Here is a 40,398-nt window from a genome sequence, read left to right as displayed (position 1 = left end):
CCGCCCGGCGGCGGCCCGGGCGCCGGACCACCGCCGGGCGGACATCTGCCCGGCTCCCGGCCCCGGTTGGCGCGCGCCCTGCTGCTGTTCTCCGTCTTCGCCTGCGCCGCCTGCGGCCTCGCCTACGAACTGGCGCTGGTGACGCTCGGCAGCTACCTCGTCGGCAACACCGTCATGCAGACCTCGCTGGTGCTGTCGGTGATGGTCTTCGCCATGGGCGTCGGCTCCCTCGCCGCCAAACCGCTCCAGCGGCGCGCCGTCGGGGCGTTCGCCCTCGTCGAGGGCCTGCTGGCGCTCATCGGCGGGCTCTCGGTCCTCGTGCTCTACGCGATGTTCGCCTGGCTCCAGGTCTACACCCCGGCGATGATCGTGATCGCGTTCATCGTCGGCGTCCTCATCGGCGCCGAGATCCCGCTGCTGATGACGCTGCTCCAGCGCATCCGCCGCCAGGAGGCAGGCAGCGCCGTCGCCGACATGTTCGCCGTCGACTACATCGGCGCCCTCGTCGGCGGCCTGTGCTTCCCGCTGCTGCTGCTCCCCGTCTTCGGCCAGTTGAAGGGCGCGCTGGTCGTCGGCGCCGTCAACGCGGTGTTCGGCATCGCCGTGGTGGTGTGGATCTTCCGGCGCCAGGTGCGTCCGGTCGTCCGCACCGGGCTGCTCGCGGCCATGGCGCTGGTGCTCGGCATCCTCGGCACCGCCTACGTGCTCGCCGACCGGATCGAGGTGACCGCCCGCCAGCAGCTGTACCGCGACCCGATCGTCCACGCGGTGCGCACCGACTACCAGGAGATCGTCGTCACCGAGGCGCTCGCGTTCACCGGTGACCGCGACATGCGACTGTTCCTCAACGGCGACCTCCAGTTCTCCTCGATCGACGAGTACCGGTACCACGAGGCGCTGGTGCACCCGGCGATGACCGGACCGCGGGCCCGCGTGCTGATCCTCGGCGGCGGCGACGCGCTGGCCGTGCGGGAGGTGCTCAAGTACGACGACGTCGAGTCGGTCACCCTGGTCGACCTCGACCCCGAGGTCACGGAACTGGCCCGCTCCTGGGAGCCGTTGCGGAGCCTCAACGAGGACGCGCTGGCGGACCCGCGCGTCGAGGTGGTCAACGCCGACGCCTTCAACTGGGCCCGCACCGCCCCGGGACCGTACGACGTGGTGATCGCGGACTTCCCCGACCCGGAGGACGCCCCGACCGCCAAGCTCTACAGCGTCGAGTTCTACACCGTCGTCGACCAGATCCTCGCCGAGGACGGCTCACTGGCCGTGCAGGGCGGGTCACCGTTCTTCGCGCCGCGGTCGTACTGGTCGATCGACGCGACCCTCTCCGAGGCCGGGTTCACCACCACCCCGTACCAGGTCGACGTGCCGAGCTTCGGCAACTGGGGCTTCCTGCTGGCCCGCTCCCCCGACGCGGCCGACGGCGCCGCCTCCGCGGCCGTCCACACCGCCGCGGCGACCGGCGCGGCAACGGGCGCGGCCACCGGTGCGCCGGCCCGGGGTGACGGCAGCGCGCCGGCACCGCTGCGGCTGGCGCCGGACGCGCCGCAGCTGCGGTTCATCGACGACGCCGTGCTGGAGGCGGCGACCGTCTTCCCGGTGGACCGGCGGCGCTCCGACGTCCGGCCCAGCACGCTCATGGACCCGGTGGTGGTGCAGTACGCCCGCACCGAGTGGCAGCACGGCGGCTGACCCCCTCGGCCGGCCCGCCCCACCGGGCGGCTGCTCCGCTTCGCCCGCCTGCGGTGTGCGCGGGCCCGCCTCACACCCGAGGCGGGCCGGCGCCCCGGGACCCCCGGACCACCGGCGCCCGGCTCGCAGCCTCACCGCCCCCACGGCGACGGCCCCGCTCCACCGGCGGCCGACGCACCGCCGCCGCGCAGCCTCCCGCCGCTCAACCGGACCCCGCCAGTGCGGCGATCTCGCCCGTTTCCCAGTGGCCGGCAGCGCCGGGGCAGGCCGCCAGGTACGCGGCTGCCCGCGCGGTGCTCCAGCCGTGCGCGGCGACCAGGCCCGCCAGCAGGTGCCGCAGATACGCGGCGGACGGCGGATTCCCCGGCACATCGTTCACGCCCCACGGTGCCGTGAACGTCAGCACCGGGAGGCCGTCCACCTCCCCGCCGCGCACCACCGTCTCGTACCGGCCCTCCCCGGCCCGCGTGCGACCGGTGGCGACCGCCTCGGCCAGATCGGGCTCCGGGCCCTCACCGGGGAGGCGGTACATCTCCTGGGCGAGCAGATCGAGGAACTGCTCCCGGGTGAGCAGGTACCCCCGCGCCGCGACACCCTCCTCCCCGCACGCCGCCGCCGGCGGGGCTTCGGGATCGTAGAACGCACGGCCGCCGTGCCAGATCGGTGACTCGGTGGCGAAGTACACCGCCCCGGTCAGCGTCAACGGCAGACTCCCCGCCGGGGGTGACGCGTCCCGGAACCCGGGGTACGCCCGCGCCCCGCCCGGATGCTCCCCGCCCAGCCGGTAGCTGTCGAACCGCTCCACGTGCAGGTTCGACCCGTACGCCGCGTACCAGAGCCGGCCGCCGTCCCACCCCGCCGCTGCACCTGTCACCACGGACTCCGCCCCTCGCTCCCACCGGCCACGGGACGCCACCCGCCCCGCCCCCGGAGGCCCGCACGGACCACTCCGGGACGTGTGTAGACTTGCCCCGGAACACGCCGCCTTAGCTCAGTCGGCCAGAGCGACGCACTCGTAATGCGTAGGTCAAGGGTTCGATTCCCTTAGGCGGCTCCGGTAGAAGCCCAGGTCACACCACATGTGACCTGGGTTTTTCCGTGTCAGTGCACGCGACGGCGACGTCGCGCACGTTCAGCGCGGGTCTCGCTGGTCTCAGTTCTGGTCTCAGTGGCACTCCGGGGAGCCGGCATGAAGGCGTCCCCCATGCGCCGCATCGCTCCCTTTGAGAGCCCCGACCGCCCCTTCATAGCGCGCCACGCCTGGCCGACCCGGGCGTGCGGACGGGCCCGGAGGGCCGCCAACAGCCAGAGAACCTGACGGCAAGTCGAGCAGCGAATAATCCCGTCATCCGTCTCCACTCGGAGCCCCGCCACGTAAGTACGCCCACCAGCGATCCAGGTTGCGAAGCGCAAACATCCGCGCCCGCAACCCATGATCCGGATTGAGCCGTCGCACCCCATGGGACCTGCCGACACACCCGGAAGCCATCAAGCAGCGATTATTTCGAACAAACAGTCGAGGACGGAGTGCGTGGGCTCGCCCTGCAGCACCACGCGCCCCCTTGCGCCCTCTTGAACGACAGTCTTCGCAAAGATGAGACTCTCCTCATCTACTGACAGCAGAGACTGGGCCGACCATTCGGCCACCTGAAGGGGGAGCGATGACGGTCGAAATCCTGTGGGTTTCCGCAAACCAGGACGAGCTGATCAGCGGGGCGGTTGCACTGGGAGACCGACACACAAAAACACTCGGGTTGATGACGCCCCCCGCCTACCGCCGGATGGCGGAAGACGGAGGCCTCCTCGTCGCCGTCGAAGCGAAGGAAGTGGTCGGGTACGCGCTGTTCGGGCTCCCGAAGAGGAGTGCACATATCCGTCTCGCACATCTGTGCGTGTCGGTGAATCACCGCGGAAAGGGCACCGCACGACGGCTCGTGGAAGCAATCAGCGAGCGATACTCGCAGCGGCTCGGCATCAAGGCGAAGTGTAGAAGGGACTACGGACTTAGCGACATGTGGAGAAGTCTGGGCTTCCTTCCCCGCGGCGAGGTCAGAGGGCGGAGCCAAGCCGGGCATATCCTCGACGGCTGGTGGTTGGACCTGGGGCACCCGGACCTCTTCGCGGAGGTGGAAAGCGACGCGCTGCTGACGGTGACTGTCGACCATGGTGTCTTCTCTGATCTGCGCGGGCTCGCCGAGGGGGAGAACGCCGAGGAGTCTCGTGCGCTGGAGGCTGGCTGGATGACCGATCTCGTCGAGCTCGCCTGCACGCCCCAGCTGGTTCACCAAGTCAGAGACATCGCCGAAACCGCAGAGCGGCAGCATCAGCGGTCGGCGCTACACGGACTGCGCCAGTTGACCCCCGAGCCTGTAGCTGTCACGGAGAGGTGCGGTGAGCTGCTGCAGGCAGTCAATCGTTCGCCCGGGGATCTGACCGTGGATACGGATCTGCTGCGTTGTATCCGATACATCGCCGAGACCTCGTGCGCTGGTCTGCAGGTTCTAGTTACCCGCGACCCGCTGCTGACACGCCTGGCCCATCTCGCCTGGGACGCCGCCAGGGTTCGAGTTGTGTCACCCGCCACCGTGACTCTTCATGTGGATGAGCTCCGACAGGCACAGGTGTACCGTCCGGCGGATCTGATGGGTACAGAGTTCAGGTCCGGTGAGGTGGCGCCGGGCGGAGAAGGCGAAATGGTGGCATTCTTCGAGCAGTCGGGCCACGAAGACAGTTTGGCCTTCGGCGAGCGATTGCGCTCCCTGAACAGGGGCACACTCGCGTGGCACCGTGAGCTCCTCCGCGACGGCGACGGCCATCCCGTCGCACTTTACGCATGGGGGCTGGACGGGCGCAGCCTGGTCGTTCCAGTGCTTCGAACCGCTGGCCACCGCTTGGAGGAAACCCTGGCACGACAGCTCCTCTTCCTGCTCAAGCGTCTGGGGCGCGAGTGCGGCGCCGAGATCATCCGCATCAACGACCCGTATCCCTCCGAGGCGGCCCGGGCGGCGGCGGCAGACGACGGATTCCTCGAGCGTGGAGACGACCTCGTCGCCCTCCTCGTGAATGTGTGCGGGACGGCCGCCGAGGTAGAGGCCGCGGCCGGTGAACTGGTACGGGAACCGGTGACGGAAAGAGCGGTGCTTGGGACGGGAATGCCAGCCGAGGTCGCCTCCGTGGTGGAGCGAGCGTGGTGGCCGGCGAAAATCATCGACTCCGAGCTGCCGACCTTCCTCGTGCCCATTAAGCCGCGATGGTCCACCGAGCTGTTCAACATGCCCGCCATGCTCATCCCTCGGAGCGACATCCTGGGTATCAGCAGGGAGCACGTCTACTACCGATCTTCTGGGCGCCGAGGGGAGAGCGTTCCCGCACGCGTGCTCTGGTACGTCAGTGAGGGCAAGTCCCCCGGCGAGGGTCGGATGGTGGTCGGCGCATCACGACTCGACGAAGTGCTCATCGATGCACCAGACGCTCTGTTCTCCAAGTTCGAGCACTTGGGCGTATACGGTCGGGCCGAGGTGCAGGAAGCGGCTGATGCCTCCGGACGGGCCATGGCGCTGAGGTTCTCCGACACCGAGATCTTTCCCAAGCCCGTGACGCTGCGGAGGCTGACCTCCCTGACTGAGGAGCTGGGGCTACGGTGGTCCTCGAGCTCGCTGATCTCGCTGTCAAGGATCGGGAGCGAGCTGTTCCAGGCGATCTACCAAGAGGGGCACCGAACGACGTGAACGATCCGGAACGCGCGATGCTGCTGTCCGTTCACCCCCGCTTCGCCTCGGCGATCCTAGACGGCAGCAAGACGGTGGAGGTCCGTCGTCAGCGCGTCGCAGCACCACCCGGAACCCCTGTTCTGCTGTATGCGACGGCACCCATCATGGCCCTGGTGGGCATGGCGTACATCGCCTCGGTCGATGTCGCCCCACCGAAGGACGTGTGGTCTGTCCACCGAGACCGAACAGGCATCACCCGACGCGAGTACGACGCTTACATGAGCGGCGCTGCCCTCGCCAGCGGCCTGACGCTAGAGAACCCCTCCAGCTTTGAAGAGCCGGTGACACTTGGCGCCCTGCGTGCCACCGGGACCTTCCACCCTCCCCAGAGCTACCGCTACATGAAGTACAACGACTTGCGCCAGGTGGCTTCCACAGGCTCAGCGCTGTGTGAGGTCCTCCGCAAGGCGCTGGGAGACCTGGTTCCGGCATAGACGAGGCTCGGCGGACGGACGCTCACCCTGGAGGGCGCAGCGCTCACGGCGGTTCCTCGACGGGCCGAGCGGTAGATCGGGGCTGAAACGGGGCGGTCCCGCCATCCGGCAACTGACGCGCTCCGCCAGCCACATACACGACTGCAGGAGGATAGAGATTGCTCGTGGGCCTCGCCCCATCGCGACGCCCGTGGCGGCGGCGAGGTGGAGGAGAGGAGCGACCAGAGTGGCCGCACGTCCCGAACAGTGCGGCAGCGGCGTAGCGGACTTGGGCGATCCGCGACCGGCATCGCCCAGCGTGGACGGATCGTAGTGCGTAGGCCAGGGGGTCGATTCCCTCAGGCGAAGCCGACGGAAGCCCAGGTCGCATCTCATGCGACCTGGGCTTTTTCCGAGTCAGTGCACGCGAAGGAGCCGGCCCCGTCTGCCCCTGCCTGTGCAGTCACGTGCGCCGGGGGACGGAGTGGAAGGCAGGGCACTTCTCCACTTCGGAGAGGAGCAGGGTGGGCTCGGCGTGGATGTCGCGGCCGGGCTCGGTCGTGTAGATCTCATCGAAGCTGCCGAACTGTGCGTCGGAGTAGTCGAGGTGCAGCAGAGCGGCAGCCTGGCGCTCTGAGGCCTCGTCGGGGGCCCTCGATCTACGGGAGGGTCGGGAGGCCCGGCCAGGTGTCGGAGTCGAAGACGACCCCGCCCAGGCGCCATTCCTCGCGGTAGTTCTCCTGGTAACCGGAGCTCGGTGAGGCGGGCACAGCGCAGGATGTCGGCATGGCGTGCGGGTCGGCTGTCTCGTCGCGATCCTCGGTGCCGTAGATCGTCGTGGCATCGGTGACCTGCGAGAGCGTGAGGGTTGAGCGGCTGCCGTCGTCCCGCAGCCGGACCCAGGCCCCGCGTGTGGGGAGTCCCTCTCGAAAGTCCTGCGAGTAAAGAGGGTGCGGGGGGGGCGGCCTGAACGGCGCCGAGGGCGGTCAGCTCGGCCTGGCGGGCGGCCGTGTCGACGGCCAGGAAGATCGCCTGTGCTCGTGGTTCATGGGGCCTTCTCGCCCCGGGACTCCGGAGCCCACGGGCCGCTGCGCACGGGCGGGTTGAGGGCGGCGGCGGGTGGCTTGGCCGCTGACCGACCGGTTCGGCTGCGGATACGACGATCCCGCCGCGGGAAGCTGGGCCGGCTGCGGCGAGTGGGGGACGTGAGGAGGTGCGTCCCGGGCCTCTCGTCGGGTGCGCAATGACCTCTCCCTCCCCACGGCCATCAGCCCGCCCACTGTAGAGCCGTAACCGAAACTGCTATCCCTTCCGTCTCATTCATGTGCCGGCGGAGGACGGGGAGAACATTAGTGAGCACTAACTGATTAATTTTCGCCGCGCAAACATTGCATAAACAGGATCCGCATTTTTTCGAATCTCTGCCCAGAGTGCTGTCGGTTGGCCTATCGTGGGCCGAAATCGGCGGCGGAAAATGACCGCTGCCTGCCCCTCTTCCGGCTCGGAAAGGAACAGACGATGGCTTCCGTCGCAGCTCAGGACGCACAGGACTGGCTGATCGATAAGATCGCGCACCGCCTGGGGGTGGACCGCAGCGAGGTGCCGCCCGAGCAGTACTTCGACGAACTCGACCTGGACTCGACCGAAGCCCTCATCCTGGCCGGCGAGCTGGAGAACTGGCTCGGCTTCGAGCTCGGAACCACCGCACTCTGGTACCACCCCAGCATCAAGGATCTCGCGCAGTACATAGCCGAGGAGAGCAGCCAGCGTGCCGGCGCCGCGTAGACCGGCGGCCCCGGCGCTCATTCACCACCACCGTGCCGCCGCCCCGGGATCGCGGACCGTGGTTCTCATCCACCCGGGGGCGCTGCCGGCGACCGTGCACCGCGCCACCGCCTCCGCGTTACCGGAGACGACCGGTCTGACCGTGCTGGACCTCCAGGGACTGCCCGCCTACCGGCGGACCGGCCTCCCGGGGACGGCCGGGACCGCGACACTGGACCAGCTCGTTCCCCCGCTGGCCGCCGAGGTGACCCGGCTACGGGAGGCGGGCCCCTTCACGCTGGGGGGCTGGTCCTTCGGCGGCGTCGTCGCCCACGCCGTCTGCGGGGGACTGCCCGCGGAGCTGCGTCCCGACCGGGTCGTGCTGCTGGACAGCATCGCGGCGACCGAGGAGTACACCCGGACGGACGACGCCCTCGAACCCGCCCTGCTGCTCGGCTGGTTCGCCATGTACCTCGGTGCCAAACGCGGACGGCCGGTCTCCGGCCCGCTCCCGGGCGACGCGATCCGGGACACCGACGAAGGGCTGGCCACCGTCCTGCGGTCGGCCGTCGCCTCGGGCGCGCTCCCCGGCGACGTCACCCTGCCGGGGCTGCGCAAGCTCTACGAGACGTACGTGGAAGGCCTGTTGCACAACAACCGGCTGACCGCCCGCCACCGACCGCCGTCCGCCGTCGTGCCGCTGACGCTGATCAAGGCCGAGCGCAGCCTCATCTCCGGCGACCCCGACCTGGGTTGGGGCCCGCTCGCAGCGCACGGGCTGACGGTGCGCAGCTGTCCCGGTGATCACTACACGATGCTCGGCCGTCCCGACGCCGCAACGGTCATCGCGCACGTCATCCAGTCCGCCTGACGCGTCCGGCAGGGCGCGCGCCCGCGCCCCGACGCCCCGGTGTCCACCCGCCCGGAGAGCGGTACCGCCTGCCCGGAAACCGTCCCATGCCCAGACCGCAGGAGTGCTCTTCCGTGAAGCAGATACCCGAAGCCGATCTCGACCGCCGACTCGCCCGTGACCCCGTCGCCGTCGTCGGCCTCTCCGCCCTGTACCCCAAGTCTCGTGACCTGCGCCAGTTCTGGGGCAACGTCGTCGCGGCCGCCGACTGCATCGAGGACGTGCCCGAGACGCACTGGAGCGTGGCGGACCACTACGACCCCGACCCGACCGCGCCCGACAAGACCTACGCCAAGCGCGGCGGCTTCATCCCCCCGGTGCCGTTCAACCCGCTGGAGTTCGGCCTCCCGCCGAACACCCTGGAGGTCACCGACGTCCTGCAGCTGCTCAGCCTGGTGGTCGCCCGCGACCTGCTGAAGGACTCCGGAGCCGACCAGCCCTGGTACGACGCCTCCCGCACCGGGGTGGTGCTCGGCATCACCGGGGCCAACCAGCTGACCCAGCCCCTGTCCGCCCGGCTCCAGACCCCGGTGCTGAAGGAGGTGGTCCGCAGCTGCGGGCTCAGCGCGCGCGACGCGGACGAGATAGCCGAGAAGTTCAAGCTGGCGTTCGCCCCGTGGGAGGAGAACTCCTTCCCCGGCATGCTCGGCAACGTGGTCGCGGGCCGGGTGGCGAACCGCCTCGACCTCGGCGGCACCAACATGACCGTCGACGCCGCCTGCGCCAGTTCGCTGGGCGCGGTCAAGGCCGCCGTCAGCGAGCTGCTGGAGGGCCGGGCGGACACGATGCTGACGGGCGGCTGCGACGCCGAGAACACCATCTTCATGTACCTGTGCTTCAGCAAGACCCCCGCCTTCTCCAAGTCCGGACGCATCCGCCCCTTCGACAAGGACGCCGACGGGACCCTCATCGGCGAGGGCATCGGCATGCTCGCCCTGCGGCGGCTGGCCGACGCCGAACGGGACGGGAACCGCGTCTACGCCGTGCTGCGGGGCCTCGGCTCCTCCAGCGACGGCCGGTTCAAGTCCATCTACGCGCCGCGCAAGGAAGGCCAGATGGTCGCCCTGCGCCGCGCCTACGAGGACGCGGACTGCGCACCCGACTCCGTGGAGCTCTTCGAAGCCCACGGCACCGGGACCGCCGTCGGTGACGCCACCGAGCTGTCGGCGCTCGCGGCGGTGGTGGGAGAGGCGACGACGCAGCGGCAGTACGCGGCGGTCGGCAGCGTCAAGTCCCAGATCGGGCACACCAAGGCGGCGGCCGGCGCCGCCGGGCTCATCAAACTGTCGATGGCGCTGCACCACCGGGTCCTGCCGCCGTCCATCAACGTGGCGGAGCCCAACCCGGCGATCGACTTCGCCCACAGCCCGTTCTACGTCAACACCGCCGCCCGGCCCTGGATCAAGGACCCCGCCCGCCCCCGGCGGCGCGCCGCGATCTCCTCGTTCGGCTTCGGCGGCACCAACTTCCACTTCGTGCTGGAGGAACACGGCACCGGCGGCGACCTGCGGGTCATGTCCCCGGTGGCCCACGTCCGGCTGTGGCACGCCCCGGACACCGCCGCGCTCACCGAACTCCTGGACGCCCGGGAGCCGTCGATGGCCGGGCCGGTCCCCGCGGACCACGCGCGTGTCGCCTTCGCCGCCCGCGACGGCGAGGAGAGCGAGCAGCTGCGCGAGCTGGCCGTGCGCACCCTGCGGGAGCGGCCCGACGCCACCGAGTGGACCCACCCCAAGGGCGTCACCTTCCGTACCCGCGCGGCGGACACCGGACGGGTCGGAGCGCTCTTCGCCGGCCAGGGCAGCCAGTACGTGAACGCGGGGCTCACCGCCCTGCTCGCGCTGCCGCCGCTGCGAGCCGCCTTCGACGCGGCCAACCAGCTGTTCACCGGCGCCGAGACGCTCTCCCGGGTCGTCTTCCCCCCGCCGGCCTTCGACGACGCGGGCCGCACCGCGCAGGAGGAGTCGCTGCGCCGCACCGCCTACGCGCAGCCGGCCATCGGCGCGCTGTCCGCGGGGCACTACCGCTACCTCGACGAACTCGGCTTCCGCGCGGACGGGTTCCTGGGCCACAGCTTCGGCGAGCTGACGGCGCTGTGGGCCTCCGGCGCCCTGGACGAGGAGACGTATCTCCGGCTCGCCCGGGCGCGGGGCGCCGCGATGGCGCCGCCGGAGACCCCCGGGTTCGACCCCGGCGCGATGGCCGCGCTCTCCGCACCGGAGGACCAGGTCACCGCCCTGCTGTCGGTCGCCCCCGAGCTGGTGGTGTGCAACCGGAACGCCCCCGACCAGATCGTGGTCGGCGGACCGACCGCGTCCGTCGGGCGTCTCGTCGAGGCCGCCACCGAGGCGGGGCTGCGTGCCAAGCGGCTGCCGGTCTCCGCCGCCTTCCACACCCCGCTGGTCGGCCACGCCCTGGAGTCGTTCGGCGCCGAGGTCGCGCAGGCCGCGATCGGGGCCCCGGCGCGTCCGGTCTTCGCCAACACCCCCGGGGCGCGCTACGGCGCCGACGAGGAGGCGAACCGGCGCGTCCTCGCCGAGCAGTTGATCCACCCCGTGGCGTTCGCCGACCGGGTCGAGGAGATGTACGCGGAGGGGTTCCGCACCTTCGTGGAGTTCGGCCCCAAGGGCGTGCTGGCCCAGTTGGTCGGCAGGATCCTGGGCGAGCGGCCGCACACGGTGGTCGCCCTCGACCCCGGGCCGGGCAAGGACGCCGACCAGGGCCTGAAGTGGGCCGTCGCCCGGCTCGCCGTCCTCGGTCTGCCGCTGGCCACGGAGGACCGGTACGTGGCGCCCGTCCCGGCCACCGAGCCGGTCAAGGGCATGACGATCGACCTCACCGGCATCAACCACGTGTCGGACTCCCGCCGCGCCGCCTACCGGAAGGCGCTGGAGGACGGCTACCGCGTCCCGGAGCCGGCGGCCGTCACCTCCTCGGCCCCTGCCCCGGTCTCGGCCACGGCCCCGGCGGGTACGGCGGCGCCCCCCGGAACGCCGCGCCCGGTCGCGCCGGCGATGGCGGTCGCCCACGCGGCCCCGGTCGCCCCGGCTGCCCCGCTCGTGCCGGCCGCAGCCGCCGCGGCGCCTCCGCGCCCCACCGTGCCGGTCGCCTCAGCCCCTGCCCCTGCCCCTGCCCCTGCCCTCCGAGAGAACGGGCTCACCGTGACCCAGGAGCACGCCCTTCCCCACCAGGCGCCGGCCCCCGGCCGGTCCGGTGTGGTGGCCGACCACCTGACCCTGCACGACCAGTACTTGACCGGGCAGCTGGAGAGCGCCCAGGCGCTCGCCGACATCCTGGCGCGGGCCGCCGAGGAAGGCCGGACGGGCGACGTCATCGCGGGTGTCACCGCCGTCAAGGAACACGGTCTCGCCATCGGACGTACCCATCTGCGCGCCAACGAGGTGCTGCGCGACCTGGCTCGGCTGGAGTACGGCGTCGGGGCCCCCACCCCTCCGGTCACCGCTCCGCCGACAGAACGCGCGACCGCGCCTGCCGCCGCTCCCACTGTGGCGCTGCCGGCAGCACCGGCCCCGGCAGCCCCCGCCGCTCCGGTCACTGCGGTCGTTTCGCTTCCGACGCCGGCGGCGGCTGCCCCGGTGCCGGTCGCGCCCCTGGTGCCGGTCGCGCCCCTGCCCGTGGCGGAGTCCGCTTCGGAGCCGGAGCGCCCGGCTCCGTCGGCCGGGGTCGATGCGGCCGCCGTGCGCGAGGTGCTGCTGGCGGTGGTGGCGGAGAAGACCGGCTACCCGGCAGAGATGCTGGAGCTGGAGATGGACCTGGAAGCCGACCTCGGGATCGACTCGATCAAACGCGTCGAGATCCTCGGCACCCTCCAGTCACGCTTCCCCACCAGCACCGCCGCGGGACCCGAGCAGCTGGGCGAACTGCGAACCCTCGCCGGCATCGCCGACTTCATCACCGACTCGGCCGGGAGCGCGGCTCCCACCCCGGTGAGCGAGGCAACCGCGACCGCGGCCACAGCAACGGCCCCCGCCTCCCCCGCAGTCGATGCGGCCGCGGTGCGCGAGGTGCTGCTGGCGGTGGTGGCGGAGAAGACCGGCTACCCGGCGGAAATGCTGGAGCTGGAGATGGACCTGGAAGCCGACCTCGGGATCGACTCGATCAAACGCGTCGAAATCCTCGGCACCCTCCAGTCACGCTTCCCCACCAGCACCGCCGCAGGGCCCGAGCAGCTGGGCGAACTGCGAACCCTCGCCGGCATCGCCGACTTCATCACCGACTCGGCCGGCACCTCGGCATCCGCCCCGGTCAGCGCGGCAACCGCGACCACGGCCACAGCAACGGCCCCCGCCTCCCCCGCAGTCGATGCGGCCACGGTGCGCGAGGTACTGCTGGCAGTGGTGGCCGAGAAAACCGGCTACCCGGCGGAAATGCTCGACCTGGAGATGAACGTGGAGGCCGACCTGGGAATCGACTCGATCAAACGCGTCGAGATCCTCGGCACCCTCCAGTCACGCTTCCCGGGCACCACCGCAGCGCGGCCCGAGCAGCTGGGCGAACTGCGGACCCTCGCCGACATCGTCTCCGTCATCACCGGCGGCGCAGGCGAAGCCCCCGGGACCCCCGAGACCCCGGCACCGGCACCGGCACCGGCACCGGCACCAGCAGACGCCCCGCCCCCCGCCCCCGCCGAGGCGGCGCAGCCGCCGGGCATCGGCCGCGCGCAGGCCGCGCTGACCGAACTGCCCGCGCCCGACCGGCTCGTCGACGCCTATCCGCGCGGCGCCACCGCACTGCTGGTGGACGACGGCGGGACTCTGGTGGAGCCGGTGGCCCGGCAGCTGTCCGCCGACGGGTGGCAGCTCCAGATCCTCCGGCTGCCCGGTGTCGCCCAGCACGTCACCGAGGGCAAGGACCGGGAGCTGACCGGCTGGAACGTCTCCGAACTGGCCGACCGGCTCAAGGAGGTGACCGCAGGGGGTCTCCACGCGGTGATCACGTTCGCCACCGGCGGCCGCACCCCGTGGAAGGAGAACGTCCGCCGTCTCGCCCACGGCCTGCTGATCGCCAAGCATACGGTGGAGCCGCTCACCCGGGCCGCCGCTGAGGGCCGCGCCGCGTTCCTCACCGTGACCTCCCTGGACGGGGCCTTCGGGCTGGACGGCGTCGCGGAGGACGCCGTCCCGACCGCCGGCTTCACCGGCCTGGTGAAGACGCTGGCCATCGAGGCCCCCGCGCTCTTCGCCCGGGCCCTCGACGTGGCGCCGCACCTCGCGCCCGAGGACGCCGCGGCGGTCGTCCTCGGCGAACTGCACGACGCCGCCCGGCAGCCCGCGCAGACCGCGTGGGACGGCGCCCGCCGCACCACCCTCACCCTCGCGGAGACCCCGCGTACCCCGCAGCCTGCGCAGGGACAAGGACAAGGACAGGGACAGGGGCAGGGCGCCTCCCCTGCCGAGCCCGGGCCGCAGGACCTGTTCGTGGTCACCGGCGGCGGCCGGGGCATCACCGCCCGCTGCGCCGTCGCGCTGGCCGAACGGTACGGCGCGGCCATGCTGTTGCTGGGCCGCACTCCGCTCACGGAGGAGCCCGACTGGGCGGCCGGTGCCGACGGTGTCACCGAGCTGAAGAGCGCCGCCGCCCGCCGGCTGGCGTCCGCCGGGGAGAAGCCCACCCCCAAGCGGGTGGAGCAGCTCTACGGCTCGGTCGCCGGGGCCCGCGAGATCCGCGCCACCCTGAGCGCCGTGGCGGCGGCCGGCGGCAGCGCCGAGTACCTGGCGGTGGACATCACCGACACCGCCGCCGTCACCGCCGCGCTCGCCCCGTACGCGGAGCGGATCACCGGCCTGGTGCACGGCGCCGGGGTCCTCGCCGACCAGCTGATCGCCCAGAAGAAGATCACCGAGATCGACCGGGTCCTCGCCCCCAAGCTCGACGGTCTGCGGGCGGTCACCGCCGCGCTCGCCGGGCATCCGCCGCGCCACGTGGTGCTCTTCTCCTCCGTTGCGGGCTTCTTCGGCAACCGGGGCCAGTCCGACTACGCCATGTCCAACGAGGTGCTCAACGCCTGGGCCCTGTCGTACAAGCGCGAGCACCCCGACAGCCGGGTGACCTCCCTCAACTGGGGTGCCTGGGACAGCGGCATGGTCTCCCCGCAGCTGAAGGCGATCTTCGCCGAACGGGGCATCGCCCTGGTCGGGACGGACACCGGACCCCGGCTGTTCGCCGAGCAGTTCGCGCCCGAGCGGGCGGCCGACACCGTGACCGTGCTGGGGCCCGTCACTCCGCTCTCCGTCCCCGGTGAGGCCGCGCCGGCCGGGCCCGTCACCGTGGAACGGCCGCTGGCCGACCTGGTCGCCGACCCCATGGTCGCCGACCACGTCATCGGCGGGGTGCCCGTGCTGCCGGCCGCCCTGGCGCTCGGCTGGGCCGTCGGCGCGGCCGAGCGCGCCACCGCCGGCACGGTGCGCCGGGTGCGGGGGTTCGCGGTCCACAAGGGAGTGGTCCTCGACGGCAGCGAGCAGGGCCGTTTCCGCCTGGAGCTGACCCCCGCCGACGCGGACCGGCTTCAGACCGCGATCCGTTCCCACACGGAGGACGGCAGGGTCCGCCCCCGCTACGCCGCCGGCATCGACCTGGGACCGGCGCTCGCGGAAGCCCCTCCGGTGCCCGGGCTCCCGGCGCTCGGCGGGGGCGAGGCGGCGGACTTCTACGGTGACGGAACCCTCTTCCACGGGCCGGCGCTGCGCGGGCTGCACCGGGTGCTGCAGGAGCGGGAGGACCGGCTGGTGCTCCAGGCCGCGCTGCCGCGACTGCGTCCCGCCGCCGGGGCGTTCGAGGGCGCGCTGTACAGCCCGGCCACCGCGGATCTGCTGCTCCAGGCCGCTCTGGTGTGGGCCCGCCGCACGCGGGGCACCGCCGCCCTTCCGCTCGGCGTCGAGGCCGCGGAACTGTACGCGGTCCTCCCGTTCGACGAGGCGTTCCTCATGGTGGTCGAGCCCACCGGGGTCGCGGACGACACCGCGACCCTCACCGTCACCGCCTGCGCTCCGGACGGCCGCGTGCTGAGCCGCTTCACGGGCGTCTCCGTCGTCTCGGCGCCGCGACTGGCTGCCAAGTTCACCGGCAACTGACGCAGACACCACGGCCGGCGGCGGCGCGCAGCCGCTCCGCCGCCGGCCCATCCCCCAGTCCGGAAGGACCACAGCCGTCATGAGCACGTACGCGATCGTCGGGCTCTCCTGCCTGTTTCCCGGGGCCCGCACCCCGAACGAATTCTGGGACAACCTCCGGTCCGGCACGGACAGCCGCCGCGAGGGCGGGGCGGAGGTCTTCGGGTCCGCGCTCACGGAGCCGGCCGCCGACCCCGCGCACCGCATCCGCTGCGCCAGGGGCGGGTTCGTCAGCGGATTCCGCTTCGACCCGTCCGGCTACCGGCTGGACCCGGCGCACCTGAGCCGACTCGACCGGCTCTTCCACTGGACGCTGCACACCGGCCGGGAGGCGCTGCGCGACAGCGGGCACGCCGACCGCCCCGACATCCTCGCCCGCACCGCTCTCGTCCTGGGCAACTACTCCTTCCCCACCCCGTCCTCGGCGGCGCTGAGTCTTCCCCTCGTGCACGAGAACGTGCTGCACGGCCTGACGGACGCCGGGGTGACGGGTCTCCGCCGCGGCGGCGCCGCTCCCCCGCCGCCCGCCGAGCCGGCCACCGCCGACAACGCCCGCGTCAGCGGCGCCCCCGCCGCCGTCACCGCGGCCGCCCTCGGGCTGGGCGGTCCCCGGTACGCGTTGGACGCCGCCTGCTCCTCGACGCTGTACGCGCTGAAACTCGCCTGCGACCACCTGGAGTCCGGGGAGGCCGACCTGGCGCTCGCCGGCGGCGTGTCGGCGCCCGACCCGACCCTCATCCACCTCTCCTTCTCGGACCTGCACGCCTACCCCGAGGACGGGTTCAGCCAGCCCTTCGACACCGCCTCCGGCGGCATCCTCACCGGGCAGGGCGCGGGGATGCTGGCGGTCCGCCGACTGCCGGACGCGCTGGCCGCGGGGGAGCGCATCTACGCCGTCATCGACGGCATCGGCCTCTCCAACGACGGCACCGGCCGCCACCTGCTGGTGCCCCATGCCGCCGGCCAGCACCGCGCCTACGAACTTGCTTACGAGGACGCCGGGTTGAGCCCGTCGCGGGTCGACTACCTCGAATGCCACGCCACCGGCACCCCCGTCGGGGACCGCACCGAGAGCGAGACGGTCACCGCCTTCTTCGGCGACCGGGGCAGGGTGCCGCTGCTCGGCTCGGTGAAGGGCAACATCGGCCACCTGCTGACGGTCGCCGGACTCAGCAGCCTCATCAAGGTGGTCCTCGCCGCGCACCACGGCCACATCCCGCCCACCATCGGCGTCACCCGGCCGCAGACCGCGCTGCCCGAGGGCGCTCTCGTCCGCGAGGGCCGGAGCTGGCCCGTCGGCGACGGCGACGGCACCGGCCCGCGCCATGCGGCGGTCTCTGCCTTCGGCTTCGGCGGCACCAACGCCCACGTCGTGCTCTCCGTCCCGCAGGGCACTCCGCAGCCGGCGGCGGCCGCCCCCAGCCCGGAGACCGCGCCCGGCACCGAGCCGAACCCCGCGCCGCACACCGGACCGGACCCCGCGCCGCACCTGGACATCACCGGGATCGGCGCCCACTTCGGCCCCCTGACGACCGCCTGGGACGTCGAGCGCGCGCAGTTCGAGGGCACCGACGTCCTCGGCCCGCTTCCCGCACGCCGCTGGCGGGGGCTGGAGACCACCCCCGACGGCACGCTCGCCGCCGCCGGACTCACCCCCGGCAGCCTTCCGCCCGGTGCGTTCGTCGCCTCCGTGGACGTCGACCCCGTCGACCAGCGGATACCGCCCTCCGACCTCGGCGAGTACAACCTCCAGCACGCCCTGATCTCCGAGGTGGCAGAGGAGGCCCTGCGGGACGCCGGCTACTCCCGGGCACCCGCCGAGGGGGAACAGGCGCCTGCAGCACGCCGGATCGGCGTCGTCATCGCCATGGAGATCGAGCCCAGCGCCCACCTGCACCTCGCCCGCTACGGGCTGGGCTCGTTCCTCCGCGAGGTCGCCGCGGCCACCGGAGTCGACCTGAGCGAGGACGAACTCGCCGGACTGGCCGCCGCCGCTCGCGAGGGCGTCCACCGGCCCATCGTCGCCAACGAAGTGCTCAGCTACATCGGCAACATCATGACCAGCCGGATCTCCTCGCTGTGGAACTTCACCGGCCCCTCCTTCACCCTCTCCGCCGGCGAGGCCGGGACCGCGGAGGCCCTGCGGGTGGCCCGGTCGCTGCTCCGCGAACCGGCCACCGAGGCGGTCCTGGTCGGCGCCGTGGACCTGGCGGCCTCCCCCGAGTCGCTGCTGCTGCGCACCGCCCGGGGCGACGGCCCGGCCTCCGGGCCCGGCCTCAGCTTCGGCGAGGGCAGCCGTGGTTGGCGGATCGGGGAGGGTGCGGGCGCCGTCGTCCTCACCCGCGCCGACGACCCCGACCGGCCCCGGCCCACCGCCTACGGCCGGCTGGAGGCGGTCGAGATCGGCTACGCCGCCCCGGTGGACGGCGTCCCGGCCGGCGCCGATCCCGCCCTGCTGGCCGAGACCGCCCGCCGCGCCCTGCGGGTGGCCAGCGCCGAGCCCGCGGACATCGGCTACCTGGAGGCCCACGCCGACGGCGACGACGCCGCCGACCGTGCCGAACTCGACGCGCTGGCCGAGGTCTACCCGCGCGGCGCGGCCGAGGTGGCGCTCGGCAGCGCCGGCGCCCAGTTCGGCCGCACCGGGGCGGCCGCCGGCATGGCGGGGCTGCTGCGCGCCGTCCTCAGCGCCCACCACGGGTACCTCCCCGGCACCCCCACCTGGACCCGGCCCGCCGCCGACCTCGCCGACGCCTTCGACCGGTCCGCGCTGTACGTTCCCGACAGCTCCCGCCCCTGGCTCCGCCGCACCCGCGAGGGCCGCCGCCGGGCCGCGGTGTCGTTCCTCGGCGCGGGGGGCATCCACGGCCATCTCGTGCTCTCCTCCGGACAGCACCCCGCTCCCCGCCCCTCCGACTGGCAGCGGGCCGGCGGCCCGCTGCTGCTCCCCCTGGGGGCCGAGGACCTGCCCGGGTTGCTCACCGCGCTGGAGGCGGCCCGCGCCGACCTCACCGGGACCACGGGGGTCGACCCCTGGGAGACTGCCAGGCGCGCCGCGGCGGACCTTCCCGCCGACGCCGCGCTGCGCTGCGTCCTGGTCGGCCGGAACGGCTCGCAGCTGCTCGCCCAACTGGACCGCGCCCTGGCGGACCTGCCCGCCGCGCACGCGGCCGGCGGCGAGTGGAGCACCCCGGCCGGAAGCTACTTCACGGCCTCCCCGATCGGCCCGGACGCGAAGGTCGCGCTGGTCTACCCGGGTGCCGTCAACACCTACCCCGGGCTCGGCCGTGACCTCTTCCGCGCCTTCCCGGCGCTGCGGGACACCTTCGAGCGGGAGACGGCGGACCCGGACCGCGCCTTCCGCACCGCCGAGCTGTACCCGCGCGGGACCACCGCACCGACCCGCCGGGAGCTGATGCGGCACGAGGCGGCGCTCAGCGAGGACCTGCCGTTCATGCTGGCCACCGGCACCACCTTCGCCATCCTCCACACCGACCTGGTCCGGGAGATCCTGGGCGTCCCGGCCCACGGCGCGTTCGGCTACAGCCTGGGGGAGAGCAGCATGCTCTTCGCCACCGGCGGATGGCACCGCTCGGCCCGGCGGGACGACCGGATCAGCGCCACCCCGCTCTTCCGCGACCGCCTGTGCGGTCCCCGCAGAACCGTCCGCGAGGCGTGGGGCCTCCCCGAGGAGACCGCCGACTCCGAGGTCTGGGCCTGTCACGTCCTGCTCGGTGACGCCGACCGGGTCCGGGCGGCCCTGACCGGGTACGACAAGGTCTTCCTCACCCACGTCAACACCCCGACCGAGACGGTCGTCGCCGGTGACCCCGACCAGTGCCGGCAGCTCATCGCCGCGCTCGGCTGCCAGGCCGCCCGTTCGCCCGTCAACGCGGTGATGCACTGTCCGCCGGTCGACGCCGAGGTCGACGGGCTGGCCGAGCTGAACGACCACCGGACCGGGGACCCGGGCGGGCTGGAGCTGCTCAGCGCCTACGACTACGGGCCCATCGCCGACCTGGAACGCGGCGCGGTGGCCCGGCGGATCGCCCGGACCCTGCGGTCGACGATCGACTTCCCGCGCCTGGTCGACGCGGCCCACCAGCGGGGCTACCGGTACTTCATCGAGGTCGGCCCGAGCGCCACCTGCACCCGCTGGGTCCGGGAGACCCTCGGCGACCGTCCGCATCTCGCGGTGGCCGTCGACCGGCGCGGCGCCGACACCGTTCGTCCGCTGGCCGAACTCGTCGCCCGGCTCGTCGCCCACGGTCTCCCGGTCCGGCTGTCCGCGCTGCTGGCGCCCGCCGGCCCGTCCGCGCGCCCCTCCCGGCGGCGGTTCGCCGTCGGTGGCGGCGCCCCCGTCGCCGCGGCGGTGACCGAGGCGGTCCGCCCCGTCCTGGCGGCCCGGTCCGCCGTCACGGCGCGCCACCCGGCCGTGGCCGCGGCACGGTCGGCGGCGCCGCTCGCACCAGTGGCCCCGTCCGTCCCCGCCCTGTCAGAGGAGAACGCCCCGATGCCCACCGATCCGACCCTGAGCGAGCCCGAGGTGATGACCTTCGACGGCGATCCGGTCGCGGTCCTGCCCTGGGCCGCGCCGGAGTCCTCGCCGGAACCCTCGCCGGACGCGGCCACGCCGGGGACCGCCGTCGCACCGGTCGTTGCGGCTGCGACGGCGGCGGCGCCGCCCGTCCCCCGCGCAGTGCTTCCCGTCTCCCCCGCCTCCCCCGGCTACGCGGCCGCCGACCTGGTGCGTGAACTGCGCCGGCAGATGGTGGACACCCACCAGGTCGTCATGGAGACCCAGCAGGTGCTGCAACAGGCGGCGCTCGGCCAGGTCCTGGACACGCTCGGCGCGCCCACGCCCGCCCCCTCGGCCCCCGCGCACGCCCTCCCCGCGGCCCCGTCGCCCGCCCCCGCCGACCGGTCCGCGGCACCGACCGTCCCCGCGCCGCAGGAGGCCCCGCGCGCGGCGGACGCCGCGCCCGGCGGCCGCCGGGACACCGCCGGGACACCGGACGCCGTCGACGGACCAAACACCACCGGCGGGCCGGTGTGGAACGAACAGGAGCTGCTGGCGTTCGCGACCGGCAGCGTCGCCGACGTCTTCGGTGCCGCGTTCGCTCCCGTCGACAGCTACGGCAAGCGCGTCCGACTGCCCGCTCCCCCGTATCACTTCGTCACCCGGGTCACCGCGATCGACGCGGTGCCCGGCGAGTTCAAGCCCTCCACCATCACCACCGAGTACGACGTCCCCGAGGACGCCTGGTACGCGGTCGACGGCGGCGTCCCCCCGGCCGTGGCCATCGAGGCCGGCCAGTGCGACCTGCTGCTCATCAGCTACCTGGGGATCGACTTCCGCAACCAGGGCCGACGCGTCTACCGGCTGCTGGACAGCACCCTGGTCTTCCACGGGGACCTGCCGACCACCGGCCAGACCCTGCGCTACGACATCTCCATCGACCGCTTCGTCCACCAGGGCGAGGTCACCCTCTTCTTCTTCAGCTACCTCTGCTACGCCGACGGTGAGCTGATCCTCGAACTCAAGGACGCCTGCGCCGGGTTCTTCAGCGAGGAAGAGCTGGAGAGCCCCCTGGGGGTGGTGGAGACCGCACGTGACCGGGCGGAACGGGAGGCGCTGACCCGGACGTGGTTCAAGCCGCTGGCCCGCACCACCCGCGACCACCTCACCTCCGCCGACCTCGACCTGCTCGCCCAGGGGAGACCGGGGGACGTCTTCGGCCCGGACCACGGCCAGGACCCCGGCCTCAACCCGGCGCTGCGGCTGCCCGACGCCCGGCTGCGCATGGCCGACGAGATCACCGTCGACCGCACCGGCGGCCCGCGCGGTCTGGGCGCTCTCACCGCCGTCAAACGCCTGGAGCCCGACGCCTGGTACTTCACCTGCCACTTCCCCGACGACCCGGTCCTCGCCGGCTCTCTGGTCGCCGAGGGCGCGGTGCAGATCCTCCAGACCTACCTGCTCCACCAGGGGATGCACCTGGTCCTCCCCGACGCCCGCTTCCAGACGGTCGTCGGGCTCCGGACGTCCGTCCAGGTGCGGGGCCAGATCACCCCGCGGGACCGGGAGATCCGCTACGAGGTGGAGGTCAGGGAGCTGACGCTGCTGCCCCGGCCGACGGTCGTCGCCGACGTGCGGGTCCACCTCGGCGACAAGCCGGTGATCCGGATGCGGAACTTCGGCATCCAGATACGGGAGAAGGACGGCACGCCCTACCGGCCGGAGAAGGGCGGCGTCCCCGCCTTCCTGGGCCGCCGCAACCGCGCCGGTGAGCCCGCCATGATCAACGAACTGCACCTGGCCCACGCGGCCAAGGGCGACCTGGGCACCGCCATGGGCCCCGAGTTCGACATCTACGCCGCCTCCCGCGCCCCCTACATCCCCAACGGCGACTTCCAGTTCGTCGACCGGATCATGAGCCTCACCGGCGTCCGGGGCGACTTCTCCGGGACGCCGGAGATGGTCACCGAGTACGACTCACCGCCGGACGCCTGGTACTACACGCACAACGCGCACCCCCACATGCCGAACTGCGTGTACATGGAGACCTCGCTCCAGGCCGCGATCCTGCTCGGCTACTACCTGGGCGCCACCCTCGAGACACCCGGGACCGAGTACGCGATCCGCAACCTGGACGGCACCGCCACCCTGGTGAAGGACCTCGACCTGCGGGGCCGCACCGTCCGACACCACTCCACCCTGCTCATGACCAGCGCCATCAGCGGCGCCGTCCTGCAGAAGTTCTCCTACGAACTCTCCGCTGACGGTGAGGTCTTCTACCGCGGCGAGTCCCTCTTCGGCTACTTCAGCGAGAGCGCCCTGGCCAACCAGGTCGGCCTGGACGGCGGCCGGCGGGTCCCGTCCTGGCTGGAGTCCGAAGCGCCCGACGCCTCCCGCGTCCGGCGGATCACCCCGTCCACCGACGCCGACGCCGACGCGGACACCGATGCAGGCACCGGCGGTCCCCGGCTGCCCGGCGGGCACTTCGACCTCGTCGACCACGTCGACCTGGTCGACGACGGCGGGCGGTACGGCCGGGGCTACCTCCACGGCGAGCGGGCCGTCCGGCCCGACGAGTGGTACTTCTCCTGCCACTTCCACCGCGACCCCGTCATGCCGGGCTCCCTCGGCGTCGAGGCCATCCTCCAGGCGCTGCGCCTGTACACCGTCGACCGGGGACTGGCGAACGACGTGCCGCGGCCCCGGTTCGCCCCGGCCACCGACATCGCCATGAGCTGGAAGTACCGCGGCCAGATCCTGCGCGACGACGGCCGGCTGACCTTCGACGTGCACGTCAAGGAGGTGCGGCGCACCGCCGGCCGCGTGGTCGTCGTCGCGGACGCCGACCTCTCCAAGAACGGCATGCGCATCTACGAACTCACCGATGTCGCCATCGAGGTCCGCTCCGAGGACTGACCGCCCCGACCGCCGCGCACCACGAGGAGACCTCCACCGTCATGACCACCGCACCCACCCCGCTCCAGTGGCAGGGTCCGTCGTGTCCCGGCACCACGCCGGAGCTCATCTACCAGGCCCTCGCCGCTCTCGACCAGCCGTGCTTCGTCGTCCGCGCGCCGGAGGGCATCGGCGCGGTGGCCGGCGGGCGGGCCGCCGCCTCCGCCGGCGCCTCCGGGCTGCCGCTGCTGGCCGCCGTCGGACCGCTGACCGCCGACCGGCTCGGCTCGCCTGCCTTCCGCGCCGCCCACGGGGTGCGCCACTCCTACCTCGCCGGTGCGATGGCCGGCGGCATCGCCTCCGCCGACCTGGTGATCGCCTCGGCCCGGGCCGGGTTCCTGGCGTCCTACGGCGCGGCCGGGCAGCTGCCGGAGACCATCGAGGCGGCGCTGCGCCGGTTCGCCGCCGAGATCCCGGGGCTGCCCTACGCCGTCAACCTCATCCACAGCCCCAGCGAGGAGCGGCTGGAGCGGGAGGCCGTGGAGCTGTTCCTGCGCCACCGCGTGCCCTGCGTCGAGGCCTCGGCGTTCCTGGCGCTCACCCCGCACGTCGTCCGCTACCGGCTGAGCGGCCTCACCCGTGACCAGCAGGGCAGGCCGCACGCCTCCCACCGGCTGATCGCCAAGATCTCCCGCACCGAGACGGCCGAGATCTTCATGCGGCCCGCCCCCGCCGCCCTGGTCGCCTCGCTGCTGGAGAGCGGCCACATCACCGCCGAGCAGGCCGAGTTGGCCCGTCACCTGCCGCTCGCCGACGACATCACCGTCGAGGCGGACTCCGGCGGCCACACGGACCGCCGTCCGCTGACCGCGCTGCTGCCCACCGTGCTGCGGCTGCGCGACACCGTGCAGCACGAGCACCGCTACCGGGAGCCGGTACGGGTCGGCGCGGCCGGGGGGCTGGGCACGCCCGTCGCGGTGGCCGCCGCGTTCGCCATGGGGGCGGCGTACGTGGTCACCGGCTCCGTCAACCAGTCCTGCGTGGAGTCGGGCACCTCCAAGGAGGCCAAGGCGCTGCTCGCCGAGACGGGTATCGCCGACTGCGAGATGGCGCCCGCCGCCGACATGTTCGAGATGGGCGTGGAACTCCAGGTCCTCAAGAAGGGCACGCTCTTCCCGATGCGGGCCAAGCTGCTGCACCGGCTGTACCAGAGCCACGAGGGGCTGGACTCGCTGCCGCCGGCCGAGCGGGACCGGCTGGAGAGCCAGATCTTCCGCCGCCCGCTGGCCGAGGTGTGGCAGGAGTGCGTCGACTACTTCGAGCGCCGCGACCCCGCCCAGCTGGACCGGGCGCGCGGCAACCCCAAGCGGCAGATGGCCCTGGTCTTCCGCTGGTACCTGGGGATGGCCTCCCGGTGGGCGGTCACCGGCGAACCCGGGCGGCGGACGGACTACCAGATCTGGTGCGGCCCGGCGATGGGCAGCTTCAACGACTGGGTCAACGCCAGCTACCTCAAACCACCCGGCAACCGGCGGGTCGCCGAGGTCGCCCACCACCTGATGGCCGGCGCGGCCTTCCACACCCGGCTGGCCCAGCTCGCCACCGCCGGTGTGCGGGTGCCGGCGACCGCGGCCGACTACCGGCCGGTGCCCCTGGAGACCCCGGACACCCTCTCCCCGCAGGGCGTCCTGTGAACGGCAGCACCGCCGCCGAGGCCCTGGAGGAACTCCTCGGCGACGCCGACGACCCCGGCAACCCCCACGGCTTCGCCGCCGCGGCGGCGCGCGACAACCTCGACCGCGCCCCGGACGCGTCGGCCGCCGCGCTGCGCGCCACCGGCTTCCACCTCAACTACCTGCCGCCGGAGCTCGGTGGTTCCTTCACCGGCTTCGCCGACAACCTCACCCTGGTCCGCGCCGCGGCCCGCCGGGACCTCGCGGTGATGCCGGCCACGATGTTCTCCGTCACCGCCGCGACCTGCCTGCGGCTGCACGGGTCCCCCCAGCAGCAGTGGTGGGCGGCCGGACTGCTCGCCGCCGACGGGGCCATCGGCTTCGCCCTCTCCGAGGAGGAGCACGGCAGTGATCTGCTGGCCAACACCACCCGGCTCGAACCGTCCCCCGACGGCGACGGCTGGCTGCTGACCGGCCGCAAATGGATGGTCGGGCTCGGCGGCAGCTGCGACAGCGCCTACGTGGTGGCCCGCACCGGGGAGCGCGGACCGGGCGCTTTCACCGCGGTCCTCGCGGACCTGACCGACCCGGCCACCGCCGACCGGTTCCGGCGGGGGCGGCGCGTCCCCGCCACCGGCATGCGCGGTATCGACTTCGCCCACCTGGAGTTCGACCGCTTTCCGGTGCCGCCGCACGCCGTGGTCGGCAGACCCGGCGAGGCGCTGGAAGCGGCGGTGAAGGCGCAGCAGATCGTCCGGGTCATGAGCTGCGCCGGCAGCCTGGGCTGCGCCGACACCGCGCTCCGGGTCACGCTCGACTTCGCCGCGGCCCGCCGCCAGGGGCGCGGCCCCCTGCTGGCCGCCGGGTACCCGCGACGCGAGCTCGCGCTGGCCGCCGCCGCGCTGCTGGCCGCCGACGCCACCGCGCTCGCCGCCGCGCGCGGCCTGCACCGCGCACCCGAGGTGTTCAGCGTGTGGGGCTGCGCGGCCAAGCACGTGGTGGCGGAGGCGGTGTCCGACCTGATGGCCCGCTGCGCCGGGGTCCTCTCCACCCGGGCCGTGCTGCGCGACGAGGGGCCGGGCGGCGGGATCTTCCAGAAGACCGCGCGGGACGCCGCGCTGGTCCGGGTGGTGGACACCAGCACGGTGGCCAATCTGCGCTCCTTCACCGGACAGCTGCCCGCCCTCGCCGCCGCAGCCGATGCGGCGGCCGCGCCCGACGCCGCGACGCCCGCAGTGTTCGACCTGGCGGCCCCGCTGCCTCCCTTCGACATCACCGGACTGGACCTCAACGCCCGCGGCCGCGACCCGGTCACCGCCGAGGCCGCGCCGCTGGCCGCCCGGCTGGCCGAGGGCACCGAACCCGGCCTGGCCCAGGACGCCGTCACCACGGCCGTGGTCGCCGAACTCGCCGCCGCGCTGCGGGACCTGCCCCGGGAGGTGGCGGCGGCCGGCCGTGACGCGGAGGCGCTCACCGACCTGGCCGAGCGTTTCGCCTGGCTGCACTCGGCCGGCTGCTGCCTGCTGCTGTGGTGGCACAACCGCGACGTCCCCCTCTACGAGGGGAAGCCCGGCGCCACCGGCTGGCTCGGCGCCGTCCTGGCCTACCTCCTGTCCCGGGCGGACGGCACGGACCCCCGGCGCCGCCCCGGGGCGCTGAGTCCCGCGCTCGACACCGCACTCGCCCTGCGCGGCGGCCACCGGCTGTTCTCTCTCGTGCCGGTCCGCCTCGCCCCGCCCCGTCCGTCCGCACGACCGCACCAGGGGGAGCCGTGCCCACCGCAGACCTGACCGACCTCGCCCAGCGGCTCGAACGCCATCTGGGGGACCCGCACGACCCCGACTCCCGCATGCCGTTCGCCCGGATCCTGGAGCTGGACGAACGCGAGGAGTACCCGTATCCCTTCGTCAACCTGCTGCACCGCTGGGGGGTGCACGAGTACGCCCTGCCCGAGGAGCAGGGCGGCCGCGCCGGGGACGTGGAGGTCGGCTTCACCCTGCTGCGTCTCGTCGCCCGCCGCGACCCCACCACCGCGACCGGCCTCATCATCAGCAACCTGAGCTTCATGCCCGCCTGGATCGCCGGGGACGACGCCGTCAGGCAGCGCATGGTGGACGCCACGCGGCACGGCCACCGCTACGCGTGGGGCCTGTCGGAGCGCCTGCACGGCAGCGACCTCCTCAGCAACGAGACCCGGGCCCGGCCCACCGAGGGCGGCTGGCTCGTCAGCGGCGAGAAATGGCTGATCGGCAACGCCCGCGTGGCCGACGGCCTGGTGGTGCTGGCCCGCACCTCCGACCACGGCGGCCCCGCCGGCTACTCCGTCCTGCTGCTCGACAAGCGCACCGCGCCCGCCGGCGCCGTCGACGAACTCCCCCGCGAACGGCTGCACGGGCTGCGGGCACTGGACATGAGCGGCTTCCGCCTGCACGAGGTGTTCGTCCCCGACAGCGCCCTGCTGGGCCGCGAGGGGCAGGGCGTGGAGATCGCCCTGAAGAGCTCCCAGGTCGCCCGGGCGCTGATCAACGCGATCGCGCTGTCGGCCACCGACACCGCGCTGCGGCTGACCCTGGACTTCGCCGCGCAGCGCACGATCTTCGGCACGGCCGTCGCCGACATCCCCTACTCCCGCCGGCAGCTCACCGAGTGCTTCGCCGACCTCATGATCGCCGACGCGCTGTGCCTGGGGGCGGTGCGGAGTCTCCAGGTCGTCCCGGAACAGGCCAGCGTCTGGTCGTCGGTGGCCAAGTACCTGGTCCCCACCATGCTGGAGCGGACCGTCTCCCAGCTCAACGTCGTCCTCGGGGCCCGCTTCTACCTCCGGGACCACCCGCACTACGGCGTCCACCAGAAGATGCTGCGCGACCTCCCGGTCGCCAACTTCGCCGACGGCAACACCGTCGTCAACCTCAAGGCGCTCGCCTCCCAGCTGGAGACGCTGCTGGGCAACGACTCCGCGGCGGACCGGGCCGCCGCACGGGAGCGGGTCGCCACCCTCTACGGCATGGACCGGCCCCTGCCCCGCTTCGAACCGTGGCGCCAGGAACTGTTCAGCCGCGGCCGGGACGACGCCCTGCTGGCGGCGCCGGCGGCACTCGACCGGCTGCGGGAGATGGCCGCCGACGCCAAGCACGAGGACCGGGCGTGGCTGGGCCGGGCGGCCGAGGTGGCCGAGGACCTGCTGGACCGGGCCGGCTCCGTGGCTGCCCGGCTGGCCGAGAACCGACGCCGGGCGGGCCGCGCGCACAGCCACTCCGCCGAGCTGTTCGACCTGGCCAAGGAGTACTGCCTGCTGCACGCCGCGGCCGCCTGCCTGCACACCTTCACCCAGTCCTCCGGTGCCCAGGTCGAGCCGCTGCCCAGCGCCGCACTCCTGCTGCTCCAGCTGGAACGGCTGCGCCGCTGGTGGCATCCGCACGAGGCGGTCACCGACAGCGCCGTGGTCGACGAGGTGATGCGGGTCCTGCGGGACCTGCACGCTACCGACCGGCTGTTCTCCCACTGGCCGGTGGCGCTGGCGCCCCGGGGCGAGCTGCCGGCGGCCCGCACATGAGCACCCTCCACAGCTGGCAGGGTCTGGGCCGCGCCGCACGGGAGCACAGCGGCGTGCTCCGCTGGCTCCCGGCCGTGCCGGGCGTGCCGCTCTCCCCCGACGAGGACGGCCCGCCCGGCAGGCCCTGGCAGGTCGACGACCCGCCCGAGGACCGGGAACTCGCCGCCGACGGCATCCGGCTGTGGCTGCTCCCGGAGGCCGCGGTGCCGGCGTTCGCCGAACGGCTCGGCGGTGTCGGGGTGCTCAGCGCAGCGGAACGGGCACGCATGGCCCGGCTGCGCACCTCCGGTGCCCGGCGCCGGTACTTCGGCGCCCGGCTGCTGTCCCGGTTCGCGCTCAGCGAGGCCGCCCCGGTACCGCCCGCCGACTGGAGCTTCACCACCGGACGGTACGGGCGGCCCGAGCCCGTCCGGCCGCCCGGAGGGCTGCGCTTCAACCTCTCCCACACCCGGGGGATGCTCGCGTGCGTCGTCAGCCGGGGCCGGGCGTGCGGGGTGGACATCGAGCGGGCCGCGGCCCCGTCCGAGACGCTCCAGGCGCTGCAGGCGCGCTTCGCGCCGGCCGAGCGTGCCGCGCTGGCCGCTCTCCGACCGGGCCCCCGGGCCACGCAGGTGATGGCGTACTGGGTGCTCAAGGAGGCGTATCTGAAGGCGCTGGGCACCGGTCTGCTGCGAGCCCCGGACAGCTTCGTCCTCAGCGCGCCGCACGAACCGCCGGTGCGCGTGTACGACCCGCCCGGAACCCTCCGGCCCCAGTGGCACCTGAGCCTGCTGCACCCCGGGCCCGAGCACGTCCTCGCCGTCGCCACCGACGGCGCCGCCCCAGGCCCGCTGCGGCTGACCCGCATCTCCGGCTGATCCGCGCGGCCGTGCGCACCTCCCGCTGACTCACCGCCCCGGCGACCGCCGGGACCCGACCTAAGGAACGTCATGCCCGAACATTCCGCCAGCGCCCCGAGCCGTCCCTCGATCGCCGTGGTCGGTGCGGGGGTCGCCGGGCTGTCCGCGGCCTACCGGCTGCGCGACCACGCCGACATCACGCTCTACGACAAGGACCGGCGGGCCGGCGGGCACGCGCACACCATCGAGGTGGAGGAGGCGGGCAGGACACACGGCATCGACACCGCCTTCGTCGTCTTCAACCGGCCCAGCTACCCGCAGCTGTCCGGGTTCTTCGACGAACTCGACGTCCCGGTGCAGGAGCACCGCGGCGGTTTCCAGTTCTTCGACCGGGACAGCGGGCTGCGGTTCGGCACCGCGGAACTGGCGATGGCGGAGGACGAGCTGCGCGGCCGGTACGACGACGGCTTCCTCGCCGTGCACCGCGAGGCCCGGCGCTTCCACGCGGAGGGCCGCAAGGACTTCCTGCGCAAGCGGACCGACCTGCCGCTCGGGGAGTACCTGGACCGCGGCGGGTACAGCCAGGAGTTCCGCTACGGCTACGTCGTGCTGCTGTGCACCGCCGTCTGGTCGGTTCCGGCCGAACTGATCTGGGAGATGCCCGCCACCACCGTCATCGCGTTCTTCATGGCGCATGACGAAGGCGGTCTGGGCGGCAACGGCGTCCAGTGGCGCACGGTGCGCGGCGGGTCCGTCACGTACGTGCGCCGGGCCCTGGCCGCCATCGACCCCAAGCTGCGGCTGGGGGAGGCGGTCACCGCGATCCGCGAGGACGAGGACGGCGTCACCGTGCACACCGCCGCCGGGGGCGAGCGCTTCGACCACGTCGTCTGCGCCGCGCACGGCGACGAGGCCCGCGACCTGCTGGTCAACCCCACCGCGGTGCAGCGGCGGACCCTCGCCGACATCCGCTACAACACCTCGCTCGCGGTGCTGCACACCGACACCTCGGTGATGCCGGGCGGGAGGGAGAGCTGGGACAACTGGAACTACGGGAAGATCACCGTGGACGGCCGGGTCCGTCCCTACGTCGCGTACTACATGAACCGGCTGCACCGCCTGGAGGCCGAGAAGGACTACCTCGTCACCCTCGACTACGCGGGCCGGCTGCGGGAGGACCTGATCATCCGTGAACTGTCCTACGCCCACCCGGTGATCGACATGAAGCTGCGGGATCTCCAGAAGGACATCCACCGGGTGAACGAGGGCGGCCGGGTCAAGCTCTGCGGGTCGTACTTCCACTCCAAGCAGCTGCACTGGGACCAGATCGGCTCGCACGAGGCGGCGTTCTCCTCCGGCCGGGAGGCCGCGGAGCAGCTGCTGCGGGAGCTGCCCGGCCGCTGACGGTCCGGGCGGGGGCTACGCGGCGCCGGGGGTCTCCCCCGGCGCCGCTGCCGGCTCCTCGCCCGCTGCCGGCCGCGCACCCGCGGGGGGCTCCTCGCCCGGGGGCGATCCGTACCGGGAGAAGGACTCGCTCTCCTGGGCCATTCTGCGCAGGATCATCAGGACGGGTTCCAGCAGCACCGTCACCTGGACCGCCCGCTCGGCCAGGGACAGCCGGTCGTCGCCCCCCGCGCTGAGCTGGTCGAGGTCGAGGACGGCGGTCTGCTCGGCCAGGCGCGCGTAGGGCAGCAGCGTCTGCCAGTCCAGGTGCAGCCCGACCTGGGCCATGCTCTGCAGCGAGCGCGCGAGCTGTGTCCGCCCGGTCGAGAGGGGATGCAGCTGCCAGCCGGTGGCGTCGATGAGCCTCTCGGCCTCCGCCATCGGCCCGGCCGCCACCTCCTCCCCCTCCTGCGGCGGCTTCTTCCGCTCCTCCGCCTGCATGGCGCCCAGCACCAGGCCCAGGGCCAGGTGGGTGTTCTCCTCGTTCTCCGACAGCGCGGCCAGGATGTCCGAGGCGGCGCTGACCGACAGGCCACGCACGGAGACCAGGGCCCTGATCAGCCGGAGTCTGCGCAGGTGCCGCTCGTCGTAGTCGGCCTGGTTGTGGGCCGTGGGGTTGCCCGCCGGAAGCAATTTCTCCCGAATGTAGTACTTGATCGTCGCAATGGGCACACCACTGCGGCGGCTCAGCTCGGAAATACGCATTTCCCGACCCTTCGTCCCGGCGGGACTGGCGTGTGGAGAGTTCCACTGTCTATCATGGATAGTGGTGGTTCCCAAGATACCGGACACCTTTTTGCCTGCTCGCACGGCATCCCCCCACCCGTCGAGCCGACCTCAATGGAAGGCCCCGCCATGCCCACGCTCCCCTGGATCACTCCGGACCCGGCGCCGCCGGGGGCCGCGACGCTGATCATCGCCTCGCGTCTGGAAGTCCGCCGGTGGAAGGACGTGCCCCGCTTCTTCGTGAAGTCCCTGGCGGCATGGCGCCAGGTGCGCAAGGCCCCGGGGGCGTACGGCGCCTCGCTGATCGCCCAGCCGCTGAAGCGGACCTTCTGGACCCTGTCCGCGTGGAAGGACAACGAGGCGCTGTACACCTACGCCGGCACCGAGCCGCACAAGGGCCTCATGACCGGGCTCCGGCCGGTGATGAAGGAGTCCACCTTCATCACCTGGGAGTCCCGCACCGACGAACTCCCCGTCCGCTGGGACGAGGCGCACCGCCGACTGGCCGAACACCGCGGCGAGCGACCTGCGGGAGACAGCGCATGAGCGCCCGCACCGCCGTGAACGGAACCGGACCGAGGAGAACGAGAAGATGACGCCGACGAGCAACCCGCCCACCGACGGAGGCCGTACCGTCCCCGTCTGGGTGGCCATCGTGGCCTGCAGCGTGCCCATGTTCATGGTCGCCCTCGACAACCTCGTGGTGTCGACGGCGCTGCGCACCCTCGCGGTGGAGTTACAGGCGAGCACGCAGGACCTTCAGTGGTTCGTCAACGCGTACGTGCTGAGCTTCGCCTGCCTCCTCCTGACCGGGGCGGCGCTGGGGGACAGGTTCGGCAGGCGCCGGGTGTTCGTCCTGGGGATCGTGGTCTTCACCGTCGCCTCGGTCGGCTGCGGCATGGCGAGCACCGCCGGCGAGCTGATCGCGGGCCGCGTGGCCCAGGGATTCGGGGCGGCCGCCGTCATGCCGCTGTCGCTGACCCTGCTCTCCCAGGCCGTGCCCGACCGGCTGCGCGGCCTCGCGCTCGGCCTCTGGTCAGCCGTCAGCGGCTGCGCCATCGCCCTGGGGCCCGTCGTCGGAGGCGCGGTGGTGGACGGCATCGCCTGGGAGTGGATCTTCTGGATCAACGTCCCGGTGGGACTGGTCGCCGTACCGCTCGCGTTGTGGGCCCTGAAGGAGAGCCGGCTGCCCGGCGGCTCCCTCGACATCGTCGGCATGCTGCTCGCCTCCGGTGGCGTCTTCGCCCTCGTCTGGGGCATCGTCAACGGCGAGACCGACGGATGGACCTCGGGCGGCGTGCTGGCGTCCTTCGCCGCCGGCGTGGCCCTGCTGATCGCCTTCGTCCAGTGGCAGCGCCGCACCCCGCAGCCGCTCCTGCCGCTGTCGTTCTACCGCTCCCGGGCCTTCGCCCTGAGCAACGTCGTCTCCGCCGCCATGTACTTCGGCGTCTTCGGCTCCATCTTCCTCCTCGCCCAGTACCTCCAGGTGGCCCCCGAGCGCACCCCGCTGCACGCCGGGCTCCTCACCCTCACCTGGACCCTGGTGCCGATGTTCGTCGCCCCGGTGGCCGGTGCGCTCACCGACAAGGTGGGCGGCGGGCGGCTGATGGCCGCGGGGCTGCTGCTCCAGGGTGTCGGCTTGGCCTGGATCAACCTGGTCGCGAGCACGGACACCCCGTACGGGCAGTTGGCGGCCCCGATGGTCATCGCCGGTGCCGGCATGGGACTGGTCTTCGCCCCGACGGCAGCGGTCGTGCTGGGCTCCGTGGCCAAGGAGCACGCGGGCAAGGCGTCCGGCGCCAACATCACGGTGCGCGAGATCGGTGGCGCGCTGGGCATCGCCGTGCTCGGCAGCGTGTTCGTCGCCCACGGCAGCGACCGGAGCCCGCAGGAGTTCGTCGACGGCCTGCGCCCCGCCCTGTGGGCGGGGGTGGCCGTCGTGATCGCCGGCGGCCTGACCGCCCTGGCCATTCCCAAGCCGTCCGCTGACGGCAGCAAGGAGAGCGTCCCGGCACAGAAGCCCGTGCGCGTCTGATGCGTCCAGCCCGCTGCCCCGCGCACAGGGGGTATCCGTGCGCGGGGCAGCGGCCACCGGTGAGTCACCCACTCCGCAGACCTCGGAGAGTTGAGCTGTATGAGAAAGTCCGCAGAAGAGCGCCGCACCGAGGTGGTGCGCGCGGCGCTGAGAAGTTTCTCCCGCTACGGCTTCCACGGCACGTCGACGGACTCGATAGCCCGTGCGATAGGGGTGTCGCAGCCCTACCTGTTCCGCCTGTACCCCACCAAGCGCGACATCTTTCTCGCGGCGGGGCGCTCCTGCTTCGAGCGGACCTCGCTCGCCTTCAACGCCGCGGCCGAGGGCCTGACGGGCGAGGAGGCCCTCAACGCGATGCGGCGCGCCTACGGCGAACTGGCAGGCGACCGTGAACTGCTGCTCATGCAGCTCCAGCTGTACGTCGCGTCCAGCTCCGACGAGGAGTTACGGGACGAGGTGACCCGGTGGTGGGACGACCTCTGGCTCCTGGTGGCGCAGCTGACGAGCCTGCCGCCCGAAGACATCAACCAGTTCATGTCCTGCGGCATGCTGATCAACGTCATGGTGGCGCTGGGCATCTCCGACGGGCACCAGGGGTGGGACGTGCTGCTGGCCAACCTACCGGGGGACGGCGCGGCACCGAGCGGGGACGAGCGGCCCCCGGAGCCGCTGCGGCTGAGTGCCGCCCTGCCCTTCCCCTTCGCCGGTTCACCGAGGTAGCAGGGCGCTCGCCGCCGCGCACCGCGGTGATGCCGCCGCCCGCACCGGCGCACGGCCCGCAGGCCGGCGCCCCCGGAGCGGGACGGGTCCGCCGGGGCGTGGCGGCGCGGCGGCGTCAGGGAGCGGAGGGCGGGCCGAAGAGGGCGGTGGCCTCCTCCAGGGGGCTGCGCGGCGCCGCGGCGGCAGCCGGCGCCGCGGGGGCGGCGGTGCAGGTGAAGCCGAGCCGGGTCATGGCCCGGGTGACCTCACCCGCGCTGAAGTCGCGGCGGTCCTGGCCGGTGAGGATCTGCCCGACCTGCTTGGCCGGGTAGTTCCGGCCGTCGATGGTCACGAAGGCTCCGGTGACCTCTTCGGGCTCGACGCCCTTCATCGAGGCGAGAACGCTGTTCTCGGTGAGCTCGAACGGAAAACGGGCGATGACGCAGCGCATGGTGCCTCACAGGTGAAGAAGCGGAGGGGGACGGTTCCACCGCGGCCGGGGCGGGCGGCGCCGGGTACCGGAGGGCACCCGGCGCCGCCGTGGTCCACGGCCGCGGACAGAGCACCGACTCGACTGCCGCGTGTCGCGTGCTCGACCTCGGCGGAGGGGACGTCGTGCCCCCCCGCGTCCGGGTGGATCAGGCAGCCCTGCCGGAGGAGGACTGCCGGCCGACACCCGCGCGGCGGCGGGCACCGGAAGCGGGGCTGCGGCGCCCCCGCGAGCTGCTGCTGCGCTTGCGCGGCTGCTCGGCGGCGGGCGGCGCGGCGATCGTCACCGGGACGCCGCTGGGCGCCTGGGCCCCGGTGATCCGGGTCAGCTCCTGCTCGCCGGAGCGGACCTGCGTGGTCTGCGGCACGATCCCCGCGGTCGTCATCAGGCGGGTCATGTCGCGGCGCTGGTTCGGGGTGACCAGGGTGACGACACGGCCGGACTCACCGGCACGGGCGGTGCGGCCACCGCGGTGCAGGTAGTCCTTGTGGTCGGTCGGCGGGTCCACGTTGACGACCAGGTCGAGGTCGTCGACGTGGATGCCGCGGGCGGCGACGTTGGTCGCCACCAGCACGGTGACGTGCCCGGTCTTGAACTGCGCCAGCGTCCGGGTGCGCTGCGGCTGCGACTTGCCGCCGTGGAGCGCGGCCGCCCGCACGCCGCTGGCGAGCAGGTCGCGGGTCAGGCGGTCCACGGCGTGCTTGGTGTCCAGGAACATGATCACCCGGCCGTCGCGCGCCGCGATCTCGGTCGTGGTGCGGTGCTTGTCGGTGCCGTGGACGTACAGGATGTGATGCTCCATCGTCGTCACCGCGCCCGCGGAGGGGTCGACGGAGTGGACGACGGGGTCGCTGAGGTAACGGCGCACCAGGCGGTCGACGTTGCGGTCGAGGGTGGCGGAGAACAGCATCCGCTGCCCGTCGGGGCGCACCTGGTCGAGAAGGGCGGTGACCTGCGGCATGAAGCCCATGTCGGCCATCTGGTCGGCCTCGTCCAGCACGGTGATCGCGACCTGGTCGAGCCGGCAGTCGCCGCGGTCGATGAGGTCCTTCAACCGGCCCGGGGTGGCGACGACGACCTCGACGCCGCCGCGCAGCGCACCCGCCTGCCGCCCGATCGACATGCCGCCGACGACGGTCGCCAGGCGCAGCTTCACCGCGCGGGCGTAGGGGGTCAGGGCGTCGGTGACCTGCTGGGCCAGCTCCCGCGTCGGCACCAGGACCATCGCCAGCGGCTGGCGGGGCTCCGCGCGCCGGCCGGCGGTGCGGGCCAGCATGGCGAGGCCGAAGGCGAGGGTCTTGCCGGAGCCGGTGCGCCCCCGGCCGAGGACGTCGCGGCCGGCGAGGGTGTTGGGCAGCGTGGCGCCCTGGATCGGGAAGGGCGCGGTGACGCCCTGCGTGGTCAGCGTGGTCAGCAGCGGCTTCGGCATGTCGAGGTCGGCGAACGACTCGACCGCCGGCAGCGCCGGGGTGATGGTCTCCGGCAGGGCGAACTCGCCCTGCACGGCGGCAGGTCGGCGGTTGCGGCCGCCACCGCCACCGCCGGAGCGGCCGGGCGCCTCGGAGCGGCCGTTGCCGCCCCCGCCGAAGCGGGTGCCGCGCCGGGAGCCGCCGCCGGGGCCGTAGGAGCCGCCGTCGGACCTGCGGGAGCGGAAAGAGCGGCCATTCGTACGTGCGGGGTTCATGGAGAACCTTCCTTGATACGGCGCGCATCAAGGAATATCCGCAGCAAATGAGCAGCGCGGGGAATCACAGGCACGAGCCGGGTGGAATGCGGTGTTGCTCCGGGTCGCAATGACACCGGCGCGAAACGCACAGGACAATTCGGTGACGTCGAGACGAACATCGCGTGTTCCGACGTCGGGATGGGTGGTGGGGCGGCGGCCGGTCGGGGCCTCGGCGCCTCACCGGGGTGGCGTCGCTAGGGCGAACGCCCGTGGTCGGGGCACGATCCCCGGAGGTCTCGGGCGGCTGCCGAGCGGTGCGCCGCGGGGCGCGGGCTCGGAACCGCTGTTACCCGGACCCTACCGGACGGGGACGACCGTGGCGGTGACGCCCACCCGGTGGAGACGCGGGGTGCGGGAAGCGCGGACGACCCGGGGGCCGCCCCCGCGGGGTCCGGTGCACCCTGCACGGGTGCGGTCGGTGGTGCTGTGGAGCTACGCAACGACGGCTGAACCCTTCGTTCTTCCGGGCCGTTCGACCGTACCTGATGCCACGCCACGTCTCCTTCGGGGCAGGTGCACCGACGACCCGCGATGCGCGGACACCTGGCCACCGGGGACGATGTCGACGGTGGCGTCCCGTTCCGGGACAGCGGTGACGGAAAGAACTCCGGTACCGGCCGGAGGATTGGGCCGAAGAAGCCCGGAGTTCCGGGAGACAACAACCACACAGCCGGTACCGAGAGTAGCACGAGGTAGCGAGCGGTCGTCGGTGAAGAATTTCACTCCGGCACCGCGGGAATACGCAGCGCAGGACCTCACCCCCGAATCCTGTCACGCCGCGTGGCGGGGGCGCCGCCTCTTTTCGGCGGCGCGGGGCGCGTGCGCGGCCCTGCGCGCGGGCAGCGACAGCGCGCACGGCGGCCGGGGCCGGTGACGGTGACGGTGACGGTGACGGGCGTCACCGGCCGTCCGTCCGGGGCCCGCCCGTGTCACCGCCGTCCCGCCCGCCGGTCGCCATCGTCCGCACCAGGACGGCCATGAGGGCGCCCCGCTGCTCCTCGGTCAGGTCGCTGCCGGCCGCCAGCCGCTCCGCCGCCAGGTAGCGGGAGAACTCCACCGGCTGATCGAAGTAGGACCGCAGGTGGGCGGCGGCCGCCTCCTGCGAGCGGACGAAGGTCCGGCTGATGAAGGCGGCGAGCGCCGCCGCGGCCGCGCCCAGCGCCCCGGACACCACCGAGCCGACCGTCGTCGGCGCCAGGACCGCCGCGGCACCACCGCCGATCAGCAGCAGGAACCCCACCACCATCGCCGCCTGCGCGTTCCGGAAGGCGGTCCGCGCCTGGTCCAGCGCGATGGCGTGGTAGTGGTCCAGCCGCCGGTGCGTCACCGACCACAGCTCGGCCAGCGCCAGCGGCGCGCTCATGCCCGGGGCGGGGCCGCTCGGCGGGCCGATGCCGTGCTGCGGCCGGTGGAGGCCGGCTCCGGCGGCGTCGCTCCCGCCCCAGCCTCCGCCACTCGGGGCCGACCACGGCCCGGTGACCCCCCACGGGTGTGCTCGGTCGGCGGCTGCGGGACCCGGGGTGACCGGGGGCGGAGGCCGCCGGTCCGGTGGGTCGGCGGGCTCCGGCGCGGTGGCGCGGGAGGCGTTGGGCACCGTGCCCCACAGCGGAGGGAGGACGTGGTGGGTGTCGACGCCCGCCCCTGCCCGGGGGGCGTCGCCGAGGTCGGCCTCGCCCGGTGGCTCGTCGTCCGGCGGCTCACTGACCGGGGGTTGGTCGTCCGGTGGCCGTGCGGCGTCATGCGGTGTGGCGGCGTCCGGTGGCACGGCGTCGTCCGGCGGCACGGCGTCGTCCGGCGGCTCCGCGACAGGAACCCGATCGCGGTCGCGGTGACCACCGGGCAGCACCACCCCCGCCCCGCCGTCGTTCCCGCTCGCCGCACCGTTCCCGGTCGTCACACGGCGCCCGCCGGGCGCAGCGCCCGGCCGGGCAGGCGGGGGCCGCCGGAGGAGGGGCGACGGTTGCCGTTCGCGGTGCGCGGTGTGTTCCGTGTATCCGGCCGAGCGCATGTCGCTCTCCAGCCGGGCTTCCGCGGCGAGCAGGTTCCGCCGGGTCGCCTCGATCGCGTTGCGCCGTGCCGTGATCCCGGCCGCGAGGAACACTCCGCCGACGGCGAGGAGCACCACCACGTAGGCGGCCGCCGCGAGCACCGACCGACCGACGATGTCGAGGTCGGGCCGCAGCAGCGAGGCCGCTCCGAACGTCAGCACGGCCGCGACGGTCGCAGCGCCGAGGGCAGCGAGGCCGCGGGCCGGCAGTTCGACGTGCGGGAGGGGTGGCGACGGTAACGGCGCGCCGGGCGGGTCCGGGCCCGGCGGTCCTGCGTCGGACAGGGGCGACATGGTCACAGCATGCCGCCGTCCGCCCCGGACGGTAAGGGATTTCCCGAACCCGTCCCGATGGCGCACCCGGGATCCGGCCCGGCCGACCCCGGCGGCGCGGACCCCCGCACGCCCAGGCCCCGGCGCCGCGGGCCCCGGCCCGGCGGACCCGACGCGGCACGAAGCGAGCGCCCGGGGCCGCCCGCCGACGCGTCACGCGTCCCTCGTCACTGCTGCCTCGCGCGGTGGGCGACGACCCGGGGCCGGAACCGGGTGATCGCCTCCGCGACGGTGCCGAGGTGGCTCTCCAGGAGGAAGTGCCCGCCGTCGACCAGCAGGATCTCGGCGTCCGGGGCGTCGCGGCGGAACGCCTCCGCCCCGGCCGGCCCGAAGATCTCGTCGTTGCGGCCCCAGACGGCCAGCACCGGCACGCCGCTTGCGCGCAGCCAGGCGTGGACGGCCGGGTAGAGCGCGACGTTGCTCGCGTAGTCGGCGAAGAGCGCGAGCTGGGCACGGTCGACCCCGGGGCGCGCGAGGAGCGCGAGGTCGTGCTCCCAGGTGTCCGGGGCGATCAGCGAGGGGTCGGGGACGCCGTGGGTGTACTGCCACCGCACGGCCTCGCGCTCCAGCGCGGGGCGCAGCCGCGCCTCGTTCGCCGGGCCGGGGTCCGCGCCGTAGGCCCAGACCGGCTCCCAGAACTCCGGTACGAAGCCGTCTTCGTAGGCGTTGCCGTTCTGCGAGACGACGCCCGTCACCGCCCGGGGGTCGGCGAGCGCCAGCCGCCAGCCGATGGGGGCGCCGTAGTCCTGGACGTAGATCGCGTAGCGGTCGACACCGAGGGCGGCGAGAAAGCCGCGGGTGACCTCGGCGAGGGCGTCGAAGGTGTAGGGGAAGTCGTCGGCGCTGGGGGTGGAGGAGCGGCCGAAGCCGATGTGGTCGGGGGCGATGACCCGGTAGGGGCCCGCGAGGGCCGGGATCAGGTGCCGGAACATGTGCGAGCTGGTCGGGTAGCCGTGCAGGAGCAGCAGCACGGGGGCGTCGGCGGGTCCGGCCTCGCGGTAGAAGACGGTCAGTCCGTCGACCTCGGCGGTGCGGTGGTGGACAGCAGTCACGGTAACCCCTTATCTCGACTTAAACGGTTAGGCTATGCTGATCATGCACAGCTCGTATCGGCACGTCAAGGAGAGTGATCCGTGGCCGGCGCCGCCATCGAGGACGAGGACCTGCTCATCGCGGTGCTCAACAGCGCACCGGTGGTCGACGGCCGACCGACCGACACGCTGCGGGAACCCGGCGCCGCGGAACGGCTGCGCCCGTTCGGCGGACGGGGCACGGCGCAGGAGAATGAACAGGTGCGCCGGGTGCGGGACGCGCTGCACCCGCTGATCCGGGGCGGCTCCCCCGGGACCGGGGTCCTCGCCGACGTCCTGGACCGGGTACGACTGCGGCCGACCGTCTCCCCGGCCGGGGTCTCCTGGCAGTTGGAGGCGGCACCCGACGAGGAGCTGGCGGTGCGCGTCGTCCTCGCCTGGTCGCGGGTGGTCACCGAGCTGCCGGGGCGACTGCGCCCCTGCGCCAACGGGGAGTGCAACCTGTTCCTGGTGGACCGCAGCCGGCCCGGCACCGCGCGCTGGTGCTCCATGGCAGCCTGCGGCAACCGCATGAAGGCACGCACCCACGCCCGCAAACGGCGCGCCTGTTCATTCTCCTGCGCCGTGCCCCGTCCGCCGAACGGGCGCAGCCGTTCCGCGGCGCCGGGTTCCCGCAGCGTGTCGGTCGGTCGGCCGTCGACCACCGG

The 40,398-nt window shown here is 73.3% G+C and carries 22 protein-coding genes and 1 tRNA gene; 17 read left to right on the top strand and 6 right to left on the bottom strand.

The genetic code is table 11. From position 1 onward, the window contains the following. Positions 1–45: 45 nt before the first annotated feature. The gene (locus tag HCN52_RS04930; RefSeq protein WP_168087130.1) at positions 46–1,695 is read left to right on the top strand and encodes a polyamine aminopropyltransferase; all 1,650 of its coding nucleotides are present in this window, start codon (positions 46–48) and stop codon (positions 1,693–1,695) included. Positions 1,696–1,897: 202 nt separating this feature from the next. Here HCN52_RS04930 and HCN52_RS04925 read toward each other — a convergent pair whose 3' ends face one another. Beyond that, positions 1,898–2,572 carry a histone deacetylase gene (locus HCN52_RS04925; protein ID WP_312876544.1) on the bottom strand — a complete coding sequence of 225 codons (675 nt, stop codon included), beginning with the start codon at positions 2,570–2,572 and terminating at the stop codon, positions 1,898–1,900. Positions 2,573–2,675: 103 nt separating this feature from the next. Between HCN52_RS04925 and HCN52_RS04920 the strand changes: the two genes are divergently transcribed. From HCN52_RS04920 to HCN52_RS04860, 12 genes are all read left to right on the top strand, one after another. Continuing rightward, positions 2,676–2,749: transfer RNA gene (locus HCN52_RS04920), tRNA-Thr, on the top strand. Between the two features lie 607 nt (positions 2,750–3,356). Continuing rightward, the gene (locus HCN52_RS04915) at positions 3,357–5,423 is read left to right on the top strand and encodes a GNAT family N-acetyltransferase (protein ID WP_168087126.1); all 2,067 of its coding nucleotides are present in this window, start codon (positions 3,357–3,359) and stop codon (positions 5,421–5,423) included. Continuing rightward, complete coding sequence (locus HCN52_RS04910; RefSeq protein ID WP_168087125.1) at positions 5,420–5,899, top strand: ASCH domain-containing protein; 480 nt, start codon at positions 5,420–5,422, stop codon at positions 5,897–5,899. The genes HCN52_RS04915 and HCN52_RS04910 overlap by 4 nt, the downstream gene beginning before the upstream one ends. A gap of 1,497 nt (positions 5,900–7,396) precedes the next feature. Then, a complete protein-coding gene (locus HCN52_RS04900) occupies positions 7,397–7,663 on the top strand; it encodes an acyl carrier protein (RefSeq protein ID WP_168087124.1) in 267 nt (88 codons plus the stop codon). A 58-nt stretch (positions 7,664–7,721) separates the two neighbouring features. Beyond that, positions 7,722–8,513 (top strand): thioesterase domain-containing protein, encoded by a 792-nt coding sequence (locus HCN52_RS04895; RefSeq protein WP_312876543.1) that lies wholly within the window; start codon positions 7,722–7,724, stop codon positions 8,511–8,513. A gap of 113 nt (positions 8,514–8,626) precedes the next feature. Continuing rightward, on the top strand, positions 8,627–15,643 hold the full coding sequence (locus HCN52_RS04890) for an SDR family NAD(P)-dependent oxidoreductase (RefSeq protein WP_312876542.1): 7,017 nt from the start codon (positions 8,627–8,629) through the stop codon (positions 15,641–15,643). Between the two features lie 79 nt (positions 15,644–15,722). Continuing rightward, complete coding sequence (locus HCN52_RS04885; RefSeq protein ID WP_168087121.1) at positions 15,723–23,117, top strand: beta-ketoacyl synthase N-terminal-like domain-containing protein; 7,395 nt, start codon at positions 15,723–15,725, stop codon at positions 23,115–23,117. A gap of 41 nt (positions 23,118–23,158) precedes the next feature. Further along, complete coding sequence (locus HCN52_RS04880) at positions 23,159–24,790, top strand: PfaD family polyunsaturated fatty acid/polyketide biosynthesis protein (RefSeq protein ID WP_168087120.1); 1,632 nt, start codon at positions 23,159–23,161, stop codon at positions 24,788–24,790. Then, positions 24,787–26,559 (top strand): acyl-CoA dehydrogenase family protein, encoded by a 1,773-nt coding sequence (locus tag HCN52_RS04875; RefSeq protein ID WP_168087119.1) that lies wholly within the window; start codon positions 24,787–24,789, stop codon positions 26,557–26,559. Before HCN52_RS04880 ends, HCN52_RS04875 begins: the two co-directional genes overlap by 4 nt. Beyond that, positions 26,541–28,322, top strand: a complete 1,782-nt coding sequence (locus HCN52_RS04870; RefSeq protein ID WP_312876541.1) for an acyl-CoA dehydrogenase family protein — start codon at positions 26,541–26,543, stop codon at positions 28,320–28,322. Before HCN52_RS04875 ends, HCN52_RS04870 begins: the two co-directional genes overlap by 19 nt. Next, positions 28,319–29,179, top strand: a complete 861-nt coding sequence (locus HCN52_RS04865) for a 4'-phosphopantetheinyl transferase superfamily protein (protein ID WP_168087118.1) — start codon at positions 28,319–28,321, stop codon at positions 29,177–29,179. The genes HCN52_RS04870 and HCN52_RS04865 overlap by 4 nt, the downstream gene beginning before the upstream one ends. Positions 29,180–29,251: 72 nt before the next feature. Then, on the top strand, positions 29,252–30,565 hold the full coding sequence (locus HCN52_RS04860) for an NAD(P)/FAD-dependent oxidoreductase (RefSeq protein WP_168087117.1): 1,314 nt from the start codon (positions 29,252–29,254) through the stop codon (positions 30,563–30,565). A 15-nt stretch (positions 30,566–30,580) separates the two neighbouring features. Here HCN52_RS04860 and HCN52_RS04855 read toward each other — a convergent pair whose 3' ends face one another. Further along, a complete protein-coding gene (locus HCN52_RS04855) occupies positions 30,581–31,309 on the bottom strand; it encodes a MerR family transcriptional regulator (RefSeq protein WP_168087116.1) in 729 nt (242 codons plus the stop codon). 150 nt (positions 31,310–31,459) lie between these two features. Between HCN52_RS04855 and HCN52_RS04850 the strand changes: the two genes are divergently transcribed. The 3 genes from HCN52_RS04850 to HCN52_RS04840 all read left to right on the top strand — a co-directional run bounded on the left by HCN52_RS04850 (position 31,460) and on the right by HCN52_RS04840 (position 34,085). Beyond that, positions 31,460–31,876, top strand: coding sequence for a DUF3291 domain-containing protein (locus HCN52_RS04850; RefSeq protein WP_168087115.1), 417 nt, complete (start codon positions 31,460–31,462; stop codon positions 31,874–31,876). Positions 31,877–31,922: 46 nt separating this feature from the next. After that, complete coding sequence (locus tag HCN52_RS04845) at positions 31,923–33,365, top strand: MFS transporter (protein ID WP_168087114.1); 1,443 nt, start codon at positions 31,923–31,925, stop codon at positions 33,363–33,365. Positions 33,366–33,464: 99 nt separating this feature from the next. Further along, positions 33,465–34,085, top strand: a complete 621-nt coding sequence (locus HCN52_RS04840; protein ID WP_168087113.1) for a TetR/AcrR family transcriptional regulator — start codon at positions 33,465–33,467, stop codon at positions 34,083–34,085. A 115-nt stretch (positions 34,086–34,200) separates the two neighbouring features. Here HCN52_RS04840 and HCN52_RS04835 read toward each other — a convergent pair whose 3' ends face one another. The 4 genes from HCN52_RS04835 to HCN52_RS04820 all read right to left on the bottom strand — a co-directional run bounded on the left by HCN52_RS04835 (position 34,201) and on the right by HCN52_RS04820 (position 39,712). Continuing rightward, positions 34,201–34,515 (bottom strand): SCO5918 family protein, encoded by a 315-nt coding sequence (locus HCN52_RS04835; protein WP_168087112.1) that lies wholly within the window; start codon positions 34,513–34,515, stop codon positions 34,201–34,203. A 187-nt stretch (positions 34,516–34,702) separates the two neighbouring features. Beyond that, entirely contained in the window at positions 34,703–36,238 is a 1,536-nt protein-coding gene (locus HCN52_RS04830) for a DEAD/DEAH box helicase (protein WP_168087111.1), read from the bottom strand. Positions 36,239–37,178: 940 nt separating this feature from the next. Next, a complete protein-coding gene (locus HCN52_RS04825; protein WP_168087110.1) occupies positions 37,179–38,489 on the bottom strand; it encodes a TRADD-N-associated membrane domain-containing protein in 1,311 nt (436 codons plus the stop codon). Positions 38,490–38,827: 338 nt separating this feature from the next. Continuing rightward, entirely contained in the window at positions 38,828–39,712 is an 885-nt protein-coding gene (locus HCN52_RS04820) for an alpha/beta fold hydrolase (RefSeq protein WP_168087109.1), read from the bottom strand. Positions 39,713–39,793: 81 nt separating this feature from the next. Here HCN52_RS04820 and HCN52_RS26090 point away from each other — a divergent pair. Beyond that, the coding region (locus HCN52_RS26090) for a CGNR zinc finger domain-containing protein (RefSeq protein WP_312876540.1) at positions 39,794–40,398 on the top strand (605 nt) is incomplete at its 3' end.

This window comes from Streptomyces bohaiensis (assembly GCF_012033785.1).
GTDB classification, from domain to species: domain Bacteria; phylum Actinomycetota; class Actinomycetes; order Streptomycetales; family Streptomycetaceae; genus Streptomyces; species Streptomyces bohaiensis.
The sequence above is the reverse complement of the archived record's forward strand: the minus strand, read 5'-3'. Positions and strand labels throughout refer to the sequence as shown.

Excerpts from the sequence above, each read along its gene's own strand:
- HCN52_RS04885 (WP_168087121.1), top strand. The coding sequence starts at position 15,723 with ATGAGCACGTACGCGATCGTCGGGCTCTCCTGCCTGTTTCCCGGGGCC.
- HCN52_RS04900 (WP_168087124.1), top strand. The coding sequence starts at position 7,397 with ATGGCTTCCGTCGCAGCTCAGGACGCACAGGACTGGCTGATCGATAAG.
- HCN52_RS04855 (WP_168087116.1), bottom strand. The coding sequence starts at position 31,309 with ATGCGTATTTCCGAGCTGAGCCGCCGCAGTGGTGTGCCCATTGCGACG.
- HCN52_RS04865 (WP_168087118.1), top strand. The coding sequence starts at position 28,319 with ATGAGCACCCTCCACAGCTGGCAGGGTCTGGGCCGCGCCGCACGGGAG.
- HCN52_RS04840 (WP_168087113.1), top strand. The coding sequence starts at position 33,465 with ATGAGAAAGTCCGCAGAAGAGCGCCGCACCGAGGTGGTGCGCGCGGCG.
- HCN52_RS04860 (WP_168087117.1), top strand. The coding sequence starts at position 29,252 with ATGCCCGAACATTCCGCCAGCGCCCCGAGCCGTCCCTCGATCGCCGTG.
- HCN52_RS04830 (WP_168087111.1), bottom strand. The coding sequence starts at position 36,238 with ATGAACCCCGCACGTACGAATGGCCGCTCTTTCCGCTCCCGCAGGTCC.
- HCN52_RS04915 (WP_168087126.1), top strand. The coding sequence starts at position 3,357 with ATGACGGTCGAAATCCTGTGGGTTTCCGCAAACCAGGACGAGCTGATC.
- HCN52_RS04845 (WP_168087114.1), top strand. The coding sequence starts at position 31,923 with ATGACGCCGACGAGCAACCCGCCCACCGACGGAGGCCGTACCGTCCCC.
- HCN52_RS04880 (WP_168087120.1), top strand. The coding sequence starts at position 23,159 with ATGACCACCGCACCCACCCCGCTCCAGTGGCAGGGTCCGTCGTGTCCC.
- HCN52_RS04835 (WP_168087112.1), bottom strand. The coding sequence starts at position 34,515 with ATGCGCTGCGTCATCGCCCGTTTTCCGTTCGAGCTCACCGAGAACAGC.
- HCN52_RS04850 (WP_168087115.1), top strand. The coding sequence starts at position 31,460 with ATGCCCACGCTCCCCTGGATCACTCCGGACCCGGCGCCGCCGGGGGCC.